This window comes from Cellulomonas sp. PS-H5 (assembly GCF_019265565.1).
Lineage (GTDB): Bacteria > Actinomycetota > Actinomycetes > Actinomycetales > Cellulomonadaceae > Cellulomonas.
In genome coordinates, this window is sequence record NZ_JAHVCI010000024.1 from 1 (window position 1) to 57,671 (window position 57,671).

Consider the following 57,671-nt stretch of genomic DNA (forward strand, 5'->3'; position numbering starts at 1 on the left):
CCGCAGCGTCCGGCGCGGCACCGCGCGCGTGCGGCGGGCCTGCGCCCGGGCGCGGACGACGACGGCGGGCCGGCCGAGCGCGCGCAGCGGCGCGGCGAGCTCGGCGGCGGCGAGGGCCGGCTCCTTGGTCGCGATCCGGACGAGCACGCGCACGAGCCCGGCCAGGACGGCCATGGCGGCGACGAACGGCACCAGGGGCAGCGGCGCCCACACCAGGCGCTGGTGCAGCAGCGCGGCCCGTCGCGCGGCGTACGACCGCCGCGGGTCGGCGCCGTCGGGCTCGCCGTCGGCGTCCAGGTCGACGATGGAGGCCGGGTCGGTGCCGGGGTCGCGGAGCCCGTGGTAGGCCGCCTGGGCGTGCCGGACGACCGCCGACGGCACCACGAGCACCCGGTGCCCGGCCAGGCGCGCGCGCCGGGAGAGGTCGAGGCCGTCGCCGAACGGGCCGAGGGCCGGGTCGGTCCCCCGCAGCTCGGCCCACACGTCCCGCCGCACGAGCGCGCCGACCAGACCGACGCCGAGCACGTCCTCGCGCCCGTCGTGCTGGCCCTGGTCGACCTCGCCCGGCTCCATGTCGGTCATGCGGCGTCCCGACCGCGACGTGCGGACGCCGACCTCCAGCAGCCGCGCGGGCGCCGTCCAGGTGCGCTGCTTCACGCCGGCGACGCCGACGGACGGCGCGGCCTGCACGGCGCGCACCAGCTCGGCCAGCGCGGCCGGGTCGGGCGCGGAGTCGTCGTGCAGCAGCCACAGCCAGCGCGAGGCGCCGCCGGGCAGGTCGTCCTCAGCGGCGACGGCGGCACGCACCGCGTCGCCGAAGGTCCGCGCGCCGGGGGCGGTCAGCAGCGTGGTGGTGCCCGCGGGGAGGCCCGCCTGGCGCAGCACCGCGGCGAGCCCCGGGTCGGGGCGGTCGCCCGCGTCGACGAGCAGCACGCGCGCGGGCGCGCGGGTCTGGGCGGCGAGCGCGCGGAGCGTCGTCGCGACGAAGGGGGTGACGCCGCGGGCGACGACCACCGCCGTCGCGGGTGCGGCGGTGGGGAGGGAGCCCGTCGTGGGCGCGCCGGGGTGCAGCGTGCTGGCGGTCACGACGTCAGGCGCCCCGGCGGGCGCGATCAGACCACACGCCGCTTGAGCTTGCGGCGCTCACGCTCGGACAGGCCGCCCCAGATGCCGAACCGCTCGTCGTTGGCGAGCGCGTACTCCAGGCACTCCGCCCGGACCTCGCAGCCGGTGCAGACCTTCTTGGCCTCGCGGGTCGAGCCGCCCTTCTCGGGGAAGAACGCCTCGGGATCCGTCTGCGCGCACAGGGCGCGCTCCTGCCAGCCCATGATGCCGTCGTCCTCGGGCGTGCCGAAGAGCGGCAGCACGGGCGCGACCGCCTCGGGCTGGGACGTGCGCGCCTCGGACGGGAAGGGTCCCTCGTCGTCGAGCAGACTCCACATGTGTGCCTCCCCCGTCGTGCTCGTGTCGATGGTCCGCGGGGCTTGCCGCGATCACCCGCGTGCCACCCGTTCCAGGGAATTACACGCGTGTCGTTCCGCGTAGTCAAGCGGAAGACTGGTACTGAAGCGCTTACCGGGCGATATGTCCGGATCCTCGATATCACGGGCACCTAGGCTGCTCCCGTGCCCCTCTCGACGCCCCGTCCCGCCGCCTCCGTCGCCGACGTCCTGTCGGCCCTGCTCAGCGAGCCGGGGCGCCCCCGCGTGACCTGGTACGGACCCGCCGGCGAGCGGATCGAGCTGTCCGGCGCGGTGCTCGACAACTGGGTGAGCAAGACCACCAACCTGCTCGTCGAGGAGCTCGACGCCGGCCCCGGCACGCGCGTGCTGCTGGACCTGCCGCCGCACTGGCGGACCGTCGTGTGGGCGCTGGCGGCGTGGCGGGTCGGCGCGACGGTCGCCACCGACGCGCACGCCGTGGCGGCGACCGCCGACGTGGTCGTCTCCGACCGCCCGGCGGCGCTCGACCTGCGCCGCGGCGCCGGGGTCGTCGCGGTGGCGCTGCCCGCGCTGGCGCGGCGGTTCGACGGCGAGCTGCCCGCGGGCGCGCTGGACGCCGCGCAGTCGGTGATGACGTACGGCGACGTCGTCGGCTGGGCCCCCGCCGTCGAGCCCGCGGAGCCCGCGCTGGAGGTCGGCGCGACCCCCGTGCCGCACGCGGGGCTGGTCGCGGCGGCGTCCGGGGCGGCGCCGGTGCCCGCGGGGTCGCGCGCGCTGCTGGCCGTGTCGGACGAGCGGGGCGCCACCGCGTCGGCGCTGCTCGGGACCCTCGGCGTGCTGGCGGGCGGCGGCTCGGTCGTGCTGCTGCGCCCGGAGCCCGGGGACGCCGCCGACCGGGCGGAGCGGATCGCGACGTCCGAGCGGGTCACGGCGCGCCTCTGACGGCGCCCCCGGCTGCGTCGCACCCGCCTTCCTGCGTGCGCCCGACCGATGAGGTCGTCACATCGTGGCGGCGCGCTCAGCCCGCCGGCGCGACGGTCCCGTCCGGCTGCACCAGGCCGATCCAGACCTCGCTCCACGTCGTGTCGACGGTCCGCGGCACGCCCGTCAGCGTCCGGCCGAGCGTCGTGGACCCGGTCCCCCCGACCGACTCGGCCGGCGGCACCGTCCAGGCGTAGCTGCCCGGGTCGAAGCTCAGCGCCGCCACCGGGCCGCCGCCCCACGCGGCGCGCACCGCCGCCAGGTCGGCCGTCGTCGGGGGCGTCACGAACTCGACCACCTCGACGTCGCACAGCACCCGCAGCGTCGCGAGGTACCGGAACGGGCTCGAGTGCGTCCACACCACGCGGTCGACGCCGAGGTCGTCGAGCGCGTCGCACACGGCGTGCGCCTGCGTGGCCCGGCCGGACAGCTCGACGACCGTCGCACCCGGCCGCCAGGTGCTGAGAGGGAACGCGACGACGGCGAGCGCGAGCCCGCCCGCGACCGCCCGGCGTGCGACGCCCCACGGGCCGGAGCGGAACCGGGTGGTGCGTGCTGCCCGACTCGCCGGCGAGCGTCGGGCAGAACGCTCCACTCCGACGCCCCCGCCGGACCACCGTCCCGCCAGCGCCGCGAGCGCCACCGTCGCCGCCAGCAGCAGCCCCGGCAGCGTCGCGGGCAGCAGCCGGCGCACCGCCCAGATCTGGTCCGGCGTGATGCTGATCCGCACCAGCGGGAACACCGCAGCCACGCCCAGCACCGCGACCAGCAGCGCCGACGCCGGGTCCCGGCCGACCACCGCCCGGCGCGCGAGCACCGCCAGCCCGGCGAACCCCAGCACGACCGCCGGCACGCCCAGGTACCAGGCGACCCAGGCGAGCGTGCGCTCGTCGTAGGACCGGGCCGCGTCGAGCGGCTCCCCCGCCGCGGCCTGCAGCACCTGCACGGCGTAGCCGTACCCGGAGGCCGGGTCGGTGAACCGGCCCTCCCACCACAGCGGCCGCGACGCGAGCACGGCGCCGAGCAGCAGCGCCGCGCCCGCCGCGCACCAGCCGAGCACGACCCGGCGGCGGTGCAGCCACCGCCGGAGCGACCCGAGCCATCCACCCGGCAGCACGAGCACCACCACCGCCGCCACCAGCACCGCCGCCGTCGCCGCGAGCAGCGACGTGAGCTGCGAGGAGTGCTCCCGCACGTACTCGGGGCTCAGCCGCAGCACGTCGACCATCCCGAGCGCGACCATCGCCGCGCCGGCCCCGATGGCCGCGATCGCCGCCCGGACCGCGGCGCGCCGGTCCCGCCGGCCCAGCGGCGAGGCGCCGACCAGCAGGTAGCCGAGCGCGAGCCCGACCACGGCGACCGCGCCGTCGATCCGCGCCGCGCCGACCGCGCCGACCAGCGCGCCGGCGAGGAGGTGCGGGGCGACCCGGCCCCCGTCGCCGCGACGGGTCGCGCGGGTGGGACGCCACGCTCCGTGCGCGACCGCCAGCGCCCCGCACAGGAACGCCACGGTCAGCGGCTCGGTGTACGCCGCACGCGTGAACGTCAGCATCGGCAGGCTCAGCGCCAGCGCCGCGGTCGGCACCAGAGCCCACAGCGGTCCGGCGAACCGGCGCGCGGCCGCGAAGACGGCGAGAAGGGCCACCGCACCGACGAGCACGTTCCCGCCCAGCACGGCCCGCTCACCGCCGACCCAGCCCTCCACCGCGAGCAGGGCGGGGAGCATCTTGTTGCCCTGCGCGTACAGCGCCCCGTCGTGGAGCCAGAACGCCTCGGTCCCGGCGCTCGCCGCCAGGACCGCGGTGTCGACACCCGCCGCCGACCCGACCGGGACCGGGGCCGCGGGGTGGTCCACGAGCCAGATCGCCTGCAGGGTGAGGAAACCCGGGTCGCGGTTCACCACGACGTACGCGGCCGCCGTGCGCAGGCCCGCGACGACCCAGCCGGCGACGAGCGCGAGGACGCCCAGAACCGCGGCCACCTGCCCCCGGGTCGCCCGCGGCGGCGCCGGTGCGTGCCGCAGCGCGAGGACCGCGAGCGCGAGCGCCGCCGGGAGCACCACCACGGGCCGGAGGTGCCCGACCTGGACGGCGAGGAGGGCAGCCAGCCCGACCGCGAGCAGCACGACGGGCGCGGCGTCCGGGACCGCGAGGAGAACGGCCGTGAGGCGGGCGCGCGACCGGTGGACCGCAGCGGCGCCCGGCGGGCGGTCAGGGGACGTCGGCCTGCACCAGGACGCCGTCGCCGCGGACCCGCAGCGGACCGTCGGACGCCGGGACGAACGCCGCGCCGCCCTGCGTCAGCTCCAGGTCGCCGTCGTTCTCCGACGAGACGACCAGGCGACCCTCCAGGCAGAGCAGCACGCGCGGCCCCCGGCCAGGGAGCGGGTGGGCGGCGCCGTCGACCGCGCGGGTGACCGACAGCTCGAAGTCGTCCACCGGCGCGTAGTAGACGCGGGTCGCGCCGTGGAAGGTCTCGGGGGCGATGCGGATCGGCGGCGCCGCGACGTAGTCGACGTTGCGCAGCAGCTCGTCGACGTCGACGTGCTTCGGGGTCAGCCCGGCGCGGAGCACGTTGTCGGAGCTGGCCATCACCTCGATGCCCAGGCCGCTGAGGTACGCGTGCACGCCGCCGGCGGGGACGAACAGCGCGTCGCCGGGCTGGAGGGTGACGGGGTTGAGCAGCAGCGACGTCACCACGCCGGGGTCGCCGGGATAGGCCTCCCGCAGCCGCACCACGGTGCGGTCGGCGCGCGGCGACGGCGAGCCCGCCGCGAGCCGGGCCTCGCACGCCGCGGCGACCTCGGCCACCTCGTCGGCGCTCGGGCGCGTCGCCGGGCGCAGCAGCCGCTCGAAGACCGCCTCGATGCCGGCCGCCGACGGCTGCGCGTCGAGCATCGCGCGCAGCTCCTTGGCCAGCGGCGCGTCGAGCCCGTCCAGCAGCTCGGCGGCGCGCCGGGGCGCGCGGAAGCCGCACAGCGCCTCGAAACGGGTCAGCGCGTAGACGAGCTCGGGCTTGTGGTTCCGGTCCCGGAAGCTGCGGTGCGGCGCGTCGAGCGGCACGCCGGCGGCCTCCTCCTCGTCGAAGCCCTCGCGGGCGCGGCCGACGTGCGGGTGCACCTGCAGCGACAGGGGCGAGTCCGCGGCGATGACCTTGAGCAGGTAGGGCAGCTGGGCGCCGAACCGGGCCTCCACGTCCGCGCCGAGCACGGCCGCCGCGTCCGCGGCGATGACCTCCGGCAGCGCGGAGCCGGCGCTGCCGTCGTCGCGCAGGCACCGGGAGGGCGCGCTCGCGTGCGCACCGAACCACGCCTCGGCCACCGGCTCGCCGGTCGCCTCCGTCCCCAGGAGGGCGGGGATCGCGGTCGGCGAGCCCCAGGCGTAGTGCTGGATCGAGTTCGTCAGGCGGTACACGTCGTTCCTCGTCGTGCGGCGGTGGGCGCCCCGATGGTACCGGCGCGGGCCGCGCCGCGTGGGCCGTCAGGCCCGCGAGATCCGCAGGACCGAGGTCTCGCGGGGGTAGGGCAGCGACGGCACCCAGCCGCGGTACCGGCGGACGTGCATCCCGCTGGCGGCGATCCCCGCCGCGTACCGCGGCCGTTGGGTGTCGTCGAACAGCACGATCCCCCCGGGCGCGAGCCGGCGAGCCGCGGCCTGCAGGCACGCGACCCGCGCGCGCCCGTCCACCACGACGAGGTCGAACTCGCCGGGCACCGCGTCGATCGCCTCGACGTAGCGGGCGTAGTCCCGACCCTCCTCGCCCCGGCGACCGGACGGGACCCGCGGCTCCGGGCCGTCGTCGGGACCGACCTCGTGGAGCGTGACCGTGTCCGCGAGATCCGCCGCGGCGAGCACCCGGCGCATGACCTCGGCGAAGCCGGCGTGGTGCTCGACGCTGTGCACCTCGGTCGCGCGGCGCCCCAGCCACACCGAGCTCGCGCCCGAGCCGTACTCGAACACGCGGGCGGCGCCGCCGAGGGCCTCGAGGTGCCGCTCGACCGCCTCGATGGCGTCGTACGTCCACCACGGCTGGTCCAGCGCCACGAGGTCCTCGACGTCGTGGATCGCGAACAGCGTCCGCAGGTGGCCGGCGATGCTGCGCGGGTCCTCGCGGTGCCGGCGGTCGAGCCGCTCGTACACCCCCGTGCGCTGCGCGGCGCTCCGTGCGGCGCGCGACGTCGTCACGTAGGCCGTTCGGGCGATCTGTCCGACTCCGGGCACGCCGGTCCTCCTCGAGGGTCGCTGCTGGGTCCGGACAGCCTAGGTGACGACCCGCGGCCCCTACCCTGGTGCGGGTGCGATCGAGACGAGCAGTGGTCGGTGCGGTGTTCTTCGCGCTCGCGGCGGGCCTCCTCGTGTGGTCGGTCGTGACCCGCCGCGAGGAGCTCGCGCACGCGCTCACCCGCCTCACCCCCGCGACCGTCGTGCTCTCGCTCGTGCTCGCGTGCGCGGGGCTGGTGGCGCAGATGCTGTCCTGGCGGAGCATGCTCGCCGCCACCGGCGCCCCGCCGCCCCTGGCCGCCGCGGCGCGGATCTACTTCCACGGCCAGCTGGGCAAGTACGTCCCCGGCGGGGTGTGGGCGGTGGTCGCCCAGGCCGAGCTCGGCCGCGCGCACCGCGTGGGCCGCGCCCGCAGCGCCGTCGTCGCCCTCGGCGCGCTGGCCGTGCTGCTCGTCGTGGGTGGCGCTGTCGCGGTCGTCGGGCTCGCGGCGGGGTCACCCGGGTCGCTGTCCACCTACTGGTGGGCGGTCGCGGTGGTGCCGCTGGGGGTCGTCGGCCTGCTGCCGCCCGTGTTCGACCGCGTCGTCGCCCTGGGGCTGCGGCTCACCCGCCGCGGCGACCAGCAGGTCCGCGTGGCGGGCCCGGGCCTGGCCCGGTCCGCCGGCTGGGCGCTGGTCATGTGGCTGCTGTTCGGGCTGCACGCGGCAGTCCTCGTCCACGACCTCGCACCCGCCTCGGCCTCCCGCTCCGTCGTGCTGGGCACCGGCGCGTTCGCCCTGGCCTGGGTCGTCGGGTTCCTGGTGGTCGTCGCCCCTGCCGGCACCGGGCCGCGCGAGGCGGCGCTCGTCCTGGCCCTCGCGCCGGTGCTCGGCAGCGCCGACGCGCTGCTGGTGGCCCTGGTGAGCCGGGTGCTCATGGTCGTCGCGGACGCCGGCGCGGCGGGCGTCGCGGCGGCGGTGGGCCGCCGCCGCGTCACCGCCGAGGAACCGGCGGGTACTGGATCTGCTTGATGCGCTCGAGCTGCTCCTCGAGCAGGGTCCGGTTGGTGCGGAGCAGGTCGGACAGGATGCCCAGCGCCACCGAGAGCAGGGCGGCCACTGCCATGATCGCCGCGAAGATGAGCGACTGGACGTTGCCGTCGTTGTCCCAGGGCCCGAAGAAGAGGATCAGGAACCGGACGGCCGGCACCAGGGCGAGGACGCCGAACACCGCCGCGAACCAGGCGAACAGCACGTACGGCTTGAACATCAGGTAGCTGCGGACGATGGCGGATCCCGACTTCGCCATGTGGTGGAAGATGTTCCGGAACAGCCGGGACTCCCGCGTCTTCGCGTTCGTCGTGACCGGGAGCGACGCGATGCGCAGGCGCTTGTGCCCCGCCTGGATGATCGTCTCCATCGTGTACGAGAACTCGGTGACGATGTTCAGCCGCAGGAGCGCGTCCCGCGAGTACGCGCGGAAGCCGCTGGCCGCGTCCGGCAGCTGCGTGTCGGCGGCGTAGTTCACCACCCGGCTGCCCACGCGCTGCATGAGCCTCTTGAACGGGGAGAAGTGCGCGATCGTCGCGGTCTGCCGGTCGGCGATGACGATGTCCGCGGCGCCGTCGAGGACGGGTCGCACCAGGTCCGGGATCCGGTCCTGGGGGTACTGGTTGTCCCCGTCGGTGTTCACCACGACGTCCGCGCCGTGGGCGAGCGCGTAGTCGACGCCGTCGCGGAACGAGCGCGCCAGCCCGCGGTTCCGCGAGTGCTGGACCACGTGCCGGACCCCGTGCTCCCGCGCGACCTCGACCGTGCGATCCGTCGACCCGTCGTCGATCACGAGGATCTCGAGCTCGTCCACCCCGTCGATCGACCGGGGGATCGACGCGAGCACCGCGGGCAGCGTCTCCTCCTCGTTGAGGCACGGGATCTGGACGAAGACCTTCATGCTGTTCCTGACGCGCGGGGGAACGGATGGCCCTCGACCCTAGTGCACGCCCGGATCGCCCCGGGACCGGCGCGGATGGGCCAGAATGGCCGGATGCGAGGCATCATCCTGGCCGGCGGGTCCGGCACGCGGCTGCACCCGATCACGCTCGGCGTCAGCAAGCAGCTCGTCCCGGTCTACGACAAGCCGATGATCTACTACCCGCTGTCCACGCTGATGCTCGCGGGCATCAAGGACGTGCTGGTCATCACGACGCCGCACGACGCGGAGCAGTTCCGGCGGCTGCTGGGCGACGGGTCCCAGTTCGGCATCTCGATCAGCTACACGGTCCAGGCGGAGCCGAACGGCCTGGCGCAGGCGTTCGTGCTGGGCGCGGACTTCGTCGGCGGCGACTCGGCCGCCCTCGTGCTCGGCGACAACATCTTCTACGGCCCCGGGCTCGGTTCGCAGCTGACCCGGTTCGAGGACCTCGACGGCGCCGCGGTGTTCGCCTACCGCGTCGCGGACCCCACCGCGTACGGCGTCGTCGAGTTCGACGACCAGGGCCGGGCCCTCTCGCTGGAGGAGAAGCCGGCCGAGCCGAAGTCGTCGTACGCCGTCCCGGGCCTGTACTTCTACGACAACGACGTCGTCGCGATCGCGAAGGACCTCGAGCCCTCCGCGCGCGGCGAGTACGAGATCACCGACGTGAACCGTCACTACCTGGAGCAGGGCCGGCTGCAGGTCGAGGTCCTCCCCCGCGGCACCGCGTGGCTCGACACCGGCACCTTCGACTCCCTGCTCGAGGCCTCGGACTACGTCCGGACGATCGAGTCCCGGCAGGGCCTGAAGATCGGCGCGCCGGAGGAGGTCGCCTGGCGCCGCGGGTTCCTGTCGGACGACGACCTGCGGGTGCGCGCGGAGAAGCTGGTGAAGTCGGGGTACGGCACCTACCTGCTGGGCCTGCTGGCCGACGGCCGGGCCTGACCCGTGGTCCCCGGGGCCGACTCCGCCTCACGGAGGCTGCCCCGGGGCGCTCGACCGGCGCGCACACCGGAGATTCACACGTTCATCGCGACATACGGAACAATCTGGCCCATGCAGGGTGCGCCTCTCCGCCACGGACCGCGGTCCGTCGCCATCAGTCCGGCCTCGGGTCTCGCGTCGTGAGCGCCGTCCAGGACCCGTCGGTCACCGTCCCGCTCAACGACCTCTCCCGCGCGCTGCGGACGGAGCGCGCGGAGCTCGTCGACGCGATGACCCGCGTCGTCGACTCCGGCTGGCTCGTGCACGGCCCGGAGCACGCCGGGTTCGAGCACGACCTCGCGGCCTTCCTCGGCGTCCCGCACGTCCTGGGTGTCGCGAGCGGCACCGACGCCCTCGAGCTCGCGCTGCGCGCGGTCGTCCCGGCCGACCGCCCGGTCGTGCTCACCGCGGCGAACTGCGGCGGCTACACCACCACGGCCGCCCGCCGCGCGGGGTTCGAGGTCCGGTACGCCGACGTCGACCCGGTGACCCACCTGCTCACCGCGGAGACCCTCGCACCGGTGCTCGACGCGCAGGTGGGGGCCGTCGTCGTGACGCACCTGTACGGGCGGTCGGCCGACGTCGCGGCGGTCCGGGCGGCGTGCGAGCCGCTGGGCGTCCGCGTCGTCGAGGACTGCGCGCAGGCGCTCGGGGCCACCCGTCCCGAGGGCCGCGTCGGCTCGCTCGGCGACGTCGCCGCGTTCTCGTTCTACCCCACGAAGAACCTCGGGGCGCTCGGCGACGGGGGCGCGGTCGCGACGCGGTCGGCCGACGTCGCGCAGGCCGTCGGCGAGCTGCGGCAGTACGGCTGGCGGGGCAAGTACACGATCGGCCGGACCGGCGGCGTCAACTCGCGGCTGGACGAGGTCCAGGCCGCCGTGCTGCGCACGCGGCTGCCCCGGCTCGACGCAGGCAACGCGCGCCGCCGGGCCATCCTCGCGGCGTACGCGGACGCCGCCCCGGCGGGCGTTCGGGTGCTTCCGGCCGCGGGCGCCGACCACGCCGCGCACCTCGCCGTCGTGGAGACCGACCGGCGCGACGACCTCGTCGTGCACCTGCAGGCGCACGGGGTCCGGACGGATGTCCACTACCCGGTGCCGGACCACCGCCAGCCCGCCCTGGTGGCCGACCTCGGCGACGTGCACCTCCCCGTCTCCGAGCGCCTCGCGGCGAGCGTGCTGTCGCTCCCGCTGTTCCCGGAGCTGACCGACGACGAGGTGGCGCGCGTCGCCGCCGCGCTGGGGGGCTTCGCGTGACCGAGCCTCCCGCCATCCCCGCACCCGAGCCGGCGGCCGCCGCCCCGGCGGACCCCGTCGTCCCGGAGTTCTCCGTGGTGATCCCCGTGTACGGGAACGAGGCGACGCTCGGCGCCGTCATCGAGCGGCTCGAGGGCGTCGCCGGGCGGCTGCCCGGGCCTCTCGAGGCCGTGTTCGTCGTGGACGGCTCCCCCGACGGCTCGCTGCTGGTCCTGGAGCGGCTGCTCCCCGAGGCGAAGATCGCCGGCCAGATCGTCGTGCACTCCCGGAACTTCGGTTCCTTCCCCGCCATCCGCACTGGGCTCGCCGCGGCGCGCGGCCGGTACATCGGCGTGATGGCCGCCGACCTGCAGGAGCCGCCCGAGCTCATGGAGGAGTTCTTCGACGTCCTGCGCAGCGGGGACGCCGACATCGCGATCGGCCGCCGCGAGTCGCGCGCGGACCCGGCGGTGTCGTCGTTCCTGTCCCGCGCGTTCTGGGGCTCGTACCGCCGGCTCATCAACCCGGCGATCCCCCGCGGTGGCGTCGACGTGTTCGGCTGCACCCGCGAGGTCGCCGGTCATCTGCTCTCGCTCGGCGAGGCGCACTCCAGCCTGGTCGGCCTGCTGTACTGGGTCGGCTTCCGGCGCACCGAGGTGCCCTACAGCCGGGTCCCGCGCTCCGAGGGGCGCTCGGGCTGGACGCTGCGCAAGCGGGTGCGGTACATGCTCGACAGCGTGTTCTCCTTCACGGACATCCCGATCAGCCTGCTCAGCACCGTCGGCTTCCTCGGCGCGATCACCACCGCCCTGGTCGGGGTGGTCGTGTTCATCAGCTGGCTCACGGGCAACATCGACGAGATCGGGTACACGCCGCTCATGCTCGTCATGCTGTTCTCCACCTTCGTCCTGCTGTCCGGGCTCGGTGTCGTCGGCTCGTACGTCTGGCGCACGTACGAGAACAGCAAGTCACGGCCGGTGTCCGTCGCCATGTCCCGGCAGGTGTACGACCTCGATGCCTGAGCGCCACAGCCTCGGCGGGTCGGCCTGGCGGTTCCTGCTGGCCGGGGGCGCCAACACCCTGGTCACCGCCGCCCTGCTCGCCCTGCTGTCGCTCGTGATCGACCCGCGGCTGGCGTACACGCTCGTCTTCGCCGGGGGGCTGGTGCTGTCGACCTTCCTGGCGGACCGGTTCGTCTACGGCGTCCGGATGGACCGCGCCGCGGTGGTCGCCTACGTGGTGCTCTACCTGGTCGTCTACCTGATCGGCCTGGGGGCGGTCCACCTGTGGACCAGCGCCGGGTACCCCGAGGCGGCGACCAGCCTCGTCGTGGTCGTGACCGCGCCCCTCACGTTCCTCGGCGGCCGGCTCATCACCGGCCGCCTGCACCGGGCCCGCACCGCCGGCGCCCCCGACACCCCTCACCTGGAGACCCCGTGAGCCCGTACGTGCACCCGCAGGGCATCTGCGAGTCCGAGACCGTCGGCGACCTCACCCGGATCTGGGCGTTCGCGCACGTGCTGCCGGGCGCCCGCATCGGCGTCGACTGCAACATCTGCGACCACGTCCTGGTCGAGAACGACGTCGTCGTGGGTGACCGGGTCACCGTGAAGTCCGGCGTCCAGCTCTGGGACGGCGTGCGGCTGGGCGACGACGTGTTCGTCGGCCCGAACGTGACCTTCGCCAACGACCGGTTCCCGCGGTCCAAGCAGTACCCCGAGGAGTTCCTGCAGACCGTCGTCGCGGACGGGGCCTCGCTGGGCGCGGGTGCCGTGATCCTCCCGGGCGTCCGGGTCGGCCGCAACGCGATGGTCGGCGCGGGCGCGGTCGTGACCAAGGACGTCCCCGCCAACGCCGTCGTCGTCGGCAACCCGGCTCGGATCACCGGCTACGCCGGCGCCGAGAAGGCCGCCGCCGTGGCCGCCCCGGACGGGGCGGACGAGCAGCAGCTCACCGGGGGCGCCCGGTTGCTCCGGCTGCGGGTCGCGAGCGACCTCCGCGGTTCGCTCGCGGCCGTCGAGCTCGGGAAGGACCTGCCGTTCGAGCCCGCGCGGTTCTTCGCCGTCTTCGACGTCCCGTCGAAGGACGTCCGCGGCGAGCACGCGCACCGCGCCTGCGAGCAGGTCCTCGTCTGCCTGCGCGGGTCCGTCGCGTGCATCGTCGACGACGGGACGCAGCGGACCGAGGTCGTGCTCGACCGGCCCGGCGTGGGCCTGTACATGCCCGCCATGACGTGGGGGACCCAGTACCGGTACACCGCAGACGCCGTGCTCGGCGTGTTCGCCTCGCTGCCGTACGACGCGGACGACTACATCCGCACGTACGAGGACTTCCTGGTCGAGACGCGAGCGCGGCACGCCTGACCGGGCGCCCCGGCGGCGGTGCCGCCGGGGCGCTCCTCGTCAGCCCAGCACCGCACCCGCCGCGGCGTCCCACCGCGCGGCCCAGTCCCCGATCGGCTCCACGCCCGCGGCGAGGAGCGCCTCGTGGCCGAGGACGGAGTACGCCGGGCGCGGGGCGGGCCGGACGAACTTCTCCGAGGTCGTCTCCCGCACGATCGCGGGGTCGAGCCCGGCGGCTGCCACGGCGGCCCGTGCGAACCCGTGCCACGACGTCCGTCCCTGGGACGTGCCGTGATAGGTGCCCGCCGGGGCACCCGACGCGACGAGCCGCTCGACGAGGTCCGCCAGGTCGGCGGTCCAGGTGGGCTGCCCGACCTGGTCGGCCACGACGTCGAGGCCGCCCTTCTCCGCGGCCACGCGTACGATGGTCTTCGGGAAGCAGCCGCCGTGCGCGCCGTACAGCCACGCGGTGCGCACGATCAGGTGGTCCGGTGCCTCCGCTCGCACGGCCCACTCCCCCGCCGCCTTGGTGCGGCCGTACGCGGAGCGCGGCAGGATCGGGGCGTCCTCGGCGTACGGCTGCTCCGCGTGGCCGTCGAACACGTAGTCGGTCGAGATCTGCACCAGGCGGGCGCCGGCCGCGCGCGCGGCGCGGGCCAGCAGCGCCGGCCCGGCGGCGTTGACGACGAACGCGGCGGCCTCGTCGGACTCCGCCGCGTCGACGGCGGTGTACGCGGCGACGTTCGCGACCACGTCGTACCCGGCGGCCGCGCCCGCGGTGGCCGCGGGGTCCGTGATGTCGAGGTCGGTGCGGCCGAGCCCCGTCACGTCGTGGCCCCGCTCGCGCAGCAGCGCCACGAGGTCCTGACCGAGCATCCCCTGGGCACCCGTCACCAGCCAGCGCACGTCTTCTCCTCTTGTCGGCGAACCACGGCAGCGTACCGGCCCGGCTAGGCTTCCCCCGGCCGTTCGACCCCTGAGAGGACCCCCATGACCTACCGCGAGCTCGCCGTCCCCGGTGCCTGGGAGATCACGCCGACGCAGCACGGCGACCCCCGTGGCGTCTTCCTCGAGGCGTTCCAGGGCGGCCCGTTCGCCGAGGCGACCGGCCACCGGTTCGACCTGCAGCAGGCCAACATCTCGGTGTCGGCCGCCGGCGTCCTGCGCGGCATCCACTTCGCCGACGTCCCCCCGGGCCAGGCCAAGTACGTGACGTGCCCGAAGGGCGCGGTGCTCGACGTCGTCGTCGACATCCGCGTCGGGTCGCCGACCTTCGGCACCTGGGACGCGGTGCTGCTGGACGACGTGGACCGGCGGGCGATCTACCTCGGCGAGGGCCTGGGCCACGCGTTCCTGTCGCTCGAGGACGGCTCGACCGTGATGTACCTGTGCTCGACGGGCTACTCGCCCGGGCGCGAGCACGGCATCCACCCGCTCGACCCGGAGGTCGGCATCGACTGGCCGACGCAGGCGCGCGACGGGTCGCCGATCACGCCGCAGCTCTCGGAGAAGGACCTGGCCGCCCCGTCGCTCGCCGAGGCCCGCGCGTCCGGCCTGCTGCCCGACCACGGCGCCGTGCAGCGGTACGTCGCCGGCCTCGCCTGAGGTCCGGCACCGGGCGCGCCGACGGGCCTCGCCCGGGGCGGTCCGCCGGGATCAGCCCCGCGCGAGCGCGCGCTCGTACGCGGCGACGTGCGCCCGGGCCGCCTCGCGCCAGGTGAACCCGGCGGCGCGCGCCTCGGCGGCCACCGCCAGCTGCGCGCGCCGCGGCGCGTCGTCGAGCAGCTCCCGCAGCGCGAGCGCGATGTCGGCCGCGCCGGTGCCCGTGTACGCGACGGCGTCGCCGCCGACCTCCGGCAGCGACAGCTCCCGGGTCGTGAGCACCGCCGAGCCGCACGCCATGGCCTCGAGCACCGGCAGGCCGAAGCCCTCACCCAGGCTCGGGTACGCGACCACGGTCGCCCCGGACAGCAGCCCGGCCAGGTCGCCCAGCGGCAGGTAGCCGGTGCGGATCAGGCGCAGCCCGGCTGGCACCGCCGCCACGGCCGCGTCGACGGCGGTGTCCCAGCCGGCCCCGCCGGCGAGCACGAGCGCCGGCGCCGGGCCGTCCCCCGCGCCCGCGCACGCCCGCACCCAGCCCTCGATCAGCGCGGGCACGTTCTTGCGCGGCTCCAGCGTGCCGAGGAACGCCACGTACGGCTCGTCCGCGCCGAGGCCGACGGCGGCGCGGACGCGCGCGCGCTCGGCGGCGGCCACGGGGTGGAAGATCTCGGTGTCGACGCCGTGGTACGCGACGGTGAACCGGCTCGGGGACCCGCCCGCGTAGCGCACGACCTCGTCCCGGGTGGCCCGGGACGGCACCACGAGCCCTGCCGCCCGGCGCACGGCGAGCCGGGTGGCGGTGCGGAAGAACCGCGCCTTCACCGGCGAGTGCAGCTGCGGGTGGCTGAAGAACGTGGCGTCGTGCAGCGTGACGACCAGCGGCACCGGGGTCACGACCGGGAAGGTGTAGTGCGGGCTGTGCAGCAGGTCGACCCCGCGCCGGGCCAGCAGCGGCAGGGCGGTCTGCTCCCAGGCGAGCCGGGCCGGCCGGCGCTCGACGAGCGCGTGCACGGGGACCACGTCGGCCCCTGGCACGAGCGCGGCGGTCTGGTCGGCGTCCCGCGCCTGGCACACCACGCGCAGGTCCACCCCCTCCGCCTCGAGCGCGGGGAGCAGCGCGTCGACGTACCGGCCGACACCTCCGCGGTCCGCAGGGATGGCCGTCGCGTCGAACAGAACTCGCACCGCGCCATCGTAGGTGCGGGCCCGCCGAGCCCGATGCGCGACACTGGGCGCATGGACACCTCCCTGCCGGGCACCGCCCCGTGACGGCGGCCACGCCGCAGGAGCTCGCGCCTGCGCGCCCCGACGTCCGCACCGCACCGGAGGCCCGGCTGGGCCGGTGGCACGGCCGCCAGATGGACCCGCGGCGCAACGGGCTCAACGTGGTCCGTCTCGGCCTCGCGGTGCTCGTGCTGCACGCGCACGCCTACTACATCTCGGGGCGCGGCGTCGGCCCGCACGTCGACGGCGAGAACCTCGGGGGCTGGGCCGTGTTCGGGTTCTTCGCGGTGAGCGGCTACCTCATCACCGGTTCACGCTGGCGCAACCCGCTCTCGACGTACCTGGTGCACCGGGTGGCGCGCATCTTCCCCGCGTTCGTCGTGTGCCTGCTGGTGATGGTCGCCGTCGTGGGCCCGATCGGGTACGTCTGGCTGCACGGCACCCTCTCGGGGTACCTGACCACGAGCACCACGCCCGCGAACTTCGTCTGGAGCAACCTGTTCCTGCGCGTGAACGCCTACGACATCGCGGGCACGCCGGCCGACGTGCCGTACCCCGGCGCGTGGAACGGCTCGCTGTGGAGCCTGTACTACGAGTTCCTCTGCTACCTGGTCGTCGGGCTGCTCGCCCTGGTCGGCTTCATGCGCCGTTCCGTCTGGGGTCTGGTGGGGGCGTTCGTGCTGTCGGTGGCCGCCCACGCGGGCTGGCCGCACGGTGTCGCGACCCTGCTCGGCGGCAACGTCGACGCCCAGCTGCTCGCGAAGCTGCTGCCGCTGTTCCTCGGCGGCGCGCTCGTGGAGCGGCTGCGGCACCGCCTCCCGATGCACTGGGCCGCCGCGGCCGGCAGCGTGGCGGTCGTCGCGGGAGCGGTGTGGCTGCTCGACGGGTGGGGAGCGCAGCTGACCGCGCCGTTCCTCGCGTACGCGCTGATCTGGGTCGGGTCGGCGCTGCCGATCCCCGACCTGCTGCGGCGCCACGACGTGTCGTACGGCATCTACATCTACGCGTTCCCCGTCCAGCAGCTGCTGGTGCTGACCGGCGCGCACGAGCTGCCGCTCCTGGCGTACGACGTCGTCGCCCTCGCGGTCACCGTGCCGCTGGCCGTCGCGAGCTGGCTGCTCGTCGAGCGGCCGGCGATGCGGTGGGCCCGGCGGTCCACCGCCGCCCGGCCCGCCTGAGACGACGACGGGGCGGACCCTCCGGTCCGCCCCGTCGTCCCGCGCCGGTCAGGCGCCCTGCTGCTCGTCCACCCAGCGCGCGAGGCGGTCGACGCCCTCGGCGAGCGACACCTGCGGGGCCCAGCCCAGCACCTCGCGTGCGCGGGTCACGTCGGCCCACGCGTGCCGCACGTCGCCCTGCCGGTACTGGCCGGTGACGTGGGGGTCCGGCGCGCCGTAGAACCGCGCGATCAGCCGGGCGGCGTCGGCGATCGTCTGGTGCTCCCCCGAGCCGATGTCGATCGGGTCGCTGCCCGGGTCGGCCGCGGTCGCCGCCGCGAGCAGCGCCCGCGCGACGTCGTCGACCAGCACGAAGTCGCGCCGCACCGCGCCGTCCTCGTAGAGCGGGATGGACGCGCCCTCGCGCGCCAGCCGGCAGAAGAGCGCCATGATCCCGGTGTAGGAGTTGGTCAGCGACTGGCCCGGGCCGTAGACGTTCTGCAGCCGCAGGACGACCGCCTCGACACCCTCGGAGTTCGCCCACGAGGTGATGATGTGCTCCTGGGCCAGCTTGGTCGCCCCGTAGACGCTCACCGGTGCGGGCCGGGTCGTGGCGGCGGCCATGGCGACCGGCTCCGCGCCGGGGAAGTCCCACTCGTGCCGCTGGAGGATCTCCGCGGTGCGCTGCCCCGGCAGGAACAGCGTGCCGTCGGCGCGGCGCCAGGCGCCCTCGCCGTAGACCGCGCGGCTGCTCGAGAGCACGATGCGGCGCGGCCGGACGCCGGCGCGGCGCAGGCCGTCCAGCATCTGCGTGGTGCCGACCACGTTGGCCTCGGCGTGGCGGGTGGACTCGGTGAGCGACTGGCCGGTGCCCGTCTCGGCCGCGAGGTGGATCACGACGTCAGGCCGGACGTCGGCGAGCAGCGCGTCCCACGCGGCCGGGTCGGTGACGTCGCCGACGACGAGCTCGACGCCCTCGGCGAGCTCGGCGGGCCGCTCCGGGCGGGCGTGCACCTGCGGGTGCAGGTTGTCGAGCGCGACGACCCGCCCGAACGTCCGCACGAGGTCCGCGGACATGGTCGTGCCGATGAACCCCGCCCCGCCAGTGACGAGGACGGTCTCCTCCTGGGGCGTGCGGGCGGGCGTGGGCGCGTTCACTGCGGGTCCTCTCGTCGGGTGCCGGCGGGTCGTCCGCCGCGGGTGGGGGTCGGGGCGGCGGTCACGGCCGCATCGGGCCGAACGCGTGCCGGAGCATGGTGCCCACCGCGCCGGACCGGGCCGCCCGCGGGAGCAGGGTCAGCGCGTGCAGCCGCGAGGTGACCGCGAGCCGGGCGGCGCGCGCGGCGCGGCGCCAGCCCTGGGCGTCGCAGCGCGCGGCCACGTGCGCGAAGTAGGCGCGCTCGCCGCTGAACCGGCGGCCGTCGATCAGCGACGCCGACGAGGCGCTGTGGCTGTGCCGGCGGTACCGGAAGCAGACCCGGGGCTCGAGGACGAGCTGCTCGCCGTCGAGCACCATGTCCATCACCAGAGCGAGATCCTGGATCAGCGGCAGGTCGTCGAGGAACGGCGTGCGCACCAGGACGTCGCGCCGGAAGACGAGCGACGGCCAGTACAGCCAGTCGCCGTGCATCAGGTTCGCGGCGAGCGGCTCTCCCGACAGGACCCGGGCGGCGCTCGCGCGGGGCCGCACCACGTCCTGCTTCACGCGGTCGGCCAGCGGGCGCACCACCCGCCCGTGCTCGTCGATGACCTCGACGCCGGGCTGGATGATCGCGGCACCCGGGAACCGGGCCCGAGCGGCGAGCACCACGTCCACGAAGTCGGGCAGCAGCACGTCGTCGCAGCCCAGGATGACCACGGACTCCTGCGTCGCCATCGACACGCAGGTGCGGTAGTTCGCGGTGATGCCCTCGTTCTGCTCCTTGCGCACGTACGTGATCCGCGGGTCGTCCATCGACGCGAACCAGGCCGGGACGCTCTCGTCCGGGTACGCGTCGTCCACCACCGTGAGCAGCCAGTCGCCGTTGCGCTGGGCCAGCACGCTCGCCACCGTCTCGCGGAGCAGGGCCGGGTCGCCCCAGAACGGGACGAAGATGTCGAGCGGCATGCAGGAGGACCTTCCGGATCGAGCGGGTGACATGGGCCAGACTAGGGGCGCCGCGCGCCGCGGCTCACCCGACCCGGAGGCAGAACCCCTGTGAACGTCCCGTCCCGCACCCTCCCCCGCGTCGTGCTGTCCATGCTGACGCTGGTCCCCGGGGGGATGGGCGGGACCGAGACGTACGCCCGGGAGCTCGGCCGGGAGCTGGCCCGGTCCGGCCGCGTGTCGGCGTCGGTGCTGCTGCCCGCGCAGGCGGCCGGGTTCGTGCCCGACCTGCCCGAGGTGCTCGCCCCCGAGATCGTCCCGGCCCCGTCGACGGCGGCGCGGCTGCGGACCGTCGCGACCTCGGTGCTGCGCCGCGGCCGGCTGCTCGGCCGCGCGCCGCGGGGTGCTGTCCTGCACTACCCGTTCACGGCGACCGTCCCGCTGCCGCGTCGCGGCGACCGCGTCGTCCAGTCGCTGCACGACGTGCAGCACCTCGACATGCCGCACCTGTTCTCCCGCGCGGAGCTCTGGTACCGGCGCCTGTACTACGACCGGGCGGCACTCCGGGCCGACCGGATCATCACCATCAGCGAGTTCTCGAAGCAGCGCATCGTGCACCACCTGGGCGTCCCCCCGGAGCGGATCACCGTCGCGCACCTGGCCGTCGACACCGCGGCGTTCACGCCGCAGCTCGGTCCGCGCGAGCGCTTCCTGCTGTACCCCGCTCGCGGCTGGGCGCACAAGAACCACGAGCGGCTGCTGGAGGCGGTCCGCCTCCTCCGGGAGGACGACCCGGACCTGCGCCTCGTCCTGACCGGCGGCGGCCTCGACGGCCTCGGGGAGCTGCCCGACTGGGTGGACGCCCGCGGGAACGTGCCGCGCGCCGAGCTCCTCGAGCTGTACCGCACGGCGGCCTGCCTGGTGTTCCCGAGCCTGTACGAGGGCTTCGGGATGCCGCCGCTGGAGGCGATGGCCTCGGGCTGCCCCGTCGCCGCGTCCTCCGCGGGTTCCCTCCCGGAGGTGTGCGGGGACGCCGCCGCGCTCTTCGACCCGACCGACCCCCGGGCGATCGCCGACGGTGTGCGCGCGGCCCTCGCCGACACCGAGGGGCTGCAGCGGCGCGGGCTCGAGCGCGCCCGGCTGTTCACCTGGGCGGCGTGCGCCGCGGCGCACGAGGACGCCTACCTCGCGGCGCACACCGCCGGAGACCGGGCGTGACCGCCGGCGCCGACCGCGCCGACGAGGCGACCGGGAACGGCGCGCGGTTCGGCGGCGTCGGAGTCGCGTCGCTGGTCGCGGCGGCGGCCGGCTACGTGGTGCTCCTCGTCGCGGCCCGGGTCCTGGACCCGGCCGACAACGCGGACTTCCTGGCGTTCTGGGGGCTGCTGTTCTTCTGCTTCGGCGTGCTCGGCGGCCTGCAGAACGAGACCACCCGCGCGGTGCACGTCACTCTCGCCGGGGCTACCGTCCCCGGCGGGGCGCCCGCCGGCGGGCCGCGCGTCCTGCGCGCCGGGCTGCTGGTGGGCGCGGGCGCCGCCGCCGTCCTGCTCGCCACGGGCCCGCTCTGGGCGCGCGCGGTGCTCGGCCCGGACCCGTGGCTCCTCCTCGTCGTGGTGGCCGTCTCGGTCGTCGCGTTCTCCGGGCACGCCGCGATCGCCGGGGCGCTCGCCGGCGGCGGCAGCTGGCCGACCTACGCGCGTCTGGTCGGGGCCGAGTCCGTGGTCCGCCTGGTGCTCACGGCCGGCGCCGCGGCGGCCGGGCTCGCCGGCGCCGGCATGGCGGCCGGTGCCGGACTCGCCGCCGCGACCTGGCTGGGCTTCTCGGCAGCCCCCGCGGTGCGCGCGGCCCGCTCGCGCCGCGCCGGGATGCCCGGTCGCGCGTTCGCCGCGGGGACCGCGCAGGCCATGGCCGGCACGGCCGCGAGCGCCGCCCTCGTCGTGGGCTTCCCCGTGCTGCTGCGGGTCACCACCCCGGCCGAGGCGTACGCGCAGGCGGCGCCCCTGCTCATGGCCGTCCAGCTGACGCGGGCACCGCTGCTCATCCCCCTGAACGCCTACCAGGGGGTGGCGATCACGCACTTCCTCGCGCACCGCGAGCGCGGGGCCCGGCCCCTGCTCCAGATCGGCGGCGCCGTCGTGGTCGTCGGCGCCGTCGGGGCGGCCGCGGCGGCGCTCGTCGGCCCGTGGCTGATGGCCGCGGTCCTGGGGCCCGCGTACCGGGTCCCGGGCGGCGTCCTCGCGGGCCTGACCGCGTCCGCCGTGGCGCTCGGCCTGCTCACGCTCACCGGCGCCGCCGTGCTGGCCCTGGGCAGGCACCGTGCCTACGCCGCCGGCTGGGTGGTCGCGACGGTCGTCTCGGCCGCCGTGCTGCTCGCGCCCGGGCCGATCGAGCTGCGCGCGGTGCTCAGCCTCGCGTGCGGGCCCCTCGTCGGCGTGCTCGTGCACGCCGCCGCGGTGCGCCGGGCGACCGCGGGTCGCCGGTAGGATGGCCGCCATGCCTTCCGCCAGCAGCGCGCGGATGCTCGTCGTCGTGCCGGCCTGGAACGAGCAGGACACCGTCGCAGGCGTCGTCTCCGAGCTCTTCTCCGCCGTCCCGGACGCGGACGTCCTCGTCGTCGACGACGGGTCCACCGACCGCACCGCCGAGGAGGCAGCGCGCGCCGGCGCGCTCGTCCTCGAGCTCCCCATCAACCTCGGCGTCGGCGGCGCGATGCGCGCGGGGTACACCTACGCGATGCGCAAGGGCTACGACCTGGCCGTCCAGGTGGACGCCGACGGGCAGCACGACCCCGCCGAGATCCCGCAGCTGCTGGAGACCATGCGCCGCGAGCAGGCCGACATCGTGATCGGCGCCCGGTTCGCGGGCGTCGGCGACTACGAGGCGCGCGGTCCGCGCCGCTGGTCGATGCGGATGCTCGCGGGCGTGCTGTCCCGGGTGTGCCGGACCTCCCTCACCGACGCGACCTCGGGGTTCAAGCTGAGCGGCCGACGCGCGATCACGCTGTTCTCCGGCAACTACCCCGCCGAGTACCTGGGGGACACCGTCGAGTCGCTGGTGATCGCCGCGCGCGCCGGTCTGGTCGTGCGCCAGGTCGGGGTCGCCATGCGGCCGCGCGCCGGCGGGCGGCCGTCGCACTCGCCCGTGCGCGCCGCCGTCTTCCTCGGGCGCGCCGCGCTCGCGCTCGTCATCGCGTTGTCCCGGCCGACCGTCGCCGCCCAGCCGGCGCTCGAGATCGAGGGGACCGCATGAGGCTCACGATCATCTCCATCGTCGTGTGCCTGGCGCTGGTGCTCTCGCTGCTGCACCTGCTGCGCACCCGACGGATCCGGGAGAAGTACGCCGCCGTCTGGATCGTGCTGACGCTGGCGGTCGTCGTGATCGGCGTGTTCCCGGGGTTGGCGTTCTGGCTGTCGGACCTGGTCGGCGTCCAGACGCCCGCCAACCTGCTGTTCGCGCTGGCCTCCCTCGTGCTCCTCGCCGTGTGCATCCAGCTGAGCACCGAGGTCTCCACCCTCGAGGAGGAGAGCCGCACGCTCGCCGAGGAGGTCGCGCTGCTGCGGCTCGAGATGCGCCAGCACCTGACCCGTGCCCAGGGCCCGTCCGGCCCGCCGCACCCCGAGCAGCCCGGCGGCGCGCCGCGCACGAGCGAGGAGGACGCCCGGTGAGGTCCCACGACAAGGTGTTCTGGGGCTGGTGGGCCGTGCTCTTCGTGCTGTCGTCCCTGTGGGCGGTGGCCAACCCCCTCATGGCGTCGCCCGACGAGCCCGCCCACACCGTCAAGGCGGCCTCGGTCGTCCGCGGCCAGCTCACCGGTCCGGACACCACCGGCGGCACGTCCGTCGACGTGCCGTACTTCTACCGGTTCGTCACCGCGTACCCCACGTGCTACATGTTCGTCCCGGACGAGCCCGCCGGGTGCGACCTGACGCCCACGGAGGACCTGGACGAACCGTCCGACGCCGTGACCCCGGCAGGGCGGTACAACCCCCTCTACTACGCGGTCGTGGGTCTGCCGAGCCTGCTCCCGGCGGGTGATCCCGTGCTCTACGGCATGCGGATCCTGTCCGCCGCGTTCACCACCTTCTTCGTGGCCCTCGGGCTGCGCGCGCTCGCCCAGACCGGACCGCCCACGTGGGCGGTGCCCGGGGTCGCGGGCGCCCTGACGCCGATGATCGTGTTCCTGACGTCGACCGTGAACCCGGCGGCCATCGAGATCACGGCCGCGTTCGCGCTCTGGTGCCAGCTCCTCGCCCTGCTCCGGCACCCCGACCCGGCCCTCGTGCGCAGCCGCATGTGGTGGATCGCCCTCTCGACCGCGTTCTTCGTCAACGCCCGAGGGCTGTCGCTGCTCTACTGCGCGATCCTGGTCGCGGCGGTGCTGCTGATCTCGCCGTGGCGGTCGTTCGTCGAGGTGGTCCGCCGGCGCGCCTCCTGGCCGCCCCTGGCCGCGATCGTCCTGTCGTGCCTCGCCGCGGCCGCCTGGGTGGTCGGCACCAACTCCCTGGGCTCGGGCGCTGCGGTGAACCACCCGGACATGACCTTCCCCAACGCCGCGCGCCTGAGCGTCTACGCCTGGGACGGCTTCGTGCTCAACATGGTCGGCCAGTTCGGCTGGATGGACACGCCGCTCGAGGGCTGGGTGCTCATGGCGTACGCCGCCGGCGCCGCGTTCGTCGTCCTGGTCGCCCTCGCGGTCGGCACCTGGCGCGAGCGCGCCGTGATCGGCCTGGTCGCCGCGGCGACCTACGTGGTGCCGGTGGTGATCCACGCGTCCCAGGCCCACTACCTCGGGTTCATCTGGCAGGGCCGCTACATCCTCCCCGTCGCGATCGGGGTGCCGCTGCTCGCGGCGTTCGTCGTGCACCGGCGGTCGCGGGAGGTCCCGGTGGCGTGGCTGGCCGGGGTCCAGCGCCTCGGCGTCTCCCTCGCGGTGGTGCTCGGCTCGCTGCTCGCGGTCGTCCAGCTCGTGGCCTTCGCGCAGAACCTGCACCGGTACGTGAACGGCGACGACGGTGGCTGGTTCTCGCTCGCACCGGACGCCTGGCTCCCGCCGCTCCCGCTGCCGCTGCTGGCGCTCCTCGCCGTCGTCGCCGCGGCGGCGTTCGGCGCGGCCGTGGTGCTCACCGCGCGCGCCGGCGCGACAGCGGCCACCGGGACAGGCGTCGAGCCGTCGGGCAGCACCGAGCGGCCGGCCGTCGGGTCGGCGGTGTGACGACCTCCTCCGTCAGCGTGGTCGTGGTGACCTGGAACGGCCTCGACCTCACGCTCCGCTGCCTCGACTCGCTCGACCGCCAGCGGGCCCCCGGTCGCGCCGTCGAGGTGCTCGTCGTCGACAACGGGTCCACCGACGGCACGGTCGAGGCGCTGCGGGAACGTCCCGGTGTCCGCCTGGTGCCGCTCGGCCGGAACACCGGATTCGCGGGCGGCGTCAACGCCGGTGTCGCCGCGTCGTCCGGAGACGTCGTCGTGCTGCTGAACAACGACGCGGTCGCGGAGCCCGGGCTCGTCGAGCAGCTCGTCGCGCCCTTCGACGCCTCCGGTGCGGAGCGGCTCGGCGCGACGACCGGCAGGGTCGCGCTCCGCGGCCGGTTCCGTCCGGGGCGCGCGGGCGAGGCAGGGCTGGTCGACCACGCCGGCAGGACCTGGGTGCGGGTCCCGGACGGGGAGGTCGGCAGCGAGCGGCTGAACAGCACGGGCAACGAGGTCACGCGCGCCGCGAACGGCCGGGACCGGGACTGGCTCGCCGACGCCGCCGGGCCCCCCGCCTCCGTGGACGTCTTCGGGTTCAACGGCGGCTGCGCGGCGCTGTCACGTGCGGCGCTGTCGGACGTGGGCCCGTTCGACGAGTCGCTGTTCATGTACTACGAGGACACCGAGCTCTCCTGGCGGCTGCGCCGGCGCGGCTGGACCGTCGCCCACGTGGACGGTGCCCGGACGGTGCACGACCACGCCGGCTCGTCCGACGCGACGTCCGCGTTCTTCCGCGACCACAACGAGCGGAACCGCCTGCTCGTGGCGCTCCTGCACGCGCCGGCGCCGGTCGTCGCCCGCGCGTTCGCCCGTGCCGGCGTCCGGGCGGTGCTCGGACCCGAGCGCGGGCGCCGTGCCCGCGCGCTGGTCGCCGTCGCCCGCCGGGCCCCGGCCGCGCTGCGCCGGCGCCGCGCGGTCGACCGTACCGCGCGGGTGCCGCGCCCGGTCGTGGCCGCCCTGCTCGTGGCCGAGGGCCCGTCACGGTGAGCGACGCCGGGCCGGTCCACGCCGGCGTGACCGTCGAGCAGGCCTGGCAGCGGGTGCCGGGGGGCTCGGCGTCCTACCTGCTCGCGCTCCTGGACGCGCTCCGCCACCGTGACGACGTCCGCGCGACCGGGCTGGCCGCGGCCCACCGGCACCACGAGCCGGACGAGCTCCGGGTGCCCGTGCCGGTCCGGTCGCTGCCCCTGCCGCGCTACGCGCTCTACCGGGCGTGGAACCACCTGTCCGCGCCGCGCCCCGAGTGGCTGGTCCGCGACCTCGACGTGGTGCACGCCTCCACGTGGGCGATCCCGCCGACCTCGCGCCCTCTCGTGGTGACCGTGCACGACGTCGCCTTCCTCCGCGACCCCGCCCACTTCACGCCGCGCGGCGTCCGGTTCTTCACCCGCGCCCTGGAGCGCACCCGCGACGAGGCCGCCGCGGTGGTCGTGCCGTCCCGGGCGACCGCGGACGACTGCGTCGCCGCCGGGATCGCCCCGGAGCGGCTGCACGTCGTCCCGCACGGCGCGCCGGGGTGGACCGTGACCGCGTCGGACGTGGCCGAGGTACGCACCCGCCTCGGGCTGCCCGAGCGCTTCGTGCTCTGGTGCGGGACCTTCGAGCCGCGCAAGAACGTCGGCGGTCTGCTCGCCGCGTTCGCCCGGCTGGCCGAGCGCGACCCCGACGTCCGGCTGGTCCTGGTGGGCCCGCCCGGCTGGGGCGAGGTCCCGGCCCGCCCGGCACCGGGGCCGTGGGAGCGCCGTGTCGTCGAGCTCGGTCGGCTGTCCACCTCCGACCTGCGGGCGACCTACGCGGCCGCGGCCGCGTTCTGCTTCCCGTCCACCTGGGAGGGCTTCGGCCTGCCGGTGCTGGAGGCGATGTCCGTCGGCACCCCGGTGGTCACCTCCCGCGGGACCTCGATGGCCGAGGTGGTCGCCGGGGCGGGGGTCCTCGTGGACCCGCTGGACCCCGAGGACCTCGCCGCGGGGATGGAGCGCGCGCTTTCCGAGGAGGGGCCGCTCCTCGGGGCCGCCGGCCGGGCACGCAGCCAGGCGTTCACCTGGTCCGACGCCGCGGCCCGGCACGCGGCCGTGTACCGCGGGGCCGCGGCCGGCCGCTGAGACGCGCGTCCCGCCGTTCCCCGGTGCGCCGACCCCCGGGTCGCTACCCTCGGACCAACCCCGCCACGGAAAGCGAGCTCGCGTGCACCTCCTGATCGTCACGACCTCCGGGACGGCGGGGGCCGCGCGGCTCACCGCGGGGTCCGCCGTCGCCGTCGGCGCCGAGGTGCAGGTCCTCGACCTCGACGCCGGCTACGTCCCCGCCGCCGGGGAGCGGGTCCTGTCCCCCGCCGACGCCGGGGTCGATCCCGCCCAGCTGCACCGGTGGGCCGCCCGCCACCCGCTCGACGTGGTCCGGTCGCTCGCCGCGCGCCGGCTCCTCGCCGCCCGCGCGGCGGCGGGCGCGCACGCCGCGGTGGTGCTCGCGGCGCCGGGCGTCCTCCTGCTCGCTCCCCCGGACGCGCTCGCGTCGGCGGCGGACCGGCACGGCCTCGCCCTGGTGGTCCGACCGGTCCCGCCCGCCGACGGCCGCCGGCCGGACGCGGGCGACCTGGGCCGGGCGGGCGCCGTGGAGCCGGCTCTCCTGGCGGTGCGGCCCGACCGCGCCGACGTGCTCGCGGCCTGGGAGGAGGTGCTCGCCGGCGTCGGCCCCCGGGACGACGGTCAGCACGCGTGGCCCGGCGTCCTGACCGCGCTGCCGCACGCCGCGGACCGTGCTGCGGGCACCCTGGTGTCGCCGTGGTCGCTGCGGCGCGAGCACCACCTCGCCGAGGACCCCCGGCGCGGGCTCCTGCTCGACGGCACCCCGGTGGTGGCGGTCGACCTCACGGCCACGGACCCCGCGCGCCCGTGGCTGCTCGACGGCGGGATCGCGGGCGACCCGCGCGCCCGGCTCAGCGACCACCCGGCGCTCGCGACCCGGGTCGCCGACGCCGCGGCCGTCCTCGCGGCGGCGACCGCCGCGCCGGACCCGGGCGCCGACCTGGCCCGCACGAGCGTCGGCGCGCGCCTCGACCCTGCGTTCCGCACCCTCTACCGCGAGCAGGGCTCCGCGGTGACGGCGCCGGACCCGTTCGACCCGGCCCGGCGGCAGGAGCTCCTGGACTGGCTCACCCAGCCGTCCGGGTCCGGCGCACCCGGCCGGTACCTGCTCGCGATCCGCGCGGCGCGGCCCGACCTGGCCGCCGCCTTCCCGTGGGTGCCCGGTCGCGACGAGGAGGCGTTCGTCGGCTGGGCCGCGGACCACGCCGCGAGCGAGGGGTACGACGCCGCGCTCGTCGAGGAGTCCGTGCGCCGGTGGACGCCCCCGCCCCCACCGCCTGCCACCTTCGGACCGGGTGTCAACGTCGTCGGCTTCCTCCGCGGGGAGCTGGGCATCGGCGAGTCGGCCCGGCAGGTGGTCGGCGCCCTCGCCGCCGCGGGGGTGCCGCACGTGGCGGTCCCGGTGGAGACCCACCTCAGCAGCCGCCAGCGGCCGGCGGGGCCCGCGACGGGCCCGGTCCGGGCACCGCTGGCGACGACCGTGCTCTGCGTGAACGCGGACCTGACGCCGACCGTGGCCGCGGGCCTGCCCGTCGCGTACGACCGGACCTACCGCATCGGCATGTGGTACTGGGAGGTCGAGGACTTCCCCGCGTCCCAGCACGGCGGGTTCGCCGCGGTCGAGGAGGTGTGGGTCGCCACGGACTTCATCCGGGACGCGATCGCGCCGCACACGGCGCTCCCGGTGACCACGCTGACGCCACCGCTCCCCCAGCGGCCGGCCGCGCCGGCACTCGGTCGGGCGGACCTCGGCCTCCCCGAGGGGCCGCTGTTCCTGTTCGCCTTCGACTTCCTCAGCACCGCGGAACGCAAGAACCCCCTCGGCCTCGTCGACGCCTTCTGCGCAGCCTTCGGCCCGGAGGACGGGCCGGTGCTGGTGGTGAAGTCGATCAACGCCGACCAGCGGCCCGCGGACGCGGAGCGACTGCGGCTGCGCGTCGCGGGCCTGCCCCACGTCCTGCTGCTCGAGGAGTACCTGGACGCGGACGCGCGCGACGCGCTCATGGCGGCGTGCGACTGCTACGTCTCGCTGCACCGCAGCGAGGGGCTCGGCCTGACCATGGCGGAGGCCATGGCCTGGGGCAAGCCGGTGATCGCCACCCGGTACAGCGGCAACCTGCAGTTCATGACGGACGCGAACAGCTACCTGGTGGACTGGACCCCCGTGCCGATCCCGGACGACGCGGCGCCGTACCCGGCCGGCTCGACGTGGGCCGAGCCGGACCTGGACCACGCCGCCCGGCTGATGCGCGAGGTGGTGGCGCACCCCGAGCAGGCGCGTGCCCGCGGGGAGCGCGCCGCGGGGGACATCGCGACGCTGCACTCCCCGGCCGCCGCCGGGCGCCGGGTGGCGGCGCGGCTCGCCGAGATCGCGCAGGACCGCCCGGAGGCGGCGCAGGCCTCCCCCGGGCGGCGGCTGCTCGGCCGGCTCCGCGGCGCCGCCCGGGGATGAGCCGAGGACCGACGGTCAGGCGCCGCCGGTCATCCGGCGCACGCGGCCGGTGGCCCGCCGGACCACCTCGCCGACGCCGCCTGCGCGCAGGTAGTCCTTCGCCAGCGCGAGGTCGCCCCGCACGGTCGGGCGCGGGCGGGCGTCCGGCTCGCGCCGGTCCTGCTCGGCCGTGCCCCGGAGCGCCACGTCGGCGGCCCGCCGCGGGTCCCGGCAGAACTCGATGAGCGGCCGGAGCACCCGAGACCACGCGTAGTCCGTCGCGAACCCCCGCACGGCGGCACGCGCCGCCTCGGCCGCCGGCACGTCGTAGAGCATCTCCTCGAGCGCGGCCTCGAGCGCCTCGACGTCCTCCGCCGGTACGACCCGGCCGAGCCCACGCTCGCGGATCAGCGCGCCGAACGTGTCCCCGTCGGTGGCGACGATCGGCAGGGAGGCCCACAGGTAGTCGAGGATCCGGGTGCGGAAGCTGAACGCCGTCTCGACGTGCTGGAAGTGCGTCGAGACGCCCAGGTCCGCGTCGAGCAGGTAGTCCGCGCGCTCCTCGTAGGGCACCCAGCCCTCGTTGAAGAACACGTGCCGACCGGTGAGCCCCAGCTCGCGCGCGAGCTCCTGCGTGCGCCAGGCGACCTCCATCTCGGGCACGCCCGGGTTGGGGTGCTTGAGACCGAGGAAGTACAGCCGGACGTCCGGGCGGCGCTCGGCCAGCCGCGCCACCGCGCGGATCAGGGTCAGCGGGTCGAACCAGTTGTAGATCCCGCCGCCCCACAGGATCACCTTGTCGTCGGGGCCGATGCCCTCGACCGTGCCCTTGATGCCGTGCCGGCGCTGGACCGGCGGCTCGTCGGCGATCCCGAACGGGACGACCGCCAGCAGGTTGTCGAGGTTCGCCTGCTCGTCGTAGACGGCGGGGTTGACCCGGCCCTGGCTGGCGAGGTGCCCGAGCCAGAAGTCCCGCTGCTTGTCCGAGGCGCAGAGCAGGAGGTCGGCGCGTCGGATCTGCTCGTTCAGCACGTCGGTGGTGGCGCGCACGGCGCGCACGCGGCCGTCGGGCCCGAGGTCCCGGGCCTGCTCGAGCTGCTCCAGGTGCATCGGGTCGTAGATGTCCGCCACGACGACCTTGGGGCTGTCCTTGAGCCAGGGCGCCTGCTCGAGCAGGAAGCCCTGGAAGATGATCACGTCGGCCCAGCGGGTCGGCTCCCGCAGGCCGGCACCGTGCGCGTACTCGACCGAGAAGTCCGGCGACGACCGCTTCGCCCCGCCGGTCGACAGCAGCCGCACGTCGTGCTCCCCCGCCAGCGCGCTGGCGATCTCCCACGCGCGGATCGCCGGCCCGGCCATGCGCTCCAGCAGCGGCTCGCCGGTCACGACGAGGACCCGGTGCCTGCTGTTGACGTGCTCGGCGATGCCGAACGCCTCGACCAGCGTGTCGTGCGCCGCGAGGTAGGAGGGCATGCCGTACGCCGGCTCGAGCGCCTTGCGGAACAGCGGGAAGAGCTCGCGGTCGCTGCGCCGGCGCGCGGCCTGCAGCTCCCGTCGGGACTCCAGGAGCGTCGGGAGCTGCTCGACGAGGTAGTCGACCGCGAACGTCCCGGTCAGGGCCATCTTGGGCAGCTCGAGGCTGCCGACGTCGTCCCCGCCGGGCGACCGCTGCAGGTCCAGGGACGTGGCGTCGACGTCCGCCCGCGCGAGCGACCGCCGGACGGCCAGGGCCATCGCGGCGGGCAGGGCGCGCGCGAGCGACTCGTCGTCGTAGTTCTTGTACATCGAGAGCAGCGCGTTCCGCTCGAGCAGGTAGCTCTCGCGGAAGTTCCCGAACTTCTTCATCGTCACGTGGTGCTTGTGGAACGCGACCGACCCGGGCACGTACCGGACGCGGTGGCCGAGCAGGTTCAACCGCCAGCCCAGGTCCACGTCCTCGTAGAACATGAAGAACCGCTCGTCGAAACCACCGACCTCGCGGTAGAGCTCGGTGCGCACGAACATCGCCGCGCCCGTGCCGAAGAGGACGTCGTGCGCGGTGTCCCACTGCCCCGTGTCGGGCTTCTCGACCTCGCGCTTGTAGCCCATCCCGAACCAGGTCAGGGAGCCGTCGACGTAGTCGATCAGGCCGCCCTCCCAGTCGAGGACCTTCGACGCGACCGAGCCGACCTCCGGGTCTGCCCGCATCGCGTCCACCGCGGCACGGACCCAGCCGCGGTCCGGCCGGGCGTCGTTGTTGATGAACGCGACGAACTCGCCGGTCGCGTGCGCCACGCCGAGGTTGCACCCGCCGGCGAAGCCGGTGTTCGACCCCGCGTCCACCACGAGGGCGCCGGGCACCGCGGCGCGGATCCGCTCCACGCTGCCGTCGCCCGAGTCGTTGTCCACCACGATCAGCTCGAGGTCCGCGGCGGGCCAGTCGACCTCGTCGAAGGCCCGCAGGCAGGTGATCGTGTCCTCCGCCCCGCGGTAGTTCACGAGGACGACGGACACCACGCCCGGCCGCACCTGCGGTCGCTTCTCCTTGCCGCTGCTCACGCCCCGGCCTCCCTCTCCGCCAGCTCCAGGTCGTGGTCGACCATGCGTCCCACGACCTCCTCGAACGTCACGCTCGGGGTCCATCCGAGCTCGCGGCGCGCCTTGCCCGCGTCACCCACCATCACCGAGGCGTCGGCCGGGCGGAAGAACTCGGGGTCGCTCTCGACGTGGTCCGCCCAGTCGTCCCCGAGCCCGGCGCGTCGCAGGGCCGCCTCCGCGAACTCCGCGACGGTGTGCGTCGTCCCGCTCGCCACGACGAAGTCGTCGGGCACGTCGTGCCGCGCAGCGCGGACCATCGCGTCGACGTAGTCGGGCGCCCAGCCCCAGTCGCGGCGAGCCGCGAGGTTGCCCAGGCGGATCGTGCCCGATCCCTCGCGGGCGATCCGTGCGGCGGCTGACGTGATCTTGCGCGTGACGAACGTCGTGGGCCGCCGGGGCGACTCGTGGTTGAACAGGATGCACGTCGCGACGTGCAGCCCCCGGCCCCGGTAGACCGCGGCGGCGTGGTGCGCGAACGCCTTCGCCGCGCCGTAGGGCGACACCGGTCGCACCGGGGTCGACTCGTCCTGGGGCGAGACCGCCGCGTCCCCGAAGATCTCGGAGCTGCTCGCCTGGACGAACGCGACGCGACGACCGGTCCGGTCCTGCAGCCGGGCGGCCGCGTCGAGCAGGACCGTCACCGACAGCCCGCTGAGCCGACCCGTGAGGACGGGCTCGCGCCAGGACTGAGCGACGGAGCTGATCCCCGCGAGGTTGTACACCTCGTCGGGCTCGACCTCGTCGACCAGCCGGCGCAGCCCGTCCTCGTCGCCGAGGTCGCCCTCGTGCAGCACGACGCCCCGGGCGAGCGCGTCGGACGCCGCAGCAGCGGCGTCCGACGCGCGCACGAGGCCGTGGACCTCGGCGCCCTCGGCGACGAGCCGCTCAGCGAGGTAGCTCCCGTCCTGCCCGGTGACGCCCGTGATGACGACACGTGCCACGCGTCAGAGCCCAGCCTGGGCGCGCTGCTCCTGCAGGTCGTTCTCGACCATCATGGTGACCAGCTGCGTGAAGTCGACCTTCGGCTCCCAGCCCAGGACCTCACGGGCCTTGGTCGGGTCGCCGATGAGCAGGTCGACCTCGGCCGGGCGCATGAACGCCGGGTCCTGGCGGACGTAGCCCGACCAGTCGTCGATGCCGACCGCCGAGAACGCGATGTCGAGCAGCTCGCCGATCGCGTGGGTCTCGCCCGTCGCCACCACGTAGTCGTCGGCGGTGTCCTGCTGCAGCATCCGCCACATCGCCTCGACGTAGTCGCCGGCGAAGCCCCAGTCGCGCTTGGCGTCCAGGTTGCCCATCACGATCTCGTCCTGGAGGCCGAGCTTGATGCGCGCGACGGCCTGCGACACCTTGCGGGTCACGAACTCCGGGCCGCGGCGGGGCGACTCGTGGTTGAACAGGATGCCCGACGACGCGTGCATCCCGTACGACTCGCGGTAGTTGATCGTCATGTAGTGGCCGAACACCTTGGCCACGCCGTACGGCGACCGGGGCCACAGCAGGGTGGACTCGCGCTGCGGCACCTCCTGCACCTTGCCGAACATCTCCGAGCTGGACGCCTGGTAGAAGCGCACCCGCGTCGGGTCGTCGTGCGAGTACAGCCGCACGGCCTCGAGCATGTTGAGCACGCCCTTGCCCGTCACCTCGGACGTGAGCAGGGCGTTGTCCCAGGAGTACGCGACGAACGAGATCGCACCGAGGTTGTAGACCTCGTCCGGCTGGGCCACCTCGAGCGCGCGGATCAGGCTCGACATGTCCGTGAGGTCACCGGTCACCAGCTTGACGTCCGGCACCGTGGTGCGGACCAGGTCGAGCTTCGGGTTGTTCTGGCCGCGGATCAGGCCGTAGACCTCGTAGCCCTTGGACAGCAGGAGCTCGGAGAGGTAGAGACCGTCCTGGCCCGTGATACCGGTGATGAGTGCGCGGGGCATGATTCCTCGTGGGGTCTGGGAACAGTGGGTGCCGAGACTACCGACTCCGCTGCTCCCGCGGGTACACCACGGCGCCCGCACCCCCGGGCCGTGCCCTGACCGCGCCCCTATGATGGCTGGCGTGCACCAGCAGCCTCCCTTCGTGTCGAACGCGCAGAACGGCGAGGACGTCGTCCTCTGGAGGGCCCTGGGGCACCTGCCCACGGGGACCTACGTCGAGGTGGGGGCCAACCACCCGCGCGAGGACTCCGCGACGCGCGCGTTCTACGACCGCGGCTGGCAGGGCGTGACCGTCGAGCCGGTCCCGGCGTACGCGGAGCTGCACCGCCGGGAGCGGCCCCGGGACACCCTCGTGCAGGCCGCCGTGACGGACCGCGAGGGCGACGTCGTGCTGCACGTCATCCCGGAGAGCGGCCTGTCCACGCTCGTGGACGAGGTCAGCGCCGAGCACGCCCGGCACGGGTTCGCGCCCGAGGACGTGACCGTCCCCGCCGTGCGCCTGGACGCGGTCGTGGCGGAGGCCGGCCTGGCCGACGCGCCCGTGCACTTCCTGCTCGTCGACGTGGAGGGCGCGGAGGGCGACGTCCTCGCGAGCGTCGACCTCACGCGGTGGCGGCCCTGGGTGCTCGTGGTGGAGTCCACCGCGCCCAACTCGACGGAGCAGACGCACGGCGCCTGGGAGCCCGGCGTGCTCGCGGCCGGGTACGAGCTCTGCCTCTTCGACGGGGTCTCGCGCTTCTACGTGGCCCGCGAGCACGCCGACGAGCTCCGCGCCCGGCTCTCCTACCCCGCCTGCGTGCTCGACCACTACGTCACCCGCCGTGCCGTCCGGCTGGAGGAGGAGCGGGCCGAGGCGATCCGCGACGCCGTGCACTGGCGCACGCGCGCGCTGGTCGGCTGGGCCGACTCGCTCGCCGCCACCGCCGCGCCCGCACCCGGCGACGACGAGGAGGTCCGCCGGCTGCGCGCCGAGGTCGTCGCGATCCGGCAGACGCTGTCCTGGCGGGTGACGCGCCCGCTGCGCGGGGCCCGCCGGGTGCTCGCGGCGGTGCGGGCAGCCCGATGAGCGTGCTGACGACGCGGTCGCGGGGCAGCGAGACCGGCGATCCCGAGGTCCTGCTGCGCGCCCTGGACCAGCGGCTGCACGCCGCCGCGGTGGTGCTGCTCGGGGACGCGCGCGCCCGGGCGGCGACGGACATCGAGCCCGGCAGCGTCAGCGCGCAGCTGCTGGAGCAGCTGGTGGCGCACGCCGCCGGGGCGGGCGACGCCGACCGCTGGCTGCTGCTGACCGCCGTCCGTGCCTCGTTCCCCACGGCCCGCGACCTGGTCGACCTGCGGCGCGCGCTCGCCACCGCGCCGGCCCGCACGGTCGCCACGTCCCTGCTGGACGGGGTGCTCGGCGCGCCGGGGCTCGGGCGGCCCGACCTGCCGATGGACGTCGTGGAAGGCGGCGTCGTCGTCGACGTCGACTTCAGCGCGCGCAACGACACCCACACCGGCATCCACCGCGTCGTCCGGGAGACCGTCCCGCGCTGGCGGGACCGGGACGTGACGCCGGTCGCGTGGATCGACCAGTACTCGGCCTTCCGCCGGCTCGCGCCCCGTGAGGAGGACCGGGTCCTGCGGTACGGGCAGGACGTCACCCCGGCCGACGCGTCCGGGTACGCGCCGCGCCTGGTGGTGCCGTGGCGCTCCACGGTGGTCCTGCCCGACGTGCCGAACGGCGACGCCGGGGAGCACCTCGCCGCGCTCGCCCGGTTCTCGGGCAACCGCCTGTCGATGATCGGGTACGACATGATCCCGATCACCAGCGCCGAGACGCGGCCGCAGCACGACGCCGTCGTGTTCGGCCAGTACCTGACCGTCGTCAAGCACGCGCACCGGGTGGCCGGGATCAGCCGCTCGGCGACCGCCGAGTTCGCCGGGTTCGCCGACGCGCTCGCCGCGCAGGACCTGCCCGGTCCCGTGGTGCGCGAGGTCCGGCTCGTCGAGGACGCGCCGCCGACCGGCACCGCACCGCCGGCGGGCCCGCGCCCGCGCGTGCTGTGCGTCGCGAGCCGCGAGCCGCACAAGAACCAGCGGGCGGTGCTGCACGCCGCCGAGCGCCTGTGGCGGGAGGGTCTCGACTTCGAGCTCGAGCTGATCGGCGGTCCCGGCTGGAGCGACGCGCTGCTGGCCCCGGCGATCGCCCGGGCGCGCGAGGCGGGCCGCCCGCTCCTCGACAGCGGCCGGGTCCCCGACGACTACCTGTGGTCCGCCCTGCGCGGCGCGGCGTTCACGGTGTTCGTCTCGTTGCACGAGGGGTACGGCCTCCCGGTCGCCGACTCGCTCGCCTGCGGTACCCCGGTGGTCACGTCCGACTTCGGCAGCCAGCTCGAGATCGCCGAGGGCGGCGGCTGCCTGACCGTGGACCCGCGCGACGACGACGCGATCACGCACGCGATGCGTCGCCTGCTCACCGAGCCGGCGACCCTGGCGGAGCTGCGCGCCCAGGCCCTGGCCCGGCCGGGGCGCACCTGGGACGAGTACGCGGAGGAGCTGTGGCAGGTGCTCGTGGGCGAGGAGGCGGACCGGTGAGACGGATGCGCGTACGGACGACGCCCGCCGCGTCGGTCGAGGCCGACCGGCGCGCCGCCGCGGCCTGGGACGAGCGGCTGCCGCTGCTCGCCGCCGCCCTCGACCGGCCGGCGCCCGGCGGCCGCCCTGCGGCCGAGGGCCGGCTCGGTCCGGCGCTGGCCGCGCTCGTCGAGCCCACGGACCGCTCGCAGGTGTGGCTCGCGCTCGCCGTGCTCACCGGCAGGCTGCCCGAGGAGGACACGGTCCTCGAGACCGCGCGCGCGGCGGAGTTCTCCGACGACGCGCTCGCGGAGGCGGTCACGGCGCACACGACGCCGCAGAGCGCGGGCTGGGAGGTGCGGGTCGCGACCGGCACCACCGTGGTCGACGTGGCCCACACCGCCTCGACCACCCTCACGACGGGGATCCAGCGCGTCGCCCGGGAGACGGCGCGACGCTGGCTGCGGGACCACGCGTGCGAGGCGGTGTCCTGGACCCAGGGCTTCGAGGCACCGCGCGAGCTCACGGCGGTCGAGCACGACCGGATCGTCAGCGCCCGCGCGGCGGACGAGGACCGCGAGTCGGAGCAGACCACGGTCGTGGTCCCGTGGCGCTCGCGCTACCTGCTCCCCGAGCTCGCGGCCGAGCCCCCGCGCGCGGCGCGCCTGCGCGCCTTCGCCCGGTTCAGCGGCAACCGGACGGGCGTCATCGGCTTCGACTGCGTGCCGATCACCTCGGCCGAGACGACGCAGCTCGGCTTCGCCGGCGTGTTCGCGGGCAACCTCGCCGCGGTGCGGTGGTTCGACCGCGTCGCGACGATCTCCGAGGCAGCCCGGACCGAGTACCGCGGGTGGACGCGCATGGTCGGCGCCATCGGCCTCACGGGCCCGGAGGTCGAGGCCGTGCTCCTGCCCGTCGAGGCCCCGGAGTCGACCGAGGAGGACCTGGCCGCGGCCCGGCGCCGGTTCGTCGTGCCCGGCCTCCCCCTCGTGCTCGTCGTCGGCAGCCACGAGCCACGCAAGAACCACGCGGCCGTGCTGCACGCGGCCGAGCTGCTCTGGCGCGAGGGGCACGAGTTCAGCCTCAGCTTCGTGGGCGGCAACGCCTGGGACAGCGAGGCGTTCCAGGCCCGGCTCGCGGCCGCGCAGGCCGCCGGCCGGCCGGTGGAGACCGGCAGCAAGATCGCCGACGAGCACCTGTGGGCGGCGTACCGGCTCGCCCGGTTCACGGTGTTCCCGTCGTTCAACGAGGGGTACGGGCTGCCGGTCGCGGAGTCGCTCGCCGTCGGGACACCGGCGATCACCTCGGGCTTCGGCAGCATGCAGGAGATCGCCGCCGGCGGCGGGGCCCTGCTGGTCGACCCGCACGACGACGCGTCGGTCGCGGACGCGATGCGCACGCTGCTCACCGACGGGGCCACGCTCCGTCGGCTGCGCGCGGAGGCGGCGGCGCGGCCGGCACGGACCTGGGACGACTACGCGGCCGAGACCTGGACCTCGCTGACGTCCTGACGACCCCGGCGCGGTCGGCGCCGACCGGCGGCACGACGGAGGGCCGGCCCCCGCGGGGTGCCGGCCCTCCGTCGTGCCGCCGTCAGCCGGTCACGGGTACCGCGCGATCGCGCGCGCCCGGTACTCGAGGCTGCCGGCGATGCCGGTCCGCACCGCGCCCTCGCCGTGCTGGAGGAGCACCTGAGCCCACGCGGCCTGGCCGGTCGGGTCGGGGGCGCGGCCGAGGAAGGTCTGGTAGTAGTCGCCGGCCCGGACGGCCGCCGCCTCACCCGACCACCAGATGGAGTCCACGACCCAGGCCCGGCCCTGCGAGCCGACGAGCGACACCCACTGGGCCACCTCGGCCTGGCCGGCGCCGCGCCGCAGCATCGTGGTGTACAGCCGCTGGACGTAGCCCTCCCACGTACCGCCGGACGCGGCGAAGTACTCGTCGGAGTCGTAGAACCGGCGCTGGACGTCGTCGACGGTCGCCTGCCGGGCGCGGATCGCGACCAGCCACGCCTCCGCGCCGACCGGGTCGGGCTCGCGCCCGAGCACCTCCCGGTACGCCTTGGCGACGCGCTTGGAGATGTACTCGTCGCTCCGGGTGAGCGTGTCCACCAGCACCGACTGGCTGGTGCCGGACAGCAGCGCGGCGGACCACCCCTGCAGGCCGGTGGGATCGGGCCCGCGGCCGAGCAGGTCGACGTAGAGGGCCGTCACGACCGACGCGGCCTCGGCCGGCGAGGTCCAGCTGATGCTGAACCAGTCGCTCTTGAGACCGAGCGCGACGCGCACCTCGTTCCCGGTCATCGTGCGGGAGCCGGACGAGCCGGACACCGTGACCTGCAGCACGCGGCCGCCGTCGGCGCCGAGCCCGTTGCGCCGGGTGACGGCGATCGACCGGATGGTCCCGACGCCGAGCTGGGCCGAGGCCGTCGCGACCGGGATGCTGGTGACCCAGGTGTGGTTGGGGTTCGAGGCGGTGTCGTCGCCCTCGTCGACCACGGCCGGGAAGACGCCGCCCGCGGTGTACCCGCCCGTCGACGAGCTGAACTCCGTGCGCACGACCGCCCCCGTGCCGGGGACGACCCGGACCACACCGGCGGTGCTGTCGATCGCCTGGTTCGTGGTGGCGGCGTCGAGCACCGTCTGCGCCTGGCTCCAGGCCTGGAACGCGGCGCCGGAGTAGACCTGGCACGCCGTGGTGTCGCACGTCGTGGCACCCGACGGGCGGGTGCCGGACAGGGCGTAGCTGCGCGCCGCGACGGACTGCGCCATCAGCGCCTGCATCCCGCGCCCGCCGCCCGCCGTGCCCCAGGACGACGGCGACTCGCGGGGCACCACGCCGCGCAGGTAGTCCTCCGAGCCGAGGCGGTTGAACGTCATCTGGCTACCGCTGACGCGCTGGACGGACAGCGTCCCGCGGTACGCCCGCTCGCCGGCCGACTCGCAGACCCGGATCAGGCGGTCGAAGCCGGCCTGGCTCGCCGTCCCGATCTCCAGGGCCCCCGCGCGGTACGAGCCCGCGAGCGGGGTCCACGTCGGCCCGGCGCACGTCGTCGACGTGAAGAGCTGCACCGAGCCGTCGGCCTGGGCGCGCGCCAGGATCGCGACGTTCCCGCTGCCCACGGCCGCCCCGTTGACCCGCAGGTCCCGCCCGATCGCGACGAGCTCCCTGCCGTTCAGCGCGGTGAGCTCGACGGTCAGCTCGCGGTTGCCCACGTTCCCGGCGACGGTCCCGCCGTAGTAGTGGTCGAGGATCTGCGCGGCCGACCAGCCGTGGTCCACGGCGTAGCCGAGGGCGCCGTACTGGCCCATCCCGCGGCCGTGGCCCCAGCCGTGGCCGGTGACCGTGAGCGTGTCGCCGGCGGCGGCCTCCGCGCGGTCCACGGGGGCGCCGGCGACCAGGGCCACCGCCGCCACGAGGGCGAGGGTCGTGAGGCGCGCGACCGCCCGCGCGAGTCTGACGGGCATGCTGCTCCGATCGTCCGCGGCCCGCGGGCGCGGACCGGCGGGCCCAGTATCCCCGTCGCCGTCGTCCCCGGGGCGGTTTCGCCGGGGTGCGTCCGGGTGACGGGTAGAGTGTCGGCGCCGGTCGGGCAGTCCCGACCGTCGCCGACCCCCAGGAGAACGATGGACCTCCGCGACGCCCGCGCTCTGGAGCTCGCCGCCCAGCCGCTGCGCACCGCCGGCACCCGACCCGGCGTCTTCCGCGGCTTCGGCCACTCGGTGAAGGACATCTGGGCGCACCGCGAGCTGCTGGACCTGCTCATCAAGCGGGAGGTCAAGGCCCGCTACAAGGACAGCGCGCTCGGCTTCGTGTGGAGTCTGATGCGGCCCCTCGCGATGCTGCTCATCTACTACATCGCGCTCGGCAAGTTCCTCGGCGCCGCCCGGGACATCCCGGACTTCGCGATCTTCATCTACACCGGGCTGACCGCCTGGGGCCTGTTCTCCGAGGCGGTGTCCACGGGGACGGCCTCGATCGTGCAGAACGCCGGCCTGGTCAAGAAGGTCTACCTGCCGCGGGAGATCTTCCCGCTGGCCTCGATGGGCTCGGCCCTGTTCAACTTCGCCATCCAGCTCGGCATCCTCGTCGTCGCGACGATCGCCGTGGGGAACTTCCCCGCCGGGACGCGCTGGGGCTACCTCCCGCTGTCGCTCGCGGTGATCGTCGTGACCGCGCTCGGCTGGTCGCTGCTGCTGTCCGCGATCAACGTCTACCTGCGCGACATCCAGTACCTCGTCGAGATCGCGATCATGATCGCCTTCTGGGCCTCCCCGATCGTGTACTCGTGGGCGCTGGTGCAGGGCGAGCTCAGCGGGACGTTGCAGCAGCTCTACCTCACCAACCCGATGACCGCCGCGATCATGGGCTTCCAGCAGACGTTCTGGGTCGCCGGCGACGGCCAGCCGGTCCCCGACGACCTGACGGGCATGCTCTGGGCCTGGCTCGGGATCGGGATCGTGTTCACCTTCGTCGCCCAGCGCGTGTTCGCGCGCCTGCAGGGCAACTTCGCTCAGGAGCTCTGATGGCCACCACCACCGTCGTCGAGGTCCACGACCTGTCCAAGCGGTTCGTGATCCGCAAGGAGAAGTCGCTCAAGGAGCGCATCGTCAACTTCGGGCGCTCCAACCTCCACAAGGAGGACTTCTGGGCGCTGCGCGACGTGGAGCTCGAGATCGAGTCGGGCACGACCGTCGGCCTCGTCGGCCCCAACGGGTCCGGCAAGAGCACCCTGCTCAAGGCGATCGGCGGCATCCTGCAGCCCACGTCGGGGACCGTGCGCACCCGCGGCCGCATGGCCGCCCTGCTCGAGCTCGGCGCCGGCTTCCACCCGGACCTCACCGGGCGCGAGAACGTCTACCTGAACGCCTCGATCCTCGGGCTGTCGACCGCGCAGACGGACAAGTACTTCGACGCCATCGTCGACTTCTCCGGCATCGAGCGGTTCATCGACACCCAGGTGAAGTTCTACTCGTCGGGCATGTACGTCCGGCTCGCGTTCGCCGTCGCGGTGCACGTGGACCCGGACATCCTGCTCGTGGACGAGGTGCTCGCCGTCGGCGACGAGCCGTTCCAGCGCAAGTGCATGGACCGCATCCGCGAGTTCCAGCACGACGGGCGCACGATCGTGCTGGTGACCCACTCGCTCGACCAGGTCGCCGACGTCTGCGACCGCGCCGTCGTGCTCGAGAGCGGGCGCGTGATCGCCGACGGCGAGACGCGCGACGCCCTGCGGACGCTGCGGCACGAGTTCGACCAGCAGCGCCAGGAGGACCTCGAGCACCGGCGGGAGACCGCGGAGCGCATCGAGGAGCCCGCGGCTCCCCGGGTGACGGTCGAGTCCGTGGAGCTGCTCGGCGCGGACGGCGCGCCCGTCTCGACGATCGCACCGGGGGCCGACGTGGCGATCGCCGTGACGGTCCAGGCCACCGAGGCCGTGGCAGACCCGACGATCGGCGTCGGCATCGAGACCGGGCTCGGCGTCAACGTGCTGGGCACCAACACGACGCTGCTCGGGCTCACGCTGCCGCCGCTGATCGGCCGGCAGCGCTTCGAGATCCGGCTGCGCGACCTGCGCCTCGGCGAGGGCAGCTACACCTGCCACGGGGCCGTCGCCGGCCCCAGCGGTGCCGAGCTCGCCCGGCTCCGGGAGTCCGCCAGCTTCACGGTGACCTCCGACGGGACGACCGTGGGCCCGGTGTGGGCCTCGCCCGAGCTGGTGCTCGACCGCGTGCAGGGCTGACCCCCCGCACGCCCGGACCTCCCCCGGGGACGACGGAGGGCCGGCACCCACCGGGGTGCCGGCCCTCCGTCGTCCTCCCGCGCTAGCGGCTCACGGGAACCGTGCGATCGCCCGTCCGCGGTACTCCAGGCTCCCCGCGATCCCGGTGCGCACGGCACCCTCGCCCCGCTGGAGCAGGACCTGCGCCCAGGCGGCCTGCCCGGTCGGGTCGGGACCCCGTCCGAGGAACGTCTGGTAGTAGTCGCCGGAGCGGATCGACGCGGCCTCGACCGACCACCAGATGGAGTCGACGACCCACGCGCGCCCGTGCTTCCCCGCGAGCGACACCCACTGGTTCACCTCCGCCGCGGTCGCCCCCCGCCGGAGCATGGTGGTGTACAGCCGCTGGACGTAGCCCTGCATCGTGCCGCCGGAGGCCGCGAAGTACTCGTCGGAGTCGTAGAAGCGCCGCTGCACGTCGTCGACGGTCGCCTGGCCGCCGCGGATCGCCACGAGCCAGTTGTTCGCCCCCACGCCCTCCGGCTCGCGGCCGAGCACCTCCCGGTACGCCTTCGCGACCCGCTTCGAGATGTACTCGTCGCTGCGGGTCAGGCTGTCGACGAGCGCCGACTGGCTGGTCCCGGACAGCAGCGCCGCCGACCAGCCCTGCAGGCCGGTCGGGTCCGGGCCGCGGCCCAGCAGGTCCGTGTAGAGCGCGGTGACCACCGAGCGCGACGCCGCGTACTCGGCGGGGTCGAAGTAGGCGGCGCGCGCCTGGTCGCGGATCGCCTGCAGCACGGAGTACCCGCCGTTGCCGGGGCAGGCCGTGTACGACACGTCCCGGTGCCCGAACACGCGCGGCAGCGTGACCGTCGTGTTCTGGTACTTCGAGTTCTCGCCCACGCCGGTGCGGTACGACATCCAGCCGCCGGGGTCCACGTTGTACGCGCCCAGCCGCCAGCCGATGACGGCGGCCACCCCGGCGACCGTGCCCGCGGACGGCGCGGCGTCGTACGTGCCGAGCATGGCCACGCCCACCGTGCCGGTGTTGAAGCCACCGGCGTGCACCCCGATCACGGCGCCCGTCATGCTGCCGACGCGCCCCTCGTAGATGTTGCCCCACTTGTCGACGACGAAGTTGTACCCCAGGTCGCACCAGCCGCGACCGGTCATGTGGTACCGCTGGTCGTTCCGGATCATCTGCATCGCCTCGGCGACGCTGCCGTAGCTGTTGGAGCCCGCCGTGTGGTGGACCACGGCGCCGACCAGCGAGCTCGCCGTGTCGGGCGTGCAGCTGGCTGCCGCCGCACCCCACTGCCCGCGGAGGTAGATGCCGGGCGCAGCGGCCGCGGCCTGCACCGAGGCGGTGGCACCGGTGGTCGACGCGGCGGTGCGCACCACCGCGTCGCCGGTCGCCGCCGCGCCCTCGACGACCGGACCGGCCGGCGCAGGCGTCGCCGCCGCGTCGACGTCCTCGTCGGATCCGACCAGCACCACCCGCAGGTCGTCCGGGCCGCCCGCCTGCGTCGCCGCGAACGACAGCTGCACCGCCTCGGCCTCGCCGAACCAGACGGACGCGGTGCCGCCGCGGACGCCGGACTCCGCGTCAGGGGTCCCCGCGTCCGGCGCGACGTCGTCGACGGCCAGCGCCTCCCAGTCCGACCAGCCCTCGCCGGTGCGGGAGCGGACCTGCGCGTCCAGCGCCGTCACGTCGCCCGCGGCCGCCGGCCAGGTGAGGCCGAGCGTCTGCGCGTCGTCGGCCGGGATCTCCGCGGTCACGAGCCGGTCGCCCTCGGCCGCCGCCGACGGACCGGGGTCCGTCGAGGGCTCCGGGCTCGCGGACGGCTCCGGGCTCGCGGAGGGTTCCGGGCTCGCGGAGGCGTCGCCGCCCCCGGCGGGACCGGGCTCCGCCGTGTCGGGACCGGCCGACCGGAGCGCCGCGGACCCGGGCACCGGTGCCGCGGGCTCGGCGACGACCGCGCCGTCGGGGACGTCGGTCGGCGCGACGACCGCCCCGGTCGCGTCCGTCGCCGGGACCACCACCGGCACGTCCGAGACCGTCACGTCGGCCTCGTCCTGCGGCGTCGCGGCGGCCGGTGCGACGGCCGGCGCCCGGTCGGCGGTCGCCGCGACGGGCGCGGCGATGCCGGGGCCGGCGACCAGCGCGGCCGCCAGGAGGATCCGGGTGAGCATGGTGAGGTCCTGACGTCGACGAAGGGGTTGCTGGCAGTTTCAGGTGCCGTTGACGAGCGGTCAAGCCTCGTCCCGGCGCGCCGTCAGGGCTCACCCGGCCGCGCGCGCCGGGGTCCCGGCCGCCGACCGCTAGCCTTGTCTGCGCTCCCGCCGTCGACCGAAGGCTCCCGCGTCGTGACCACCTCCCCCACCGGCCCCGCCGACACCGCCGGCCGGGACGCCGCACCGCGGCGGGACCAGCGACCCGGCACCCCGGACGCAGGACCCGCGTCGTCGCGGAACCGCCTCGTCCGGCGCGTCCCGCTGCCCACCTCGGGTCCTGTCGCCCGCGTGCTGCAGGTGGGGCTCGTCGTCCTGCCGTACCTCGCCGCGGCCGCCCTCGCGCTCGTCGCCGCGCTCTGGACCTACCAGCCCTGGAAGTTCGGCTCGGCGATCGCGAACCCGAGCGGCGACAACCTCGCGTTCCACGCCTGGATCCAGAACATCGTCGAGACCGGGTGGTACGAGACCGGGGAGCGGCTGGCCGCCCCGTTCGCGCAGAACAGCCACTCCTACTCGGTCACCGACGACCTGCTGTTCGCGTTCGTCGGGAAGGTGCTCGTGCCGCTGACCGGCAGCGTCGGCGCCGCCGTCACGGCGGTCGTCGTGCTGTCGTTCCCGCTCGCGGCCGTCACGGCCGTCGGGCTCGCGCGCTCGCTCCGGGTCGGGCGCGTGCCTGCCGTCCTGGTGGGGGTGGCCTTCGCGGTCCTGCCCGACCACTTCCTCCGGGGCACCGGCGGGCACATCGCGCTCGCCCAGACCTGGGTGCTCCCGATCGGCGTCGTGGCGGCGGTCACCCTCGTCCACCGGTCCCCCTGGCGCGGCCGGCGGCTCCGCCTGCGGGAGGCCGCCGTCGTCGTCGGCCTCCTGAGCATCGGGCTCGTCAACGCGTACTACGCGGTCTTCGTGGGGATCCTGGTCGCCGCTGCCGCGCTCGGCGGCTGGCGCCTGCGCGGCTTCCGCGCCGTGCTCGTGCCCACCGTCGTGCGCGTCGTGGCGCTGGCGCTGCCGGTCGGCGTCACCATGTGGTTGGACGCGCGCTGGACGCCGTCGCCCCTCGGCTTCGCCTCCATGGCCGTCACGCGCTCGCCGGCCGACGCCGACATCTACGGCGGCAAGATCCTGGCGATGCTGCTGCCCGGCTCCGGCCACCGGGTGCCCGCGCTCCGGGCGCTGCGCCAGCAGTACGACGCGACGTTCCCGAACCCCGCCGAGGGTCCCGCCCTCGGCGTGGTCGCCGCGGCGGGCTTCCTCTTCCTGATCGTGTGGTCCGTCGTCACGCTGTGGAGCCGGGCCGGGTCGCGCCGTCGCCCCGTGCTGCAGACGCTCGCCGCTCTCACCTGGGTGTCCCTGCTCGCCTACACCGTGGGCGGCATCGGGCAGCTCTGGTCGTTCGCGCTGGACGGCGGTGGCCTGCGTGCCTGGAGCCGGATGCACGTCGTGATCGCCCTGCTGGCGCTGCTCGCGGTCGGCACCCTGCTCGGCCGTCTGCGCCGTCGGCCGCTGGTGCAGACCGGCGTGGTCGCGGCGCTGGTCGCGGTGGCCCTCCTCGACCAGACGAGCGGCATCTACCGCCCGGACCCGGGGACCGCCAAGGCCGTGCAGGCCGAGGTGACCGACCTGACCGGACGGCTCGAGGGACTACTTCCCTCCGGCGCCATGGTGTACCAGTACCCCGACGTGTCGTTCCCCGTCGCCCTGCGCACCACCGGCCCCGCCTCGGCGTACGACGGGTTCCTGCCGTACCTGTACTCCTCCGAGGACCTGCGGTGGTCGTACGGAGGGCTGCAGGGCGACCCCACGGCGGACTGGCAGCAGGCGCTCGGGCAGCGCCCGCCCGCCCAGCAGCGCGAGCTGCTGACCGCCGCGGGCTTCGCCGCGGTGCTCGTGGACACCGCGACGGCGTCGAGCACGCCGGAGGACCTCGCCGCCATGCGCGCAGCGCTCGGCGCGCCGGCCGTCGTGAGCACGAGCGGCCGGTGGGAGGCGTACCTGCTGGACGAGGACCGCGCGGCCTGCGCCGCGGACCGCACCGCCCTCGCGGACGCCGCCCTGCACCCCCCGCTCCTCTACCCGGGCGACGGGTTCGGGCCGATCGGCAACACGATCCAGGGCGCGGACGGCGGAGAGCTCCGGGTGCTCACCCTCCAGGACGGCGGCTGGCCGCGGGCCGATCTCGCGTTCACGCTCGAGGCCCCGGCGGGCGGGGCCCGGGTCACCTGGCCCGACGGCTCCGCCACGGACGTCGCCCCTGGTGCGCACCAGGTGGGCTGGACCGGACCGCTCGACGGTGCGGAGACCCGCATCGGCGTCGAGGTGAGCGGCGGCGACCCGACCGGGGTCCGCGCCTACGGCTTCACCGCGGACGTGCTGGACGCGGACGCGGACGCCTGCCTCGCGTCGGCCGAGGCGGTGCCTGCCGCCGCGCCGTGACCGGAGCGGGCACGGCCCCGGCTGGTAGAGTCTCCGTCCGGCCTGCCCGCCGCGGGCAGCGCGCCGACACCTGACGGGCCGGACCGCTGCGCAGTGTGCGACGAGGCCCGTGACCGCGGCGACCGACCCTGGGGATGAGCGTGACCGAAGCACGACCGCGACCCGACCTGGAGCTGTCCGTGGTGATCCCGGCGCACAACAGCGCCGCGGTCCTGCGGCGCACCGTCGAGCAGCTCTCCGCCCGGCTCGCGGGTCTGCCGGCCGAGGTGCTGGTCGTCGAGAACGGCTCGTCCGACGGGACGGCCGCCCTCGCGCGCGAGCTCGAGTCGGACGCGCTCCCCCAGGTGCGTGCCCTCACCAGCCCGCAAGGCATGGGCGAGGCGCTCCGCGCCGGCATCCGCGCCTCGGTCGGACGGCGCGTGCTGCTGACGGCCGACGACCTGCCCTTCGGCTTCGACGACCTCGACCGCGCCGCGGAGCTCGACCGCGAGCCGACGGTCGTGATCGGCTCGAAGGCGCACCCGGGCTCGACCGTCGACCGGGGCTCCGTCCGCTCGCTGTCGACCTGGGGCTTCCGCACGCTGCGGCGCGTGCTCCTCGCGTCGCGCGTCGGCGACTCCCAGGGCACGATCCTCGCCGACGGCGACTGGTTGCGCGCGCTCCTGCCCCGCATCGAGGCACCCGGCTTCCTCTTCTCGACCGAGCTCACCTACGCGGCCGAGCTGCAGGGCGCGGAGGTCGTGGAGGTGCCGGTCCGGCTCTCGCCCGACCACGGGCCGAAGGCGTCGACGGTCCGCGTGCGGGACGTCTGGCTGATGGGTGCCGGGCTCCTGCGCCTGCGGCGGCGACGACGGATCCTGTCGGCGCCCCTCGGCGCGGCGGCGCGCTCGTGAGCGACGCCGCACGCGTGCCGGCCGCGGAGGCGACGGTCGTGCCGCCGGCCCCGACGCGACGGCAGCGGCTCGTCGACTGGGCTCGTCGCGGGCTCATCGTGCTGGTCGTCGGAGCCGCCGTCGTCGCGCTCGTGAACGAGCGCGGGACGATCGCGGCGACGGTGGACGACATCGCGCCGTGGCAGCTCGTCGCGACGCTGGTGGTCACCGTCGTCGGCATCTACCTCGGCATGCTCTCCTGGCGGGCCGTCGTCGTCGGCATCGCGCATCCCGGACCCGGCCGCCGTCTCGGGCAGGTGTACCTCGTCGGGCAGCTCGGCAAGTACCTGCCCGGCTCGGTCTGGGCCGTCGTGCTCCAGATGGAGATCGGCCGCAAGAACAACCTGCCCCGACCTCAGGTGCTCGTGGCCGCCCTGGTGAGCACCGGGATCAGCGTCGCCGCGTCGCTGGTCGTGGGGCTGCTCGCCATCCCCCAGCTCGCGCCCACGCACCCGTGGATGCGCTGGCTCTACCTCGCGCTGCCGATCCTCCTGCTCAGCATGCACCCGCGGGTGGTCACCTGGGCCGTGGACCTCGTCCTGCGGCTCGTCCGCCGCCCGCGGCTCGAGAGCCCGATCACCGCCCGGTCGATCGTCGTGTCGTTCCTCTTCGCGGTCGCCATGTACTGCGTGTACGGCATCCACCTGTGGCTGCTGGTGCGGTCGCGCGGCGGCATCGGCCTGGAGAACGCAGCGTTCCTCACCGGGGCGCTGGCGCTGGGCATGACCGTGGGCGTCCTCGCGTTCCTGCTGCCGTCCGGCCTCGGCGCCCGGGAGGCCGTGCTCGTCGCGGCACTCGCCACGGTGATGCCGTCCGGCGTCGCGCTGGCCTTCGCGGTGGTGTCCCGCGCCATGTTCACCGTCGCGGAGCTGCTCACGATGGCGGTGAGCCTTGCCCCCGAGGTGCCCACGATGCTGCGGCACCGGCGCCAGCAGCGCGCCGCCGCCGCGGCGTCGGGCGCCTGACCGGCGCCCGACGCGGGCGTCCGGGTCAGGCGTCGGGCAGCTCGAACAGCTGCATCGCCCCGCCGAGGTCGCCGGCCGGGACCCAGTGCTGCTGGGCGTACTCGAGCGCGACGTCGCCGGGCTCCAGCAGCACGTGGGTCGCGCCGTACTCGTCCCGCAGCGCGAGCAGCTCGTCGGGCTCCAGCCGGTGGTACCCGCCGGTACCGCAGTCCAGCGGCGTGGAGACGCCCAGCGCCTGCAGCCGCTCGTTGTACTGCACCCAGGGCTCGCCGCCGTACGGCACGCTCTTGCAGTCGACGACTACGGCCCTGCGGCTCATCAGCCGGAGCCAGGTGTAGTCGGGCCGCGCCGCCACGACCGACCCCGGGGGCGTGAGGTCCTCGATGCGCTGGCCGAGCGCCACGGCGCCGTCGTCCGGTCGGTAGTCGACGCGGAGCGGGACGAACCCCGTGGCCTTCGAGCCGAACACGAGCAGCACGACCACGGCCAGGGCCGTGCCCGCGCGGACCGCCAGCGGCAGCAGACGCGGTCGCCGCGGGCCGAGCACGACGGTGGCCGCCGCCATCCCCACCACCAGCGCCACGGCGACGAGGAGGGTGGCCTTCGGCACGTTCTCCGTGTGCACCCGGAACCGGGTGAGGTTGGCGTAGGACAGCGCGTGCCACAGGACGAACACGCCGACACCCGCCGCGGCGCACACCAGGCCGAGCCACCGGCGACGGACGTCGGTCGCCCGCGCGAGCAGCAGGACGCACGTGAAGGTGGCGAACGGTGCGATGCCCATCACGAACCGGTACAGGAAGAACTGCTCCCCCAGGGTCTGGAACGGCTCGACGTCCGCGAGGTCGGTGACGAGCGCGACCAGCACCACGACCGCGGGCGCGACGAGCAGCGCGACCGAGCGCAGCGAGCGGCGGCGCGTCACGAGCGTGGCGGCGACGCCGAGCAGCACCACGAGCACGCCGTCGCGCACCACCTGCGAGGGCCAGGTGTCCGGGGCGCAGTGCCCGGGAGACGCGGTCGCGCAGATGTCGACGACGTCCTGGGAGCCGGCCACGAGGCCGCGCAGCACCCCGACGCCGTACACGGCCCCGAGGATGAGCACGACCGCGACCGGGAACCAGCGCACGACGCGGTGCCGGAACCGGTCCCGCTGCACCAGCCAGGCGACCAGCAGGGCGCCGGCGACGACCGTGCCGTGCTGGACGTGCACCACGGTCGTCACGCCTGCCAGGACGAGAGCCGCCCGGTCGCGGCGGGTGACGAGCAGGACGATCGTCAGGAACCCGAGCGCCCCGCCGAGCCCGTTCGGGACGGCCTCCCGGTGGATCACCAGAAAGGTGCCGAGCGCGAAGTACGGGCCGGTGACGAGCATCGCGCCGGCCAGCAGCTCGAGCCCGCGGGCACGCCGCGGCAGCCAGGAGTCGGCGAGCAGCACCACACCCGTGGCCGTCACGACCACCGACGCGAGCCAGTACAGGAAGTACACCGGCGCGCGCAGGCCGGCGCGCTCCGCGACCGCGGTGATCGCGTCGAAGAGGATGTGCGGCTGCGGCGCGTCGGTGTTGAACCAGTCGTTGACGTAGGCGGTGGGGTCGGCCCAGGAGATGCCCTTGATCGACAGCAGCACCTGCTCGCCGTACCCGTACTCGTACCCGGCCGCCACCGCCTGGGTGGCGAGCACGATGACGAGTGCCACCGCGGCGACCCGAGCGACCCGGCGGGTGCTCCGTGCGGCGGCGACGCGGGCCAGCGCCGCCCGCGGCCCCGCCCCCGGCGCCGCCTCGACCTCGGCGGCGGGGGTCACGCCGGCAGGGTCACGGCGCGACCGGTGCCCGAAGCCTCCAGCAGGCTCTCGGCGACACGCAGCGTGGCCAGGCCCTCCCGGAGCGACACCACCTCGTCGCGCACGCCCAGCACCGCGTCCCGGAACGCCTCGTGCTCGAGGCGCAGCGGTTCGCGCTTGGCCAGCGCGAACCGCGTGACGTCGCCCTCGGTCACCCCGCGGAAGTTCGCGACGGAGTCCCACTCGGTCGCGAACGTCCCGTTCGCGTAGTAGGTCAGGTCGACGCCGATCGTGTCCGCGACGAACGCCCCGCGCTCGCCGGTGACCATCGTGAGGCGCTCCTTCATCGGGGACAGCCAGTTCACGAGGTGGTTGACGACGGTGCCGTTGGCCAGGCGTCCGGTCGCCGCCACCAGGTCCTCGTGCTCGCGCCCGCTGCGGGCGGCCACCTGGGCCGCGACCGTGATGTACGGGCTGCCGGCGATCCAGGCGGTGAGGTCGATGTCGTGCGTCGCGAGGTCCTTCACGACCCCGACGTCGGCGATCCGCTGGGGGAACGGCCCCTGGCGTCGCGTGACGATCTGGTAGACGTCGCCGAGCTCGCCCGAGAGCACGCGCGCGCGCAGCGCCTGCAGCGCGGGGTTGAACCGCTCGATGTGGCCGACGGCGCCGACGAGGCCGGCGGCCTCGAACGCGTCGACCAGGCGCTGGGCGCCGGCCACGTCGGCGGCGATGGGCTTCTCCACCATGGTGTGGACGCCGGCCGCGGCGAGCTCGAGGCCCACGGGCTCGTGCGTCACCGTGGGCGCCGCGACGACGGCCATGTCGACGCCCGCGGCGACGAGCTCGGCCACCTCGCGGTACACCGGGAGGTCACCGGCGACGCCGTACGGGTCGCCCGTCGGGTCCACGGCGCCGACCAGCTCGACGCCGGGCAGCTCGCGGAGCACCCGGGCGTGGTGCCGGCCCATCGAGCCGAGCCCGACCAGGCCCGCCCGCAGCTCGGCCGCCATCAGGCACCCGCCTTCGCGAGCGTGTTGACCGCGGTGACCACGCGCTCCAGGTCGCCCTCGGAGAGCGAGGGGTGCACCGGGAGCGAGAGCACCTCGCTCGCCGCGCGCTCGGTCTCCGGCAGGTCCACCTCGAGACCGAAGGACGGCAGGCGGTGGTTCGGGATCGGGTAGTAGACGCCGCAGCCGACGCCGTGCTCCTCACGGAGCGCCGTCGCGAACGCGTCCCGGTCGCCGGGCACCCGGACCGTGTACTGGTGGTACACGTGCGTGCTGCCCTCGGCGACGGTCGGGGTGACCACGCCCTCGAGGTGCGCGTCGAGGAACGCGGCGTTGGCCTGGCGCTGCGCGGTCCAGCCCGCGAGCCGGCGCAGCTGCACGCGGCCGATCGCGGCGTGCAGGTTCGTCATGCGCGCGTTGAAGCCGACGATCTCGTTCTCGTACTGCCGCTCCATGCCCTGGTTGCGGAGCAGGCGCAGGGTGCGGGCGATCTCCGGCGTCGCGGCGGCGACCATGCCGCCCTCGCCCGAGGTCATGTTCTTGGTCGGGTACAGCGAGAACATCGCGAAGTCCCCGAAGGTCCCCACGAGGTGGCCGTCGCGGCTGGCGCCGTGCGCCTGCGCCGCGTCCTCGAAGAGGGCCAGACCGTGGTCGTCGGCGACGGCTCGCAGCCCTGCGACGTCCGCCGCGTGCCCGTACAGGTGCACGGGCATGATGCCCCGGGTGCGCTCGGTGACGCGGGCCCGCACGTCACGGGGGTCGAGGCAGTACGAGCCGGCCTCGATGTCCGCGAACACCGGCGTCGCGCCGGTGAGGGCGACCGCGTTGGCCGTGGCCGCGAAGGTGAAGGACGGGACGATGACCTCGTCACCGGGTCCGATCCCGCACGCGAGCAGGCCCAGGTGCAGGCCGGAGGTGCCGGAGTTCACCGCCACCGCGGCGCGGCCCTCGAGCAGCTCCGCGCCGAACTCCTCCTCGAACGCCGCGACCTCCGAGCCCTGGGCGAGCTGCCCCGAGCGCAGGACCGCGTCGACGGCCGCGCGCTCCTCGTCCCCGATGATCGGCTTCGCCGCCGGGATGAACTCCTGCTCCGTCACTTCGTCACCTCGTGCAACGTCCCGTCCTCGTTCTCTCGGTAGAGGTCGCCCGTCTCCGGGCAACGCCACTGCTCGCCGTCGGCCACGAGCGGCCGTCCGGCACGCCCGACCCAGCCGATGCGGCGGGCGGGCACGCCCGCGACCAGGGCGTGGTCGGGCACGTCGTGCACCACGACGGCCCCGGCTGCGACGAGCGCCCAGCGCCCGATCTCGACCGGCGCGACGCACACGGACCGGGCGCCGATCGACGCGCCGTGCCGCACCGTCACGCCGACCGCGTGCCAGTCGCTGGCGGACTTCAGGTCGCCCTCGGGGGTGACCGCCCGCGGGTACTCGTCGTTGGTGAGCACCACGGCCGGCCCGATGAAGACGCCGTCCTCGATCTCCGCCGGCTCGTAGACGAGGGCGTGGTTCTGGATCTTGGTGCGCGCACCGATGCGCACGCCCGAGCCGATGTAGGCGCCGCGGCCGACGATGCAGTCGTCCCCGATGACGGCACCCTCGCGCACCTGCGCCAGGTGCCAGATCCGGGTGCGTTCCCCGATCCGCGCGTCGGGTGAGACATCGGCGATCGGCTCGTTCGGACGCTCCACGGTTCCCTCTCCACGACGGCTCACCCCACCCGTGTCCCTGCGGGACCGACCCTGTGCACGGCCGCGGGAGGCGCGTCGGCACCCTACCAAGCGCACGTCCGGCGGGTGATGCGACGAAGGGCCCGGCGGCACCCGGCGTCCGGCTCCCGCGATAGGCTCGGCGGACCGACTCTGGAGGGAAGACCACCCGCATGCGCATGCTCGTCACCGGCGGAGCCGGCTTCATCGGCTCGAACTTCGTGCACCAGGTCGTGCGCGAGCACCCCGAGGTCCAGGTCACCGTCCTCGACGCGCTGACCTACGCGGGCGACGAGAAGAGCCTCGCCCCCGTCTGGGACCAGGTCACGTTCGCCAAGGGCAGCATCACCGACCACGACGTCGTGGACGACCTGGTGAAGGGCAGCGACGTCGTCGTGCACTTCGCCGCCGAGTCGCACAACGACAACTCGCTGCACGACCCCTGGCCGTTCGTGCACACCAACGTCATCGGCACGTACACGCTGCTGGAGGCCGTGCGCCGGTACGACGTCCGGTACCACCACATCTCCACCGACGAGGTCTACGGCGACCTCGAGCTGGACGACCCGGCCAAGTTCACGCCGGACACCCCGTACAACCCGTCGAGCCCCTACTCGTCCACCAAGGCGTCCTCGGACCTGCTGGTGCGCGCGTGGGCCCGGTCGTTCGGCGTGCGCGCCACGATCTCGAACTGCTCGAACAACTACGGCCCGTACCAGCACGTGGAGAAGTTCATCCCGCGCCAGATCACCAACGTGGTCGACGGCGTGCGGCCGAAGCTCTACGGCACCGGCGAGAACGTCCGCGACTGGATCCACGTGGAGGACCACAACTCCGCCGTGTGGGACATCATCACGAAGGGCCGTCTCGGCGAGACCTACCTGATCGGCGCGGACGGCGAGGTGGACAACAAGACCGTCGTCGAGCTGATCCTCGAGCTCACCGGCCAGCCGTCGGACGCCTACGACCTGGTGAGCGACCGCCCGGGCCACGACCTGCGGTACGCCATCGACGCGACGAAGCTGCGCACCGAGCTCGGCTGGGAGCCGCGGTACACGACGTTCCGCGACGGCCTCGCCGCGACGATCGAGTGGTACCGGGCGAACGAGGCGTGGTGGCGGCCGCAGAAGGACGCCACCGAGGCGAAGTACGCGCAGCTCGGGCGCTGAGCGTGCCAGGACGATGAGGCGCCGCCGCTCCCGCGCCGACGGCCCCGCCCCGCTCCCGGGCCGGGCAGGCGCGGTCGGCCGCGGCGCCCTCGGCGTCGTCGCGTCGCTGCCGGACCGGCTGCCGATCGCGCTGTTCTGCCTCGCCCTCGCCGCCTCGGTCGCGGTGCTCGTCGGCGAGCTGCGCCCCGTGGTCGTGCTCCCGGCGGCCGCGCTCCTGGTGGCCCTCACCTGGCGGCTCGCCCCGGCGGCACCGGCGCGGACCGGGCAGTCCGCCGTCGCGGCGGTAGGCGTCCTGGGGGCGGCGACGGCGTGGGTGCTGCTCAACGCGCCGTACGCCTCCGAGTTCCTCACGGTGACGCGGGACCCCGGCTTCCTCACCCTCGGCGGCGCGTGGCTCGCCGACCACCCCGCGCCTGCCATCGAGGTGCCCGACGAGGCGCGGGCTCTCGCCGAGGCCTACGACGACGTGATCGCGACGCCGCTGGCGTACACGGGCGTCGAGGGCACCCTGGTCGCGCAGGGCGCCAAGCTGCTGCCGGCGCTGCTGGGCATGGCCGGGTGGACGGGCGGCCTCGCCGCCGTCCTCGCGGGGAACCTGGTGATCGGCGCTCTGGGCCTCGTCGCGGTCTACGCGGTCGCACGGCGTCTCGCCGGGCCGTGGTGGGGCCTGGTGGCACCGGTCGCGCTCGCGCTGGGGATGCCGATGGTCGTGTTCTCGCGCGCGGCGTACACCGAACCGCTGGCGCTCGCGCTCGTGTTCGGGGGGATCGCCGTCGGCCTCGGCGCCGCCGCCGGTCGACGCGCGCTGCCCTACCTGCTCGCGGGCGCGATGGTCGGCGCGTCCGCCCTGGCCCGCATCGACGGTGCGGCCGTCGTCGTCGGCCTCGTGCTCGGCATCGGGCTGCCCGCGGCCGCGGCGGTCCTCCCCCGGCGCCGACGGCAGCTCGCTGCGGGCCTCGTGCTGGCCGTGGCGGGTGCCGGCGCCATGATCGCGCTCGGGTACCTGGACCTCCGCGTGCACAGCCCGGGCTACCTCCGCGCGCTCAGCAGCGAGCTGCGACTGCTGCTGCTCGCGCTCGGCGGGGCCCTGCTGGTGGTCGCCGTCCTGGTCGCGCAACCCTGGTCCGGGCCGCGGCGGACGCTGCTGCGCCACCGTCGCGGCGCCGCCCTGGTCCTGGCGGCGCTCGTCGTCGCTGCCGGGGCGGTGCTCTTCTCCCGCCCCTGGTGGCAGACCGAGCGCAACTTCGCCGAGGACAGCGGGTACGCGGTGACCGTCGCAGCGCTCCAGGAGCGCGACGGCCTCCCCGTCGACGGCACGCGGACGTACGACGAGTGGTCGCTGCACTGGGTGGCCTGGTACCAGGGCTGGCCGTTCGTGGTGCTCGCGGTGCTCGGCCTGGCAGCGGCCGTGTGGTGCGCGGTCCGTCGGCGGTCGCCGGGCTGGTGGCTGTTCGTCGGCACGGTCGCGGCGCCCTCGGTGCTGTACCTCTGGCGCATCAGCATCACGCCGGACCAGGTGTGGGCCATGCGCCGGCTCCTGCCCGTCACCCTCCCCGGGTTCGCCGTCGCGGCCTCCGTCGCCCTCGCCGCGCTGTGGGCCGCGCGCCGCTGGTGGGTCCGCACGGTCGCCGTCCTCCTCGCGGGGACCCTCGTGGTCCTCCCCCTCAGGGCCTGGGGCCCGATGCTCACAGCCGTGGAGCAGGGCGGACGCCTGGCGGAGGTCCGGGCGGTGTGCGACGCGCTCCCGGCGGAGAACGTCGTCTACGTGCGCGCCGGCGGGCCGCCGTACCTGGCCACGCTGCTCTCGGTGTGCGGGGTCCGCGCCGTGGAGCTCGCCCACCCGCCCGACGCCGAACGCCTCGCCCGGATCCGGGAGCGCTGGGGCGACGAGGACCTCGCGGTCGTCGCGTTCGCGAGCTGGGCCCTGCCCTGGCCGGACGGAGACGCGCCGCGACCGCTGGCGAGGTCGCGGATCACCTGGTGGCAGCTGGAGCTGAACCAGCTGCCGCGCACCGTCGTGACGGAGCCGTCCACCGTCTGGGTGGCCGAGGTGCTCCGGGACGGCACGCTGGTGCCCGCGCGGAACGGTTCCTGAGCACCCTGCGCGTCCCCCATCTGCACGAATCCTCCACGCCGTTCGCCCTGGTGGTCCGCCGCCCCGCGCGCCCCGGCTCCTATGCTGCTCTGTCGTGACCTCCCGCCATGCCGCTCCGCCGCGCCCGCGCGCCGTCCGCCACGGGCGCCCGCGGCGCAGCCACGGCGTCCTGCGGGGCGCCGCCCTCGCCGTCGTCGCGGTCCTGTGCTTCGGCGCCTCGGGTGCCGCGGCGCTCTACGTCCAGCTGAACGGCAACATCAACACGATCGACGCGAGCGACCTCATCCAGGCGCTGCCCGAGCCGTCCGTGACCGCCACCGGTCCCGCGGACCCGGACGACCCCAACGCGGGTCGCGACGTCAACATCCTGCTGATGGGTTCCGACGAGCGGGACGGCGAGAACGAGGCCATCGGCGGCCACGTCGACGGCATGCGCTCCGACACGACGATCGTCGCGCACATCTCGGCGGACCGGAGCCGGGTGGAGCTCATCTCGATCCCCCGCGACTCGCTCGTGGACATCCCGTCCTGCACCATGTCGAACGGGAAGACCACGTCGGCGCAGCGCAACGCGATGTTCAACTCCGCGTTCGCGATCGGGGCGGACAACGGCGGCGACATCGCGTCCGCCGCCGCGTGCACCGTCAACACCGTGCAGCAGAACACCGGCGTCCGGATCGACCACTTCGTCGTGGTCGACTTCGCCGGCTTCACCAAGATGGTCGACGCCATCGGCGGCGTGCCGATCTGCATCCCCAACGACATGAACGCACCCAAGGCCGGGCTGTTCCTCAACGCGGGCGAGCAGACGCTCACCGGGAGCCAGGCCCTGGCCTTCGCGCGCGCCCGCACCGGCCAGGGCGTCGGCGACGGCTCCGACACGAACCGCCTCGGGCGGCAGCAGGAGCTCCTCGCCGCCGTGGTCCGTGAGCTGCTGAGCAAGAACATGCTCACCGACATCACGCAGCTGATCCGGTTCCTGGACTCGGCCACCGAGTCGCTCTCCATCGACTCCGGGTTCAGCTCGATCTCCGACATGGCGGGGCTCGCCTACAGCCTCCGGGGCGCGTCGGCTGAGAACATCTCCTTCATGACGATCCCGTTCGCGGCGGCGCCGAGCGACCCGAACCGGGTGGTGTGGACCTCGCAGGCCGACACGATCTGGGCCAACGTCGCAGCCGACCAGCCGATGCTGGCCGGCACCGGCGACGACCCGTCGGCCTCCGACCCGGGCACGACCGACCCGGGCACGACCGATCCGGGCACGGGCACGACCGACCCGGGCACCGGAACGGGCTCCGAGACCCCCGCCGCCCCCGCCCCCGCGGCGACCACCCAGACCCGCGAGGCGGGCAAGGAGGCGTTCTCGGCCAGCGACGTCACCGCGGTCTGCGGCTGACCGTGGCACGCCCCGAGGACCGAGACCACCGCGACGACCCCCGCGGGACCCCGCCGAGCTTCACGCCCGGCGCGGCGGGCCGGCGCCCGTCGGCCGACGGCGCCCGATCCGTCGGCACCCCAGCGCCCGACCCGGCCGCGGCCCGTCCGGTACGCCCCGCCCGGCCGC

General features: G+C 75.2%; 47 protein-coding genes. 28 read left to right on the forward strand and 19 right to left on the reverse strand.

The window, feature by feature from the left end:
- Together J5O08_RS11025 and J5O08_RS11030 are read right to left on the reverse strand one after the other, a co-directional pair.
- The coding region (locus J5O08_RS11025; protein WP_218706908.1) for a glycosyltransferase family 2 protein at window positions 1–1,086 on the reverse strand (1,086 nt) is incomplete at its 3' end.
- 26 nt (window positions 1,087–1,112) lie between these two features.
- Window positions 1,113–1,442, reverse strand: a complete 330-nt coding sequence (locus J5O08_RS11030; RefSeq protein ID WP_304518514.1) for a WhiB family transcriptional regulator — start codon at window positions 1,440–1,442, stop codon at window positions 1,113–1,115.
- Between the two features lie 183 nt (window positions 1,443–1,625).
- Here J5O08_RS11030 and J5O08_RS11035 point away from each other — a divergent pair, with 183 nt between their 5' ends.
- Window positions 1,626–2,384 carry a TIGR03089 family protein gene (locus J5O08_RS11035; RefSeq protein ID WP_308281556.1) on the forward strand — a complete coding sequence of 253 codons (759 nt, stop codon included), beginning with the start codon at window positions 1,626–1,628 and terminating at the stop codon, window positions 2,382–2,384.
- 76 nt (window positions 2,385–2,460) lie between these two features.
- On the opposite strand, the gene J5O08_RS11040 is transcribed toward J5O08_RS11035, so the two are convergent.
- The 3 genes from J5O08_RS11040 to J5O08_RS11050 all read right to left on the reverse strand — a co-directional run bounded on the left by J5O08_RS11040 (window position 2,461) and on the right by J5O08_RS11050 (window position 6,643).
- Window positions 2,461–4,548: a hypothetical protein gene (locus J5O08_RS11040; protein ID WP_218706909.1), complete on the reverse strand. Its 2,088-nt coding sequence runs from the start codon at window positions 4,546–4,548 to the stop codon at window positions 2,461–2,463.
- A gap of 85 nt (window positions 4,549–4,633) precedes the next feature.
- Entirely contained in the window at window positions 4,634–5,836 is a 1,203-nt protein-coding gene (gene manA, locus J5O08_RS11045) for a mannose-6-phosphate isomerase, class I (RefSeq protein WP_218706910.1), read from the reverse strand.
- 66 nt (window positions 5,837–5,902) lie between these two features.
- Entirely contained in the window at window positions 5,903–6,643 is a 741-nt protein-coding gene (locus tag J5O08_RS11050) for a class I SAM-dependent methyltransferase (RefSeq protein WP_218706911.1), read from the reverse strand.
- A 74-nt stretch (window positions 6,644–6,717) separates the two neighbouring features.
- Between J5O08_RS11050 and J5O08_RS11055 the strand changes: the two genes are divergently transcribed.
- Window positions 6,718–7,653: a lysylphosphatidylglycerol synthase domain-containing protein gene (locus J5O08_RS11055; RefSeq protein ID WP_218706912.1), complete on the forward strand. Its 936-nt coding sequence runs from the start codon at window positions 6,718–6,720 to the stop codon at window positions 7,651–7,653.
- Here the strand turns inward: J5O08_RS11055 and J5O08_RS11060 are convergent.
- Window positions 7,616–8,572 carry a glycosyltransferase family 2 protein gene (locus tag J5O08_RS11060; protein WP_218706913.1) on the reverse strand — a complete coding sequence of 319 codons (957 nt, stop codon included), beginning with the start codon at window positions 8,570–8,572 and terminating at the stop codon, window positions 7,616–7,618. The genes J5O08_RS11055 and J5O08_RS11060 overlap by 38 nt on opposite strands.
- Before the next feature lie 93 nt (window positions 8,573–8,665).
- Here J5O08_RS11060 and rfbA point away from each other — a divergent pair, with 93 nt between their 5' ends.
- The 5 genes from rfbA to J5O08_RS11085 all read left to right on the forward strand — a co-directional run bounded on the left by rfbA (window position 8,666) and on the right by J5O08_RS11085 (window position 13,175).
- Window positions 8,666–9,538, forward strand: a complete 873-nt coding sequence (gene rfbA / locus J5O08_RS11065; RefSeq protein ID WP_218706914.1) for a glucose-1-phosphate thymidylyltransferase RfbA — start codon at window positions 8,666–8,668, stop codon at window positions 9,536–9,538.
- Window positions 9,539–9,717: 179 nt separating this feature from the next.
- Window positions 9,718–10,833 carry a DegT/DnrJ/EryC1/StrS aminotransferase family protein gene (locus tag J5O08_RS11070; RefSeq protein WP_218706916.1) on the forward strand — a complete coding sequence of 372 codons (1,116 nt, stop codon included), beginning with the start codon at window positions 9,718–9,720 and terminating at the stop codon, window positions 10,831–10,833.
- Window positions 10,830–11,834, forward strand: coding sequence for a glycosyltransferase family 2 protein (locus tag J5O08_RS11075; RefSeq protein WP_308281558.1), 1,005 nt, complete (start codon window positions 10,830–10,832; stop codon window positions 11,832–11,834). Before J5O08_RS11070 ends, J5O08_RS11075 begins: the two co-directional genes overlap by 4 nt.
- Complete coding sequence (locus tag J5O08_RS11080; protein ID WP_218706917.1) at window positions 11,827–12,252, forward strand: GtrA family protein; 426 nt, start codon at window positions 11,827–11,829, stop codon at window positions 12,250–12,252. The genes J5O08_RS11075 and J5O08_RS11080 overlap by 8 nt, the downstream gene beginning before the upstream one ends.
- Window positions 12,249–13,175, forward strand: a complete 927-nt coding sequence (locus J5O08_RS11085) for a WxcM-like domain-containing protein (protein ID WP_218706918.1) — start codon at window positions 12,249–12,251, stop codon at window positions 13,173–13,175. Before J5O08_RS11080 ends, J5O08_RS11085 begins: the two co-directional genes overlap by 4 nt.
- A gap of 39 nt (window positions 13,176–13,214) precedes the next feature.
- Here J5O08_RS11085 and rfbD read toward each other — a convergent pair whose 3' ends face one another.
- A complete protein-coding gene (gene rfbD / locus J5O08_RS11090) occupies window positions 13,215–14,060 on the reverse strand; it encodes a dTDP-4-dehydrorhamnose reductase (protein ID WP_218706919.1) in 846 nt (281 codons plus the stop codon).
- Between the two features lie 84 nt (window positions 14,061–14,144).
- Here rfbD and J5O08_RS11095 point away from each other — a divergent pair, with 84 nt between their 5' ends.
- Entirely contained in the window at window positions 14,145–14,759 is a 615-nt protein-coding gene (locus J5O08_RS11095; protein WP_218706920.1) for a dTDP-4-dehydrorhamnose 3,5-epimerase family protein, read from the forward strand.
- Window positions 14,760–14,810: 51 nt separating this feature from the next.
- On the opposite strand, the gene J5O08_RS11100 is transcribed toward J5O08_RS11095, so the two are convergent.
- Entirely contained in the window at window positions 14,811–15,941 is a 1,131-nt protein-coding gene (locus tag J5O08_RS11100) for a glycosyltransferase family 1 protein (RefSeq protein ID WP_218706921.1), read from the reverse strand.
- An 80-nt stretch (window positions 15,942–16,021) separates the two neighbouring features.
- Here J5O08_RS11100 and J5O08_RS11105 point away from each other — a divergent pair, with 80 nt between their 5' ends.
- The gene (locus tag J5O08_RS11105; RefSeq protein ID WP_218706922.1) at window positions 16,022–17,158 is read left to right on the forward strand and encodes an acyltransferase; all 1,137 of its coding nucleotides are present in this window, start codon (window positions 16,022–16,024) and stop codon (window positions 17,156–17,158) included.
- A gap of 48 nt (window positions 17,159–17,206) precedes the next feature.
- Here the strand turns inward: J5O08_RS11105 and J5O08_RS11110 are convergent, their stop codons facing one another.
- Window positions 17,207–18,295 carry an NAD-dependent epimerase/dehydratase family protein gene (locus J5O08_RS11110; RefSeq protein ID WP_308281559.1) on the reverse strand — a complete coding sequence of 363 codons (1,089 nt, stop codon included), beginning with the start codon at window positions 18,293–18,295 and terminating at the stop codon, window positions 17,207–17,209.
- A 61-nt stretch (window positions 18,296–18,356) separates the two neighbouring features.
- Complete coding sequence (locus J5O08_RS11115) at window positions 18,357–19,244, reverse strand: glycosyltransferase (protein WP_218706923.1); 888 nt, start codon at window positions 19,242–19,244, stop codon at window positions 18,357–18,359.
- 90 nt (window positions 19,245–19,334) lie between these two features.
- On the opposite strand from J5O08_RS11115, the gene J5O08_RS11120 reads away from it, so the two are divergent.
- From J5O08_RS11120 to J5O08_RS21355, 8 genes are all read left to right on the forward strand, one after another.
- Entirely contained in the window at window positions 19,335–20,441 is a 1,107-nt protein-coding gene (locus J5O08_RS11120; protein ID WP_218706924.1) for a glycosyltransferase family 1 protein, read from the forward strand.
- Window positions 20,438–21,706 carry a hypothetical protein gene (locus J5O08_RS11125; protein WP_218706925.1) on the forward strand — a complete coding sequence of 423 codons (1,269 nt, stop codon included), beginning with the start codon at window positions 20,438–20,440 and terminating at the stop codon, window positions 21,704–21,706. Before J5O08_RS11120 ends, J5O08_RS11125 begins: the two co-directional genes overlap by 4 nt.
- Window positions 21,707–21,716: 10 nt before the next feature.
- Window positions 21,717–22,472, forward strand: coding sequence for a glycosyltransferase family 2 protein (locus tag J5O08_RS11130; RefSeq protein ID WP_218706926.1), 756 nt, complete (start codon window positions 21,717–21,719; stop codon window positions 22,470–22,472).
- Window positions 22,469–22,888, forward strand: coding sequence for a DUF2304 domain-containing protein (locus J5O08_RS11135; protein WP_218706928.1), 420 nt, complete (start codon window positions 22,469–22,471; stop codon window positions 22,886–22,888). The genes J5O08_RS11130 and J5O08_RS11135 overlap by 4 nt, the downstream gene beginning before the upstream one ends.
- Window positions 22,885–24,435, forward strand: coding sequence for a DUF2142 domain-containing protein (locus J5O08_RS11140; RefSeq protein ID WP_218706930.1), 1,551 nt, complete (start codon window positions 22,885–22,887; stop codon window positions 24,433–24,435). The genes J5O08_RS11135 and J5O08_RS11140 overlap by 4 nt, the downstream gene beginning before the upstream one ends.
- The gene (locus J5O08_RS21350) at window positions 24,432–25,460 is read left to right on the forward strand and encodes a glycosyltransferase family 2 protein (RefSeq protein WP_218706932.1); all 1,029 of its coding nucleotides are present in this window, start codon (window positions 24,432–24,434) and stop codon (window positions 25,458–25,460) included. The genes J5O08_RS11140 and J5O08_RS21350 overlap by 4 nt, the downstream gene beginning before the upstream one ends.
- Window positions 25,457–26,575: a glycosyltransferase family 1 protein gene (locus J5O08_RS11150; protein WP_218706933.1), complete on the forward strand. Its 1,119-nt coding sequence runs from the start codon at window positions 25,457–25,459 to the stop codon at window positions 26,573–26,575. Before J5O08_RS21350 ends, J5O08_RS11150 begins: the two co-directional genes overlap by 4 nt.
- A gap of 82 nt (window positions 26,576–26,657) precedes the next feature.
- Window positions 26,658–29,009 carry a glycosyltransferase gene (locus J5O08_RS21355; protein ID WP_218706934.1) on the forward strand — a complete coding sequence of 784 codons (2,352 nt, stop codon included), beginning with the start codon at window positions 26,658–26,660 and terminating at the stop codon, window positions 29,007–29,009.
- A 15-nt stretch (window positions 29,010–29,024) separates the two neighbouring features.
- On the opposite strand, the gene J5O08_RS11160 is transcribed toward J5O08_RS21355, so the two are convergent.
- Genes J5O08_RS11160 through J5O08_RS11170 form a run of 3 tightly spaced genes read right to left on the reverse strand, consistent with a single transcriptional unit; the run spans window position 29,025 to window position 33,496 of the window.
- The gene (locus tag J5O08_RS11160; RefSeq protein WP_308281560.1) at window positions 29,025–31,526 is read right to left on the reverse strand and encodes a glycosyltransferase; all 2,502 of its coding nucleotides are present in this window, start codon (window positions 31,524–31,526) and stop codon (window positions 29,025–29,027) included.
- Window positions 31,523–32,506 carry a GDP-mannose 4,6-dehydratase gene (locus J5O08_RS11165; RefSeq protein ID WP_218706936.1) on the reverse strand — a complete coding sequence of 328 codons (984 nt, stop codon included), beginning with the start codon at window positions 32,504–32,506 and terminating at the stop codon, window positions 31,523–31,525. Before J5O08_RS11165 ends, J5O08_RS11160 begins: the two co-directional genes overlap by 4 nt.
- 3 nt (window positions 32,507–32,509) lie before the next feature.
- Window positions 32,510–33,496, reverse strand: coding sequence for a GDP-mannose 4,6-dehydratase (locus J5O08_RS11170; protein ID WP_218706937.1), 987 nt, complete (start codon window positions 33,494–33,496; stop codon window positions 32,510–32,512).
- A 121-nt stretch (window positions 33,497–33,617) separates the two neighbouring features.
- Between J5O08_RS11170 and J5O08_RS11175 the strand changes: the two genes are divergently transcribed.
- From J5O08_RS11175 to J5O08_RS11185, 3 genes are read left to right on the forward strand one after another with little or no spacing between them, the layout of a single operon-like run.
- Window positions 33,618–34,562 carry an FkbM family methyltransferase gene (locus J5O08_RS11175; protein ID WP_218706938.1) on the forward strand — a complete coding sequence of 315 codons (945 nt, stop codon included), beginning with the start codon at window positions 33,618–33,620 and terminating at the stop codon, window positions 34,560–34,562.
- Window positions 34,559–36,073: a glycosyltransferase family 1 protein gene (locus tag J5O08_RS11180; protein ID WP_218706939.1), complete on the forward strand. Its 1,515-nt coding sequence runs from the start codon at window positions 34,559–34,561 to the stop codon at window positions 36,071–36,073. The genes J5O08_RS11175 and J5O08_RS11180 overlap by 4 nt, the downstream gene beginning before the upstream one ends.
- Window positions 36,074–36,078: 5 nt before the next feature.
- Complete coding sequence (locus J5O08_RS11185) at window positions 36,079–37,563, forward strand: glycosyltransferase (protein WP_255589650.1); 1,485 nt, start codon at window positions 36,079–36,081, stop codon at window positions 37,561–37,563.
- Window positions 37,564–37,653: 90 nt separating this feature from the next.
- Here J5O08_RS11185 and J5O08_RS11190 read toward each other — a convergent pair whose 3' ends face one another.
- A complete protein-coding gene (locus J5O08_RS11190; protein ID WP_218706941.1) occupies window positions 37,654–39,519 on the reverse strand; it encodes a DUF4214 domain-containing protein in 1,866 nt (621 codons plus the stop codon).
- A gap of 159 nt (window positions 39,520–39,678) precedes the next feature.
- On the opposite strand from J5O08_RS11190, the gene J5O08_RS11195 reads away from it, so the two are divergent.
- Both J5O08_RS11195 and J5O08_RS11200 read left to right on the forward strand, forming a co-directional pair.
- Entirely contained in the window at window positions 39,679–40,578 is a 900-nt protein-coding gene (locus J5O08_RS11195; RefSeq protein WP_218706942.1) for an ABC transporter permease, read from the forward strand.
- On the forward strand, window positions 40,578–41,795 hold the full coding sequence (locus J5O08_RS11200; protein WP_218706943.1) for an ABC transporter ATP-binding protein: 1,218 nt from the start codon (window positions 40,578–40,580) through the stop codon (window positions 41,793–41,795). The genes J5O08_RS11195 and J5O08_RS11200 overlap by 1 nt, the downstream gene beginning before the upstream one ends.
- 90 nt (window positions 41,796–41,885) lie before the next feature.
- Here J5O08_RS11200 and J5O08_RS11205 read toward each other — a convergent pair whose 3' ends face one another.
- Complete coding sequence (locus J5O08_RS11205; RefSeq protein ID WP_218706944.1) at window positions 41,886–43,967, reverse strand: DUF4214 domain-containing protein; 2,082 nt, start codon at window positions 43,965–43,967, stop codon at window positions 41,886–41,888.
- A gap of 174 nt (window positions 43,968–44,141) precedes the next feature.
- On the opposite strand from J5O08_RS11205, the gene J5O08_RS11210 reads away from it, so the two are divergent.
- The 3 genes from J5O08_RS11210 (at window position 44,142) to J5O08_RS11220 (ending at window position 48,336) form a co-directional block, all read left to right on the forward strand.
- The gene (locus J5O08_RS11210) at window positions 44,142–46,439 is read left to right on the forward strand and encodes a hypothetical protein (RefSeq protein WP_218706946.1); all 2,298 of its coding nucleotides are present in this window, start codon (window positions 44,142–44,144) and stop codon (window positions 46,437–46,439) included.
- Between the two features lie 140 nt (window positions 46,440–46,579).
- Entirely contained in the window at window positions 46,580–47,332 is a 753-nt protein-coding gene (locus tag J5O08_RS11215) for a glycosyltransferase (protein ID WP_374225972.1), read from the forward strand.
- Window positions 47,329–48,336: a lysylphosphatidylglycerol synthase domain-containing protein gene (locus J5O08_RS11220; RefSeq protein ID WP_218706948.1), complete on the forward strand. Its 1,008-nt coding sequence runs from the start codon at window positions 47,329–47,331 to the stop codon at window positions 48,334–48,336. The genes J5O08_RS11215 and J5O08_RS11220 overlap by 4 nt, the downstream gene beginning before the upstream one ends.
- A 25-nt stretch (window positions 48,337–48,361) precedes the next feature.
- Here the strand turns inward: J5O08_RS11220 and J5O08_RS11225 are convergent, their stop codons facing one another.
- From J5O08_RS11225 to J5O08_RS11240, 4 genes are read right to left on the reverse strand one after another with little or no spacing between them, the layout of a single operon-like run.
- Window positions 48,362–50,143 carry a DUF6798 domain-containing protein gene (locus J5O08_RS11225; RefSeq protein ID WP_218706949.1) on the reverse strand — a complete coding sequence of 594 codons (1,782 nt, stop codon included), beginning with the start codon at window positions 50,141–50,143 and terminating at the stop codon, window positions 48,362–48,364.
- Window positions 50,140–51,135: a Gfo/Idh/MocA family protein gene (locus tag J5O08_RS11230; protein ID WP_218706950.1), complete on the reverse strand. Its 996-nt coding sequence runs from the start codon at window positions 51,133–51,135 to the stop codon at window positions 50,140–50,142. The genes J5O08_RS11225 and J5O08_RS11230 overlap by 4 nt, the downstream gene beginning before the upstream one ends.
- A complete protein-coding gene (locus J5O08_RS11235) occupies window positions 51,135–52,229 on the reverse strand; it encodes a DegT/DnrJ/EryC1/StrS aminotransferase family protein (RefSeq protein ID WP_218706951.1) in 1,095 nt (364 codons plus the stop codon). Before J5O08_RS11235 ends, J5O08_RS11230 begins: the two co-directional genes overlap by 1 nt.
- On the reverse strand, window positions 52,226–52,822 hold the full coding sequence (locus tag J5O08_RS11240) for an acyltransferase (protein WP_308281562.1): 597 nt from the start codon (window positions 52,820–52,822) through the stop codon (window positions 52,226–52,228). The genes J5O08_RS11235 and J5O08_RS11240 overlap by 4 nt, the downstream gene beginning before the upstream one ends.
- A 191-nt stretch (window positions 52,823–53,013) precedes the next feature.
- Between J5O08_RS11240 and rfbB the strand changes: the two genes are divergently transcribed.
- The 3 genes from rfbB to J5O08_RS11255 all read left to right on the forward strand — a co-directional run bounded on the left by rfbB (window position 53,014) and on the right by J5O08_RS11255 (window position 57,503).
- Entirely contained in the window at window positions 53,014–54,009 is a 996-nt protein-coding gene (gene rfbB / locus J5O08_RS11245; RefSeq protein WP_218706952.1) for a dTDP-glucose 4,6-dehydratase, read from the forward strand.
- 13 nt (window positions 54,010–54,022) lie between these two features.
- A complete protein-coding gene (locus J5O08_RS11250; protein ID WP_218706953.1) occupies window positions 54,023–56,104 on the forward strand; it encodes a hypothetical protein in 2,082 nt (693 codons plus the stop codon).
- Between the two features lie 94 nt (window positions 56,105–56,198).
- Complete coding sequence (locus J5O08_RS11255) at window positions 56,199–57,503, forward strand: LCP family protein (RefSeq protein WP_218706954.1); 1,305 nt, start codon at window positions 56,199–56,201, stop codon at window positions 57,501–57,503.
- The last annotated feature ends 168 nt before the right edge of the window (window positions 57,504–57,671 follow it).

What these genes read in the sequence shown, in the direction of transcription:
- J5O08_RS11030 (WP_304518514.1), bottom strand. Translation starts at nt 1,442, where the DNA reads ATGTGGAGTCTGCTCGACGACGAGGGACCCTTCCCGTCCGAGGCGCGC.
- J5O08_RS11060 (WP_218706913.1), bottom strand. Translation starts at nt 8,572, where the DNA reads ATGAAGGTCTTCGTCCAGATCCCGTGCCTCAACGAGGAGGAGACGCTG.
- rfbA (WP_218706914.1), top strand. Translation starts at nt 8,666, where the DNA reads ATGCGAGGCATCATCCTGGCCGGCGGGTCCGGCACGCGGCTGCACCCG.
- J5O08_RS11080 (WP_218706917.1), top strand. Translation starts at nt 11,827, where the DNA reads ATGCCTGAGCGCCACAGCCTCGGCGGGTCGGCCTGGCGGTTCCTGCTG.
- J5O08_RS11095 (WP_218706920.1), top strand. Translation starts at nt 14,145, where the DNA reads ATGACCTACCGCGAGCTCGCCGTCCCCGGTGCCTGGGAGATCACGCCG.
- J5O08_RS11115 (WP_218706923.1), bottom strand. Translation starts at nt 19,244, where the DNA reads ATGCCGCTCGACATCTTCGTCCCGTTCTGGGGCGACCCGGCCCTGCTC.
- J5O08_RS11130 (WP_218706926.1), top strand. Translation starts at nt 21,717, where the DNA reads ATGCCTTCCGCCAGCAGCGCGCGGATGCTCGTCGTCGTGCCGGCCTGG.
- J5O08_RS11135 (WP_218706928.1), top strand. Translation starts at nt 22,469, where the DNA reads ATGAGGCTCACGATCATCTCCATCGTCGTGTGCCTGGCGCTGGTGCTC.
- J5O08_RS11170 (WP_218706937.1), bottom strand. Translation starts at nt 33,496, where the DNA reads ATGCCCCGCGCACTCATCACCGGTATCACGGGCCAGGACGGTCTCTAC.
- J5O08_RS11180 (WP_218706939.1), top strand. Translation starts at nt 34,559, where the DNA reads ATGAGCGTGCTGACGACGCGGTCGCGGGGCAGCGAGACCGGCGATCCC.
- J5O08_RS11185 (WP_255589650.1), top strand. Translation starts at nt 36,079, where the DNA reads ATGCGCGTACGGACGACGCCCGCCGCGTCGGTCGAGGCCGACCGGCGC.
- J5O08_RS11190 (WP_218706941.1), bottom strand. Translation starts at nt 39,519, where the DNA reads ATGCCCGTCAGACTCGCGCGGGCGGTCGCGCGCCTCACGACCCTCGCC.
- J5O08_RS11195 (WP_218706942.1), top strand. Translation starts at nt 39,679, where the DNA reads ATGGACCTCCGCGACGCCCGCGCTCTGGAGCTCGCCGCCCAGCCGCTG.
- J5O08_RS11200 (WP_218706943.1), top strand. Translation starts at nt 40,578, where the DNA reads ATGGCCACCACCACCGTCGTCGAGGTCCACGACCTGTCCAAGCGGTTC.
- J5O08_RS11205 (WP_218706944.1), bottom strand. Translation starts at nt 43,967, where the DNA reads ATGCTCACCCGGATCCTCCTGGCGGCCGCGCTGGTCGCCGGCCCCGGC.
- J5O08_RS11230 (WP_218706950.1), bottom strand. Translation starts at nt 51,135, where the DNA reads ATGGCGGCCGAGCTGCGGGCGGGCCTGGTCGGGCTCGGCTCGATGGGC.
- rfbB (WP_218706952.1), top strand. Translation starts at nt 53,014, where the DNA reads ATGCGCATGCTCGTCACCGGCGGAGCCGGCTTCATCGGCTCGAACTTC.
- J5O08_RS11250 (WP_218706953.1), top strand. Translation starts at nt 54,023, where the DNA reads ATGAGGCGCCGCCGCTCCCGCGCCGACGGCCCCGCCCCGCTCCCGGGC.